This is a genomic window from Plantactinospora sp. BC1 (assembly GCF_003030345.1).
GTDB lineage: Bacteria > Actinomycetota > Actinomycetes > Mycobacteriales > Micromonosporaceae > Plantactinospora.
Window position 1 is genome coordinate 4,650,456 of record NZ_CP028158.1, and the last position, 56,847, is coordinate 4,707,302.

Consider the following 56,847-nt stretch of genomic DNA (forward strand, 5'->3'; position numbering starts at 1 on the left):
CGGTCGGGTTCTGGAACGACCCGGACGGGCGCCGCTACCGGGAGGCGTACTTCGACGTCTATCCGGGGGTGTGGCGGCACGGGGACTGGATCACCGTCACCGAGCGGGGCAGTTGCGTGATCACCGGCCGCTCCGACGCCACCCTCAACCGGGGCGGGGTGCGGCTGGGCACCGCCGAGTTCTACTCGGTGGTCGAGGGGCTGCCCGAGGTGACCGACTCGCTGGTCGTACACCTGGAGGACGACGAGGGCGGGGCGGGGGAGCTGCTGCTCTTCGTCGTACTCGCGCCGGGGCTGGAGCTGGGTCCGGAGCTGACCGCGCGGATCAACCGGGAGCTGCGTACCGGGCTGTCGCCCCGGCACGTGCCGGACGAGATCCACCAGGTCGGGGCGGTACCGAGGACGCTCTCGGCGAAGAAGCTGGAGGTGCCGGTGAAGAAGATCCTCACCGGCGCGGCGGTGGACTCGGCCGCCGCCACCGGCGCGCTGGCCAACCCGGACTCGCTGCGCGCCTTCGAGCGGTTCGCCCGGCAGCGGACCGCCGACCGGCCCAGTGTGACCTCCGTTACGTCAACCGAACCGTGACCTTCTCCGCCGCCGCCCGGTCGGCCAGCCGGGCCGGGTCGAGACTGCCGCAGAGCACCGTGCTGGCCCCGGCGGCCAGCGGGGCGAGCAGCCAGTCCACCGGATCGGGGTAACGGGCGGCGTCGACCAGCACCCGGTCGCCGGCCCCGATGCCCAGCTCGGTGGCGCGCTGGGCCGCCAGGTCGGCCAGTACCGGATCCTGCGGGCCGGCCGCCGGGTACGGCGTGAAGTGGTCGCCGTGCCCGCGTACCTCGACCACGTAGTCGGCCCAGCCGGACGGCAGTTCCCGTACGGGTGCGGCGAGCGGGGCGAGCGCGAGAGCGTACCGGTCACCGGCCGGCCAGGCCGTCGCCTCGCCGACCCGGTCGACCGAGGCGAAGAGCACGTCGACCGGCTGCGGGTCGTCCGACTCGCCGGGCCGGGCACCGGAGACGGCGGAACCGACCGACCAGCAGCCGAGCAGCACGGCGGCGGTCTGCCAGTGCGGCGGCAGCAGCACCCCGACGGGATCGGCCGGAGCCAGCCCGGCCGAGTCGACCAGCAGGTTGGCCGTCTTGGCCACCCAGTTGGCCAGGGTCGCCCCGGAAAGTTCGGTCCGGTCCCCGGTGGCGTCGTCGTACCAGGTCAGCAGCGGTCGGGTCGGGTCGGCGGCGATCGCGGCGGCGAAGAGCCCGGAAATGTTCTCGGTCATCGCCCGCGACGATACCGACCCGGCCGGCCGGTGACGGTGATCTCCGGGCCGGGTCGTGGTGTCCTCGGAACCGGAGCGGGAGCGCGGATCACACCCGCTGTGACGGCCCCGTCGCGTACCCGTCGGAGTCACCGGAAAGACAGTTGCCCGACGGGTCGCAGTCGACGCGTCCGGGGCGGCGCGGCGTAGGCTTGGAGGAAGTGTTCCGCACATCACACCCAGCCGAGGAGTCGCCCAGTGACCGCCGGTCGCCCGCCCCGCGTGCTCATTGACGCCACCAGCGTCCCCGCTGACCGGGGCGGCGTTGGTAGATACGTCGACGGCCTGCTCGGCGCCCTGGGCAAGGTGATCGGGCCGGGTCTGGAGCTGGCCGTGGTCGGGCTGCGCACCGACGCCGAGCGCTACTCCCGGATGCTGCCGGCGGCCGAGGTGATCGCCGCACCGGCGGCGGTGGCGCACCGGCCGGCCCGGCTGGCCTGGGAGCAGACCGGGCTGCCGCTGCTGGCCCAGCAGGTCGGCGCGCACGTGCTGCACTCGCCGTTCTACACCTGTCCGCTTCGGGCCGGCTGTCCGGTCACGGTCACCGTGCACGACGCGACGTTCTTCACCGAGCCGGAGCACTACGACAAGTCACGCCGGACCTTCTTCCGGAGTGCGATCAAGACCTCGCTGCGCCGGGCCGACCGGGTGATCGTGCCGAGCAAGGCGACCCGGGACGAGCTGATCCGGCTGCTGGACGCCGACCCGACCCGGATCGACGTGGCCTACCACGGGGTCGACCAGGCGGCGTTCCACGCCCCGAGCGACGAGGAGAAGGCCCGGGTACGCGCCCGGCTCGGCCTGGGCGGGCACAGCTACGTGGCGTTCCTCGGCGCCAAGGAGCCGCGCAAGAACGTACCGAACCTGATCCGGGGCTGGGTGCTGGCGGTCAAGGACCGGCCGGAGCCGCCCGCCCTGGTGATCGCCGGTGGCCAGGGGCACGACGACGACATCGACCGGGCCGTCGCCGACGTACCGGCACACCTGCGGCTGCTCCGTCCCGGCTACCTGCGCTACGCCGACCTGCCGGGCTTCCTCGGCGGTGCGCTGGTCGCCGCCTACCCGTCGTACGGCGAGGGCTTCGGGCTGCCGATCCTGGAGGCGATGGCCTGCGCCGCCCCGGTGCTCACCACGCCGCGACTGTCGCTGCCGGAGGTCGGCGGCGACGCGGTCGCCTACACCAGCGAGGATCCGCAGCAGATCGCGACCGACCTCGCCGCGCTGCTCGACGACGAGGCGCGGCGGCTCTCGCTGGCGAAGGCGGGCTTCGACCGGGCCAAGGAGTTCACCTGGGAGTCCAGTGCCGAGGTGCACCTGGCGGCCTGGGGTCGGGCCCGGGCGTGACGGGAGTTCGGGGCTGGAATCGGTGGTTATCAGACGGTGTGTGCGTCTGGCGCCTGACGTCTCGGGCATGATGTGGCGATGTTCTACGCCGTGATCCCGGCCGGCGGCAGTGGCACCCGTCTGTGGCCACTCTCGCGCGCCGGCCGCCCCAAATTCCTCCTCCCGCTGACCGGCTCGGACGAGTCGCTGCTCCAGGCGACCGTCCGCCGGGTGCGCCCCCTCGCCGGCCCCGAGAGCACGTACGTGGTCACCGGTGCCGCGCACGCGGTCGCGGTGGCCCGGCAACTGCCCGACGTACCGGAGGAGAACGTCCTGGTCGAGCCCTCCCGCCGGGACTCCTGCGCGGCGATCGGGCTGGCGGCGGCGATCATCGCGCGCCGGGATCCGGACGCGGTGATGGGCGCCTTCTCCGCCGACCACGTGGTCGGCGACCAGACGCGCTTCCTGGAGGTGCTCGGCGCGGCGATCTCGACCGCGCAGGACGGGCTGATGGTCGCGGTCGGCATCACGCCGACGCATCCGGAGACCGGCTACGGCTATCTGGAGTCGGGCGAGCCGATCGGGGCCGGCCCGGCCCGGCAGGTCGTCCGGTTCAAGGAGAAGCCGGAGTACGACCTCGCGGTCAAGTACGTCGAGTCCGGCCGCTTCTACTGGAACGCCTCGATGTTCGTCTGGCGGGTCGACGTCTTCCTCGGCGAGCTGGCCCGGCAGCGGCCGGAGCTGCACGCCGGGCTGACCGAGATCGCCGCGGCCTGGGGCACCCCGGAGCAGGCGGCGGTGCTGGACCGGGTCTGGCCGGAGCTGACCAAGATCTCGGTGGACTTCGCGGTGATGGAGGGGGCGGCGGAGCGTGGCCTGGTCGCCACCGTGCCGGCCGACTTCCGGTGGAACGACGTCGGCGACTTCCACACCCTCGGCGAGGCGCTGACCGGCGACGACGCCAGCAACGTGGTGCTCCGGGAGGGACCCGACGGCACGCCCCCGGCCGGCCGGGTCGTGCTCCGGGACACCGCGCGGACGGTCGTGGTGACCCAGTCCGACCGGCTGGTGGTGACCCTCGGGGTCCAGGACACCGTGGTCGTCGACATGCCGGACGCGCTCTTCGTCTGTGACCGCTCCCGCGCCCAGGAGGTCAAGGAGATCGTCGCCGCGCTGGAGGCGGAGGAGGCGCACCCCTACCTGTAGGTGCGGGCGGCCTCGACGGCCGGGTCGGGTGCCGGGCGCGGGCGGTTCCGCGCGAAGACCGCGAGCGCCGGTGCCACCAGTTGGGCGGTGGCGCCGGCCAGCGGCTCGGGGAGCGCGTCCGGCGGAAACCAGCCGAGTTCCACCGACTCGGCGCTGACCCGTTCGACCGCGCCGGCCGGGGCGACCGCGGCGAAGCGTACGTCGTGGTGCAGCGAGCCGCCCTGGCAGGCGACCGGGTGGATGTCCAGGTCGATCGGGGTCGGGTCGAGCCACAGCCCGGCGATCCCGGACTCCTCGGTCGCCTCCCGCAGCGCCGCACCGGCCAGCGTCCGGTCGCCGGGCTCGCAGTGCCCGCCGAGCTGGACCCAGCGGCGGAACCGGCCGTGCAGGCAGAGCAGCACCCGGCTGCCGGTGGCGTCCAGCACCAGGGCGCTGGCGGTGACGTGGCCGGCCCGGTGGCCCCGGGTCAGCGCCGCCGGGCCGCCCTCGTCGAGCAGGCGCAGGGTCCGGGCCAGGGCGTCCGCCGCCTCGGCGGTGGGCGGCTGCCAGCCGGTGAGCAGGGCTGACGCGTCGGCGTAGAGGGCATCGGGCACAGCGCCACCCTAGTGCCGGGCTCGTAGCATGATCGGTATGACGTGCCCTCCGCGTACGGTCGGACTGGCGGTCGCCGGCAACGAGGCGAGCGACCTGCTGCCGGTACGCGCGCCCGAGGTGCTCGCCGCGTACGGCGCCCGGCGGGGGTTCTGGACCGTACTCGACGAGGGGCCGGTCGAGGCGTGCCTGGCCCTGCTGGTCGAGCGGTACGACGGTGGCTGGCTGACCGTGCACGTGCCGATGGACGCCGGTGCCGAGAACGGCCGGACCGAGGACGGGGAGGCGCTGGCCCGGTACGACGGCTGGGTCTACGTCTTCGGCTCGCACTTCGGCTCGAAGCGTGGGCCGTTGCGCCCCCGCCGTGCCTTCGTGGCCCGGTTCCGCGAGGCCGAGGCGGTCGCCCCGCTGCCCCGGCTGCACGTGGTACGCAACCAGTTCCGGCTGCACCGGGCGGTGAACGACGCCCTGCTGGCCGCCGGGATCGGCGTACTGCCGGCCGGCGAGCAGGTACGGCACCTCTTCATCGCCGCCACCAGGGCCCGGGGCACCGCCCGGGCGAAGAGCTGGGTCGACCGGCTCACCGAGGACGACCTGCCGGTCAACGTGGAGGCGGCGGCCTTCACGCCGACCGGTACCGTCCTGCTCGGCCTGCGGTTTCCGGTGACCGGGCGGGGCGAGCCGGTCTTCGTGGAGCTGGCGGACGTGGCCGGGATGTTCGACCGGCGGAGCTGGCCCCGGGTCGTCGGCGCGTACGCGTTGACCGGGGTGACCCGGCCCGGCGAGCTGACCGGCTTCCGGGCGCTGTCGGCCCGGGACGACGGCGGGTACGACGCGGTGGTCGGCTCGATCGACGCGCTCGACAAGCGCTCGGTGCTGCTCGACGACCATCCGACCGGCGGCGACGTGACCAGCCGGCACGTGCGGTTCCGCTGGCCGGCCGAGCCGGCGGGGCCCGTGGTGGCCGACGAGTCCAGGGTCGCCGGTGAGTTGGTCGCCGACCTCGCCCCGCTGCACAACGTCGAGGGGCTGGCCGAACTGGACGGTGCCCGCTATTACGTGACCGACGAGGACCACCGGGTCGCGCTGCTGATCGCGCAGGGCCGGCAGGACTGAGCCCCGGCGGGTGGCGCGGGAGCAGCCTGGAAAGCGACAACCCGGACGATGTCCTCCGCGGACAGCCGTCCGCGAACCCTCGTGGCAACCGTCCGGGTGCCGCGTTCCTCCCCTGCCCCCGGCATGCCGCAGGGCCACCCGGCGTCAGGACGCCAGTGACCCCGATATCGGCCTAGTGAGCATGCCCGTTGGCTCCGCCGGCCGTCGAGGTCTTTCAGTTCACGCTGAAAGACGCTGATAGATGGCGCCCGGTAGAGTGCGAACTGGTTGCCGGGCAAACCCCATCCGGCGATTCGGGGAGTGCGTGCCATGCTGCGGATCTACTTCTCCAGCGAGGACATCGCCCGGACCCGGGTCGCCCCTGCCGCGGACCAGGTCTGGGAGCTGGTCCTCAGCCTGCACCTGTTGCAGGGGCGCAGCCGGGATCCGATGATGGCGGGCTGGCGGCGGGGCGTCTCCGGCGGGCTCCGCCGGGACACCGTGCCGGGCCAGTTGCGGCTGCTGCTCGCCCTCAACCCGCCGCGCGGCTACTTCCCCGACTTCCTCACCCCCTACCACAGCATGTACGGCCTGGCAGCGGGGCTGGACGCCGTACGCTCCACGCCGGTCAACGCGCTGGAGCGGGACCTGACCGTACTGGCCGGGGAGAGTCCGCTGCCGCTGCCCGGATCCGCCAGCGCGCTCGCCCGGGGCGACGTCGAGGTGCTGGAGCATCTGACCGACTCGATGCGGCTCTACCAGGCGACCGCGATCGAGCCGTACTGGGACCGGATCCAGGCGGCCGTGGAGGCGGACCGGGCGCGGCGGGCCCGGGCCCTGCTCGACGGCGGCACCGAGGGGCTGCTGGCCAGCCTCCGCCCGGCGATGCGCTGGAATTCCGGGGTACTGGAGGTGCCGGACTATCCCGCCGACCGGGAACTGCACCTCGACGGGCGCGGCCTGCTGCTGGTGCCGTCGTTCTTCTGCGCCCGCATCCCGGTGACCCTGCTCGACCCGGAGCTGCCGCCGGTACTGGTCTATCCGGTCGACCGGTTGGGCGGGCTGACGCCGGCACCGGGCGCCGGTGCCGGTCCGGTGCCGGCGACCGGCGGGGAGGAGAGCCGGGCGGCGCTGGCCGCGCTGATCGGGAAGACCCGGGCCCGGGTGCTGGAGGTGGTCGGCGACGGCTGCTCGACCGGCGAGGTGGCCCGCCGGCTGAACATCTCGGCGGCGGCCGCGAGTCAGCACACCAGCGTGCTGCGCAACGCCGGGCTGCTGGTCAGCCACCGCGACCGCAACACCGTGCTGCACAGCCTGACCCCGCTGGGCCGGGCCATCCTGACCGGCTGAGTGGTCCGGGCCGGCGCGGTCAGCGCCCGACGGCGGGGTCCGGCGCGGCGCCGACCAGCAGGGTCGCCCCGACCTGGCCGGCGGGGGCCGGCAGTACGGCGGAGCCGAGCCCCTCGGCGGCCAGCGCGGCCCGCAACCGGTGCAGGTCGGCGCCGAACCGGATCAGCACACCCGGGTCGGTACCGGCCGGTCCGGGTGGCGCGCAGTCGAGCAGCGCGACGGTCCCGGGTACCCGGGGCGGAGCCGTCCCGCCGAGCCGGTCGCGTACCCGTCGCTCGTCGGTGACCAGCGTCCAGACCGTGCCGGGTGCCACCACGCCGGCCACCGTGCGCAGCGCCCGGTCCACCGCCGCGCGGTCCGGCCCGGCGTCGGTGCCGTCCGGCACCGTCGGCGGCACGGACGGCACCGGCCCGCCGGCCGTCGCCTCGGCCAGGGTGGCGGCGGCACGCAGCCCCTCGGCCCGCGCCTCGGCGGTGCCGAGGGCGAAGAGGTCGTGCTCGGCGTCCCGGACCAGCGCCGCCGCGCCGGGCCCGTCGTCCTGACCGGCGGCACCGAGATAGCCCCGGACCACCGCCACGGGCACCTGGTCACACTTCCCCTTGACCAGCTCGCCCGCGCCGGCCAACTCGTCGACCACGGCCATCTGGGTGATGTTGAGCTTGTTGCCGTACGGGTCGACCTCGCCCCGGTGGTCGCGGACCGCCGGCATCCCGGCGACCCCGAGCGCCACGTCGGTCAGGCCGTTGCGCCACGGCCGGCCCATGGTGTCCGAGATGATCACCGCCACGTCGGCGCCGTGCCGCTCGCGGATCGCGGCCCGCAGCGCCCGGGCGGAGGCGTCCGGATCCTTCGGCAGCAGGACCAGCCGGGACCGGTCCACGTTGGAGGCGTCGATCCCGGCGGAGGCCATCACGAAGCCGTGGTGGGTCTGCACGATCCGGGTCGAACCACGCCGGGCCACCGGGCGGGCGGTCTCGCCGGCCAGCACCTCGGCCCGGGCCGCCTCCCGCTCCGGCCCGTCGACCGGTACGTCCACCAGCCGACCCTCCGCCTTGGAGACGATCTTGCTGGTCACCACCAGCACGTCGCCGTCGCGCAGCCAGGGGGCGGCGGTCGCGATCAGCGCCGACAGGTCGTCGCCCTCGGTGACGTCGCCGATGCCGAGCACCGGCAGCACCTCAAGTCTCATCCCAGCTCCACGACTTCCGCGACCTCCGCGACACCGCTCAGGCCAGTTCCAGGGCGGTCCGGACCATCGTCGCGGTCGCCGCCTCGTCGGTCATCCACAGCGGTGCCGCCCGCACGGTCACCCCCTCGACCTCGGTCCCGGCGTCGGTGCCGTCCACCAGCCAGGCGTCCAGGATGCCACCGGCCGACCGGGCACCGTAGAGGCCACCCACCCCGGCCGCCGTGCAGGGCACGCCGAGCACCGCCAGGCAGCGGTCCGCCATCCCGCGTACCGGGGCGCCGCCGATGATCGGTGACACCCCGATCACCGGCGCGGAGCCGGTGACCAGCGCGTCCCGCAGTTCGGGTACGGCGAGCACCGGCGCGATGCTCACCACCGGGTTGCTCGGGGCGAGCAGCACCACGTCGGCTCCGGCCAGCGCGTCGAGCACCCCGGCCGCCGGCTTGGCCGCCTCCGCGCCGACGAAGACGAAGCGGGAGGTGGGCAGTTCGCCACGGTGGCGTACCCACCACTCCTGGAAGTGGATCGCCCGCTGGGCGCCCGGGGTCTCCCCGTCGGGGTCCTCCACCACGACGTGGGTCTCCAGGCGGTCGTCGGTGGCGGGCAGCAGGCGTACCCCGGGCTGCCAGCGGGCGCAGAGCGCCTCGGTGACCGCCGAGAGGGGGTAGCCGGCGTTCAGCATGGTGGTCCGGACCAGGTGGGTCGCCACGTCCCGGTCGCCGAGGCCGAACCAGGTCGGCTCCGCGCCGTAGGCGGCGAGTTCCTCCCTGACGGTCCAGGTCTCGCCGGCCCGGCCCCAGCCCCGTTCCCGGTCCGCCCCGCCGCCGAGGGTGTACATCACGCTGTCCAGGTCGGGGCAGATCCGCAGGCCGTGCAGGACGACGTCGTCGCCGACGTTGACCACGGCGGTCACCTCGGCGCCCACCTCACGGGCGTACGCGCGGACGCCGGTCAGGAAGCGGGCCCCGCCGATGCCGCCGGTCAACACCACGATGCGCATGTCTGCCATCCTCGCCCATCGGTTCGGGACAGGCGGCGGGCGGGCCGGCAGACTAGGCTCAGGCGACGCAGGAGTCCGTCACCGCCTTTCAGGGGGAGAGTTGACCAGCCAGCCCGGGCCCGCGCCGAGCGACGCGCCGCAGGCCAGTTCAGTGACCAAGCCGCTGCGCGAACTGATCGCGCTGGTGCTCCTCGGGGCGAACGCCTTCTTCCTGTTCAGCGGACTGATCGAGCTGTTCTTCGGCGGTTGGGAGAACTCCGACTTCGGTGACCGCTCGCTGAGCTCCTTCTACGCGTTCGTCGGCCTGGAGCAGGTCGCGCTGCCGGTGCTCGCGGTGCTGCTCGCCACCCACGTCCAGCCGGTGGTCGGGCAGGCCCGGGTGATCACCCTGGTGGCGCTCGTCGAGTACGCCGTCTCGGTGCTGTTCGGCGGGATCACCCTGCTCGCCGGGATCTTCGGCCTGCTGGCCGAGACACAGTTCCGGCAGGCGTTCACCCGGACACTGGTCTTCGTCGGGGCGTACGTGATCCTGCTCGTGGTGGCCTTCCTGGTCTTCCGGGTGTGGCGGGCGCTCTTCCACGTGTCGAAGCCGAAGCCGCAGCCCGGCCTCTACGGCCAGCCCCAGCCGTACGGCCAGCCCGGCGGTTACGGCCAGCCGACCGGCTACGGGCAACCGACCGGCTACGGCCAGCCGACCGGGTACGGCCAGCCGGGGGTGCCGTACCAGGGCTACCCGCCGGCTGCCGGGCAGCCCGAGCCGCACGTCTACGGTCAGCCGACGGTCTACGGCCAGCCGACCGACTACGCCCCGCCCGCCGGCTACGGCCAGCCCGGGTACGCCCCGCCCTCCTCCGCCCCGCCCGCGTCGGCCCCGCCCGCGCCGTCGTCCGCTCCGCCGGCACCGTCGTCCGCTCCGCCGGCACCGGCCTCCGCTCCGCCGGCACCCGCCTCCGCGTCCCCGGCCTCGGCGCCCCCGGCGCAGCGCGCCGAGCCGTCCGCGCCGTCGGCCGCCCCGAGCCCGTCCGGCACGAGCCCGTCCGAGCCGGACGAGGAGGAGACCGGGCGGACCCAGGTGATCCCGCAGCGGCCGCCGGTCGCCGACCGTACCCAGCGGATCAACCCGGCCAGCCAGCAGCCGTCGGCCGGTGCCCAGCCACCGCCGTCGGACCGGGACGACGACCCGACGCAGCCCCGCTGACGCCGACCGCGACGGCGATCCGGTGCCCGCGCGCACCGGGTCGCCCCGGGCTGTGACCGGACCCACGCCGGTTCCGCCGTCGGCTGTGGGGCCGGCGACCGCGGAGCCGCCGATGTTGCGCCTAGGCTGCACGAGTGGCTGATGGGACTGATCAACCGACCGTCGCGAGCCTGCGCCGGGCGCTGCGTCGGGCGGCCGACGGCCGGGCGCTGGACCCGGACGAGGCGACCGTGCTGCTCGCCGCGCGCGGCGAGTTCCTCGACGAACTGCTGGCGACCGCCAGTCGGATCCGGGACGCCGGACTGGTCGACGCCGGCCGGCCGGGCGTGGTCACCTTCTCCAAGAAGGTCTTCGTCCCGCTGACCCGGCTCTGCCAGGACCGCTGCCACTACTGCACCTTCGCCACCGTGCCGCACCGGCTGCCCGCCGCCTTCCTGGAGCGGGACGAGGTGCTGGCGATCGCGGCGGCCGGTGCCGCGCAGGGCTGCAAGGAGGCGCTCTTCACCCTCGGCGACCGGCCCGAGCAGCGCTGGCCGCAGGCCCGGCAGTGGCTGACCGAGCGGGGCTTCGACTCGACACTGGACTACCTCCGGGCCTGCGCCATCGCGGTACTGGAGGAGACCGGCCTGCTGCCGCACCTCAACCCGGGCGTGCTCTCCTGGGCCGAGCTGCAACGGCTCAAGCCGGTGGCGCCGAGCATGGGGATGATGCTGGAGACCACCGCCACCCGGCTCTGGTCGGAGCCGGGCGGACCGCACTACGGCTCGCCGGACAAGGAGCCGGCGGTCCGGCTGCGGGTGCTCGCCGACGCCGGGCGGGTCGCCGTGCCATTCACCACCGGCATCCTGATCGGGATCGGCGAGACGCCCGCCGAGCGGGTCGACTCGATCTTCGCCATCCGGCGCGGTGCCCGGGAGTACGGGCACATCCAGGAAGTCATCGTGCAGAACTTCCGGGCCAAGCCGGACACCGCGATGCGCGGGATGCCCGACGCCGAGCTGCACGAGCTGGCCGCCACCGTGGCGGTGGCCCGGATCCTGCTCGGGCCGGGCGCCCGGATCCAGGCGCCGCCGAACCTGATCGAGGGGGAGTACGACCTTCTGCTGCGGGCCGGCATCGACGACTGGGGCGGCGTGTCGCCGGTGACCCCGGACCACGTCAACCCGGAGCGCCCCTGGCCGCACCTGGACGAGCTGGCGGCGCGTACCGCAGCCGCCGGGTTCACCCTGCGGGAGCGGTTGACGGTCTACCCCGAGTACGTCCGGCGGGCCGACCCGTGGCTCGATCCCCGGCTCGCCGCGCACGTCGCCGCGCTCGCCGATCCGGCGACCGGGCTGGCGGTCGAGTCGGCCCGGCCGGTCGGCCGTCCGTGGCAGGAGCCGGACGACGCCTTCGTGCCGGGCGGCCGCACCGACCTGCACGCCACCATCGACACCACCGGCCGGAGCGCCGACCGGCGCGGCGACTTCGACTCCGTCTACGGCGACTGGGCGGAGGTGGGCGCCCGGGTCCCGACGCCCGCCCCGGACACCACCGCCCCCACTCCGGCTACCGCCTCCGCCTCCGGTGGCTCCTCCGCCGCTTCGGGGCCGGGGCTGGCGGCCGATCCCGACCTGCGGGCCGGGCTGCGGCTCGCCGCCGACGACCCGGCCGCGCTGCTGGAGCCCCGGCACGAGGCGGCGGCGCTGGCCCTCTTCGCCGCCGACGGGCCGGCCCTGGACGAGCTGTGCCGGATCGCCGACGAGGTGCGCCGGGACGCCGTCGGCGACGACGTGACCTACGTCGTCAACCGCAACATCAACTTTTCCAACGTCTGCTACGTGGGCTGCCGGTTCTGCGCCTTCGCGCAGCGGGAGCGGGACGCCGACGCGTACCGGCTCTCGGTGGAGCAGGTCGCCGACCGGGCCGAGCAGGCGTGGGCGGCGGGCGCCACCGAGGTCTGCATGCAGGGCGGCATCGATCCCAAGCTGCCGGTCACCGCGTACGCCGACCTGGTGCGGGCGATCAAGGCCCGGGTGCCGGGCATGCACGTGCACGCGTACTCGCCGATGGAGATCGTCACCGGGGCGGCCAAGGCCGGCGTGTCGATCCGGGAGTGGCTGACCGAGCTGCGCGACGCGGGGCTGGACACCATCCCGGGTACCGCCGCCGAGATCCTCGACGACGAGGTGCGCTGGGTGCTCACCAAGGGCAAACTGCCGGCCGCCACCTGGGTCGAGGTGGTCGGCACCGCGCACGAGCTGGGCATCCGGTCCAGCTCCACGATGATGTACGGCCACGTCGACCACCCCCGGCAGTGGCTGGGCCACTTCCGGGTACTGGCCGGGTTGCAGGACCGGACCGGGGGCTTCACCGAGTTCGTCGCGCTGCCCTTCGTGCACACCAACGCGCCGATCTACCTCGCCGGCATCGCCCGGCCCGGTCCCACCTGGCGGGAAAATCGGGTGGTGCACGCCATGGCCCGGTTGCTGCTGCACGGCCGGATCGACAACATCCAGTGCTCCTGGGTCAAGCTCGGCGACTCCGGCACCGCCGAACTGCTCCGGAGCGGCTGCAACGACCTCGGCGGCACCCTGATGGAGGAGACGATCTCCCGGATGGCCGGCTCGGACCACGGCTCGGCGCGTACGGTGGCCCAGCTGGTGCGGATCGCGGCCGCCGCCGGCCGGCGGGCCCGCCCCCGGACGACCGTCTACGGGTACGCCGGCTGACCGTCGTCGGCGCCGCCACCGAATGCCTTCGACAGGGCGCGCCGGGCGCGCCACGCCGGATATCCGACGCAACTCGCCGGGCGGGCGTTACCCGCACCGGGTCTGAATCGATAGGGCAGGTGTTGCGAGACCCGACGACTCCACGAGTCGTCCGGGCACGCGGTAGGGGTGACTCCACCTAGCAGGTTCGGCTTGACGACGCACGTATAACACACGTGTAATTTCAGTGGGGTCGTTCGTACGGAGCGCATCAAATCGCTACCGGGCGGACAAACACGCCTTCCGCGTGGGGGGTTGCGCCGGCTGCCGCGCCGGTGCGCGATAAGGAGGCAACTGGATGGACGGCCGACTCGAGGTGGCCGACCTGCTCGGAAATGCTCCGGAGTGGCAAGAGCGGGCGCTCTGCTCGCAGACCGATCCGGAAGCGTTTTTTCCCGAGAAGGGCGGCTCGACCCGCGAGGCGAAGCGGATCTGCTCCCGGTGTGAGGTCAAGGCCGAGTGTCTGGAATACGCACTCGGGCACGACGAACGGTTCGGGATCTGGGGCGGGTTGTCCGAACGCGAACGGCGCAAGTTGAAGCGTCGCGTCGCCTGAGCGGCCGCGCCCGGGTGGTGGGGGCCGCCCGGGTCAGGCCAGCTCGTCGGGATCGACGCCGAGCAGGTTCGCGACCTGCTCGATGATCACATCGTGCACCAGGTCGGCGAGGTCCTCGCGGTCGATCGCGCGGAACTCCAGGGGGCGACGGTAGAGCACGATCCGGGGTGGCACCTCCTGGCGCCCCGGGCGCCCGGGCAGCAGCCGGGCCAGCGGGACCTCGCCGTCCTCGAGTACGTCCGAGTCGTAGACGTTGAGGTCCGGCGGTACGTCCTCGACCGCGAACTCGACCCCGGCCAGTTCCTTGGCGAACCGCCGCTCCAGGGTCTCCACGGTGTCCAGGACCAGATCGTCGAAGATCTCCGATTTGGTCCGGGCCAGCGGGACGGTGGCCGGAACGAGTCGGCCACGCAGCCCGCGCCCGTGCCGGTCCCGGCGCGACCGGCGCCCGGAACCCGGCCGGCGGTTCTCCGGACTGGACATCTGCACCCCGCTTCACTCCTCGTGGACAGCCGCCCACGACGACAGGGTAGACCTGGTCCCTTCAAGATCGGCTCGGGGATTCGGCCGTGTCGGAGCGGGACGCCCGGAATGTGATCACCGCTACCGGCGTGTCGCATGCCCAAGCGTGGTGGCGGAGCCGGTAATGGAGATACCGTGCCGCCGTGAGGTCACCACGGCGTTGCTCCCGCAACGGCTGCCCCCGACAGGCCGTAGCCACGCTGACCTATGTCTACAACGAGTCCACAGCCGTGGTGGGCCCGCTGGCGGCCTTCGCCGAGCCGCACACCTACGACCTCTGCGAGCCGCACGCCCGGAGCCTGACCGCCCCCCGGGGCTGGGACGTGGTCCGGCACGAGGGGGAGTTCGAGCCGCCCCCGCCGACCACCGACGACCTGGTGGCGCTCGCCGAGGCGGTCCGGGAGGCGGCCCGGCCGGCCCCGCCCCGCCCGGACGAGATCGAGAGCGACCAGCACCACGGTCAGCAGACCGGCCGGCGCGGCCACCTCCGGGTCATCCCGCCCAGCCACTGACCGGCCGCCCTACCGGGCCCCGGGCGCCACCGCCGCCAGGTCGGCGACGCTGCCGGCCATGATCGTGCGGACGTGCGCGGTGAGGTGTTCCAGCGGCCAGTCCCACCAGGCCAGCTCCAGCAGCCGGCTGACGTCCTCGTCGCCGTACCGGCGGCGGATCAGCCGTGCCGGGTTGCCGCCGACGATGCCGTAGTCGGGTACGTCGTCGACGACCACGGAACCGGCGGCGACGACCGCGCCACTGCCGATCCGTACCCCCGGCATCACCGTCGCCCGGTAGCCCAACCAGACGTCGTGGCCGACCACGGTGTCACCCCGGCCCGGCAGCCCGGTGATCAGGTCGAAATGCTCCGCCCAGGAACCGCCCATGATCGGGAACGGGAAGGTCGACGGGCCGTCCATCCGGTGGTTGGCGCCGTTCATCAGGAACCGGACGCCCTCGCCCAACGCGCAGAACCTCCCGATGACCAGCCGCTCCGGGCCGTAGTGGTACAGCACGTTGCGGGTCTCGAAAGCGGTCGGATCATCCGGGTCGTCGTAGTACGAGAACTCCCCGACCTCGATCAACGGGGAGGTGACCAGCGGCTTCAGCAGCACCACCCGGGGCTGCCCGGGCATCGGGTGCAGCACGTCCGGGTCGGCCGGAATTCCGGGCATCACGATCGCCTCCTCGGTGACGTACCCATGATCGCAAGCCGGTGCCGCCGCCAGTACCATTTCGGGTCCGTCGATAGGCTGAGCCGCCATGGAGCACCGTCATCTGGGCCGCAGCGGCCTGCTGGTCAGCGAGATCACCTACGGCAACTGGCTCACCCACGGCGAGCTGGTGGCGAGGGAGGCGGCGCTGAGCTGCGTACGGGCCGCGCTGGACGCCGGGGTCACCACCTTCGACACCGCCGACGTCTACGCCCGGGGCGCCGCCGAGGAACTGCTCGGCGAGGCACTGCGCGGGGTACGCCGCGAATCGGTGGAGATCGCGACCAAGGTCTGCCTGCCCACCGGAGACGGCCCCAACGACCGGGGTCTGTCCCGCAAGCACGTCTTCGAGTCCTGCCACGCCTCGCTGCGCCGGCTCGGCACCGACTACGTCGACCTCTACCAGGCGCACCGCTTCGACGACCGGACGCCGCTGGCGGAGACGCTGCTCGCCTTCGACGACCTGGTCCGGCAGGGCAAGGTGCGCTATCTCGGCGTCTCCGAGTGGACGGCGGCGCAGATCCGAGCCGCCCTGGAGATCGCCGACCGACTCGGGCTGCGCAACCGGATCGTCGCCAACCAGCCGCAGTACAACATGCTCTGGCGGGTGATCGAGCCCGAGGTGGTGCCGCTCTGCGAGGCGGCGGGGATCGGCCAGATCGCCTTCCAGCCGCTCGCCCAGGGGGTGCTGACCGGCAAGTACCGGCCCGGCCAGGAGCCGCCGGAGGGCTCCCGGGCGGCCAGCGGTGGCCGGGCGCCCACCTTCATCCGCCGGGTACTCGGTGACCGGCTGCTCCGCCAGGTCCAGCAGCTGCGCCCGATCGCCGACGAGGCCGGCCTGTCGATGGCGCAGCTCGCGATCGCCTGGACCCTGCGGCGTCCCGCCGTCAGCACCGCCCTGATCGGAGCATCCCGGCCGGAGCAGGTCACCGAGAACGCGGCGGCGGCCGGGGTACGCCTCGACGACACCCTGATGCGCCGGATCGACGAGACACTGGGCGACCTGGTCGAGACCGACGCCGGCAAGACCGCCCAGATGATGGCGGTCAAGCCCGACTGGGCCGCCCCGGCACCCGCCGTCGGATGACCGGGGCGCGGACGGTCAGCAGACGAGTTCGCGGACCGTCCGGGTCACCGTGCTGAAGCCGGCGGCGGCCAGGAAGGCGAGGTAGTCGCCCTGGTCGGCGTCGGCGTAGTCGAGCAGCCGGGTCACCTCGCCCAGCCGGAGCCACGCGGCGGCCTGGCCGAGCAACCAGCCGCCCACCCCCTGCCGCCGGTGCGACTCGGCGACCCACAGCTCCCCGACGTCCGCCCAGCCGCCGAGCCGGGACATCCGGGCGCCGGTGTCCAGGTTGGTGTCCACCTCGACGAAGCCGAGCACGGCCTCGTCGCGTACCGCCGAGATGCGGGTGCCGTTGCCGCCGACGGTTCGGCGCGGGGCCAGCCCCGGCAGTGGCGGGGGACCGGGGCGCAGCAGGTCGGCGACGTCGGCCACCAGCACGATCTCGGTACGCCCCTCGGCGCGGAACCCGGCCCGCCGGTAGATCGCGGCGACGTGCGGCCACTGCTCGGGTACGCCGTAGACGCCGGGTGCCGGCAGGGCGCCGTCGGCGTACCGGGGGCTGGCGTTCCAGCGGGCGAGCTGGGCGAGGCAGGCGGCGGCGAGCAGGTCACCGGCCTCCGAGGCGTCCGGCCGGTACGGCGCCTCCGGCCAGCAGACCAGCCAGCGGATCTCACCGGCCCCCCGGTACCGCCGTGCGACGTCCTCGTCGCGCCGGTAGCGCAGCAGCAGCGCCGCCGCCACGATCCGGCCCCGCTGCTCGGCGACCAGCGCCACCCGCTCGGCCACCCAGGGGTCGACGACGAACTCGCCGGGCTCGCGTTCGAGTTGGCTGAGCAGCCCCTGCACCGAGACGGAGACGTTGGGGAGCACGGCACCGATGTGCGCGTTGACCAGGGTGGTCACCTGTTCCCGGTCGGAGCGGGCGAACCGGCGCACCGAAATGGACGACATCTGCGGACCTCCACGCGTGGACACGACGCGAACTGGGAGACTCCGCCACCGGTGCGGTACGCCGACCAGGATATCAAGCCTGGGCCGGCGCAGCCGTCGGTCTCGGGCACACCGGGATCCTAGGTGGACTCGCCGACACCGGTCCGGTCGAAGACCCGCCGGAACGCGGTTCGGGTCGGCTCGCCGCGCCCCCGGTCGAGTACGGCGAAGACCACCCGCTCGAACCACGGGCTCTCCCGCAGCGCCTCGGCGAAGGCCGTCGCCACGGTCGCCGGGTCGTTGCCGAAGACGCCGCAACCCCACGCGCCGAGGACGAGCTGCCGGTGCCCGTGACCGGCGGCCACCGCGAGTATCCGGGCGGCGCGCCGGCGCAGCAGGGCCGGGACGTCGGCGACCCGGTCGGGCTGGTTGCGCCGCATCGCGGAGAGGTTGGGCGCCGCCGAGGTCAGGAACGAGACCGGGTACGGCGCCGCCAGCGGGACGCCCGCGTCGTCCCGGAACACGGGTACCTGCGGCGAGTAGACGACCCGGTCGCTGTAGCCGAGGTCCGGGTCGGCCCGGTGCGCGAGGTAGAAGTCCCAGGCGGCCCGGAGACACGGGTAGAGCGCCGAGGCGCGGGCGATGCTCTCCTCCTGGGCCTGGGCGCCGTTGAGGAAGCCGCCGCCGGGATTGCGGGCCGAGGCGAAGACCAGGCAGGCCCGGTCGCCGTCGAGCCGGCGGCACGCCGCCAGGCTGGACTCCCCGGTCACCTCGATCGCGGGCGGCTCGGGCAGCGGCTCCGGCGTGCGCAGCGGTGCGTCGGGCAGCAGCAGCCGGGTGCCGGCGACCGCCCGGGCCACCTCGGCGGCGATGGCCACCTGCCCGCCCTGGCCGGTCCGGTAGGACCCCCGGTCCAGCGCCGCCACCGTCTCCTGGGCGATCGCCCTCAGCCGCCTGCTCACCCTGCCATCCTGCTCGATCGTCGACACCGTCACGACCGGGTTTCGCCGGGCCGGAACCGGGGGTACGGCGGGCGGACCCGCCCGCCGTACCCCCGCCGGTCGGTCAGGGCTGGGCGCGCGGCCCCTCCGGGTCGAGACTGTCGATGAACTCGTGCGGGTGGTCCGCCTCGACGCTGGTCCGGGCGGCCTTCGCCTCCGCCGTCATCTGCGCCGCGACCCGGTCGGTCGGCACGCCCGCCTGCCGGGCGCCGTCGACCACCTCGCCGTACGCCTGGTCGGCGTAGGCGTGCGCGGCGGCGTACTCGTGGCCGGCCAGCGCCGCCTTGGCCCGGCCGAGCAGCCGGTCCGCCGCCGCCAACTCGTCCTGGGCCCGGTGCGCACGGGGCGAGTCGAGGACGTCCGCGGCGAGCCGGTTGGCCGCCTCGTTGTACGCCGCCGTCAGGAACCGGTCGCTGTTGTCGTGGTCGAACTGGCTGAAGTCCCAGTTGAGGTCGATGTAGCTCATCATCGAGTTGGTCTGGTCGCCCGCGCCGACGAAATAGAACTCGTCGGCCGGACCGTAGTCCACTCCGGACGCGCTGTCGTACCCGTCGTGCGGGTGGCTCATCCCGAGATGGTGGCCCACCTCGTGGATGAGTGTGGTGGTCAGCCCGTACCCGGACTCCACGATCTCCGGCGAGATGAACCCGAAGACGTACGTCTGGGTGCCGTCGACGTAGTTGTCGTCGGCGAAGCCGAGGGCCGGGGTGATGGTGCCCTCCGGTACCGCGTAGCTGAACATCGGCAGCTCGTAGTCGACCCGGCCCTGGTCGTCCTGGGTACGGGCCAGCTCCTTGCGGTTCTGGAGATAGAAGTTGGCGAAGCCGGGGAAGCCGGTCTCCGGATAGCAGGAGACGTCCTCCTCGACCGCCAGCCGGTAGCAGCGCTCGGCCTCACCGGTGAACGGGAGGTCCTGGCTGTCGTGGTCGAGCCTGTTGCGCCAGCGCAGCTCGCGCAGCTCGGCGAGGAGCAGGTCCGGCTTGACGTAGGTCTTCGAGGCGTCCACGCCCGGCCAGCCCTCGTAGACGTTGCTGTCCAGGTTGATCGAGCGCGGCGGCTGCGCCGTGGGCAGCTCCGCCGGGTAGAGCGGCGAGCTGGTGAAGAGCAGGTTCAGTGCGACGTACCGGGTGATCAGGCCGAGGTCACCGGCGAGCCGGTCGGGTGCCCGGTAGCCACCGGCGGTGTATTCCCAGGTCGGCGGCATCCGGTAGTCCTCGACGCCGTTGCCGTCGAGGTCCCGCTCGTCGACGTTCCAGTTGGAGGTCCAGGACTCCGGGCCGGCCGACAGGTCGTGGAACCAGACCCGACGGGTGGAGCCGAGCCCGTCCTCCTCGTCCCGCGCCGTGGTACCGCCCCAGGCGATGATCTTGCGACTCTCGCGTTCGACGCCGAAGTTGTATCCGGTGTCCGGGTCCGGCTCGTTGGTCTTGGTGTAGACGTGGAACCGGAAGTCGGACCGCCCGTACCAGTTGATCAGGAAGACGGTGTTCCGTCGGGTGTCCACTCCGGACGGGGGATGTTTGGCCAGCCACCGCTCGACGCTCGGCGCGTCGATGTGGTGGTTGCCGGTGATGTCGAGGACGTTGCGCTGCTGCGCGTTGTACTCCGACTGGAGCGCGGTCAACGGGGCCGGCCGGGCCAGCCGCTTCAGCTCGCCGAAGAACCGGTCCTCGTACCGCCGGTCGGCGTAGCTGATCCGGTAGTCGTATGTGTAGTGCAGGCCCAGCTTCTCCCGGACGTCGTACATCAGCCGGGACCGGACCACCGGTTCGTAGCCGCGCGGCAGTTCCGCCTGGTACGCCGAGCGGGGCACCTGGTCCGGCTCGTAGCCGACGAAGACCACGTTGACCGGTACCCGTTCGGTCAGCCGTGGCTGGCCGCCCGGGTCGAGGTGCGGGTAACGGGCCGTCGCGGCCTGGCTCGCCGGTGCCAGCGACAGCGACAGCACGGTGAGCACCGCCGTGGCGGCCGCCACGGCGATGGTGCGTCTGGTTCTCATTCGGTGACCTTCCGCCGTCCGAGGGGTCGACGCTCGTCGTGGAACTTGCGTCGTCCGAGCGTACGTCCCCTGTGGATGTCAGGCCATCCGTCGGCATCAGTTTCTGCCGACCCGGCGCGGGGCTACTCGGCGGGGTCCCGGCCGGCGCCGTCCTCCCGGGTCAGCTCGGCGAGGTCCTCGGCGCCGAGGCGCAGGTCGACGGTCGCCTCGCCGGACGGCATGCCGGTGGCATCCCGGAGCGGGTCGACCCTGGTCGCGATCACCAGCCCCGCCGGGTACGGCGGCAGCGCCTCTCGGATCAGTTCGGACTGCGCGGTGCGAGCATCGCCGCGACCGGCGTCTTCGCGAAGTCGGTGCTGCTGTCGTAGTCGGTGCTCCGGCTGACGTCGGCCCAGGCGGTGGCCTCCCGGGAGCGGAACCGGGCCGACTCCTCGGCCAGCCGCAGCGCGTCGGAGCCGAGCAGCAGCCGCAGCGGCGGTACGGCGAGCCCGACGAGGTCGGCGATCACCCGGGCGGCCCGTTCCGGGTCGCCGGCCTGCTGACCGTCCATGTCGCGGCGCAGCGCGTGCAGCCGCCCGACGGTCTGCTGGTAGTCCTCGCCCACCTCGGCCATCCGCATCGACGCACCGCCCCAGTCGGTACGGAAGGCGCCGGGCTCGACGATGGTGACCCGGATGCCGAAGGGCCTGACCTCGTTGTAGAGCACCTCGGAGAAGCCCTCCACGGCGAACTTGGCGGCCTGGTAGGCGCCGAGCCCCGGCGTCCCGCCGACCCGTCCGCCGACGGAGGAGAACTGGAGGAAGTGCCCGGAGCGGCGCGCCCGCAGCACCGGCAGGGCCGCCCGGGTGACGTTGACGACGCCGAAGAGGTTCGTCTCGACCTGTGCCCGGAAGTCCTCCTCGGCCATCTCCTCGATCGGCGCGCTGTTGGCGTACCCGGCGTTGTTGGCAACCACGTCCAGGCCGCCGAAGGTCTCCACGGCGGTCCGTACCGCCGCCCGGGCGGCCTCCGGGTCGGTGACGTCGAGGGCGTACGGCCGCACCTGGTCGCCGTACCGGCTGACGAAGTCGTCGAGCTGCTCGGGCTGCCGGGCGGTGGCGAGGAGGTTGTCACCCCGGTCCAGCACCTCCTGGCTGAGCGCCCGGCCCAGGCCCCGGGAACTCCCGGTGATCAGCCACGTCTTGGCCATGCTCTCGATTCCCTTCGGCGCGGGTCGTCGGGTGGGACCGGGTCGGCTCCTCCGTGCTCGACTCTGCTACGCCCGCCGCCGCAGGGGCCGGAAAGCCGCCCGCCGCCACCCGTCCGGCTGAACCCGCCCACCCGGCCGGGGCTTCCCGGGCGACCGGCGCCCCGCGTCGCCGGTCGCCCGGAGTGCGTCCGCCGCCGGTGGTCCGGAGCCGCACGCCTCGGCCGTCGCCGGTTCACCAGGCCCACGCCTCCGGGCCCGGCCCGCCGGAGCCGACCGGTGGAAACAGCTCGTCGAGTCGGGTCAGGGTGCCGGGGTCGAGCGTGGTCCGCACCGCGCGCACCGCCAGGTCGAGCTGGTCGGCCGACCTGGGGCCGACGATCGGCGCGGTGACGCCGGGACGGGACAGCAGCCAGGCCAGCGCGACGGTGGTCGGCTCCTCGCCCAGCTCGGCGCAGAGCTTCTCGTACCCGGTCAGGGCCGCCCGGTGCGGCTCCACCCGCTCGGCGGCGTGCAGCACGCTCCGGCCGGGAACCCCGTCCCGGATCTTGCGGATCGCTCCGGAGAGCGCGCCGAAGTGCAGCGGGGAGTAGGGCAGGATCCCGATGCCGAGGTCGATCGCCGCCGGCACCACCTCCAGCTCCACGAACCGGGTGAGCAGGTTGTACCTGCACTGCTCGGAGACGAGGCCGAGGAAGTGGCGCCGGTCGGCGGCGGCCTGGGCCCGGGCCAGGTGCCAGCCGGCGAAGTTGGACGAGCCGACGTACCGGATCTTGCCCTGCATCACCAGGGTCTCCATCGCCTGCCAGATCTCCTCCCACGGCGTCTCCCGCTGCACGTGGTGCATCTGGTAGAGATCGATCCAGTCGGTGCCGAGCCGGCGCAGCGAGGCGTCGCAGGCGGCGACGATGTGCCGGGCGGAGAGACCGCCGTCGTTGGGCCAGTCGCTCATCGGGGCGTAGACCTTGGTGGCGAGGACGATCCGGTCCCGCCGGCCGGTTTGGCCGAACCACCGCCCGATGAACCGCTCGGTCAGGCCGTCGCCGTCCTCCCGGCCGTACATGTCGGCGGTGTCGACGAAGTTGATCCCCTCGTCGTACGCCCGGTCCAGGACGAGGTGGCTCTGCTCCTCGTCGAGCTGCCAGCCGAAGTTCATCGTGCCGAGGCAGACCCGGCTGACGGTCAGGCCGGTCCGGCCGAGGTGGGTGTATTCCATGCCGGGGACGGTACGTCCGGGTTCCGGCTGGTCGGGAGCCGTTCGAGCGTGCTCGAATGGCAGCATGCTGCGGATCGAGTTCGCCCCGGCCGACCTGGCCCGGCTCAGGTTCGCGCACTCGCCGATGGTCGAGGTGCTGACCAGCCTCTTCGTGCTGGACCGGCCGGCCAGGTTCTGGATGTACGCCGGCTGGCGGCAGAGCGTCCTGCCGGCGCTCGCCGACGCTTCGCTGGGTACCCTCCGGGCGCTGGCCGCCGCACCGACCTGCCAGGTGCCGGACTTCCTCACCCCGGTGCCGGCCACCGCCCGGCCGACGCTGGACGAGGAACTGCGGGTGATCGCCGGCACGGCGCTGGACGTGGTCGCCGCCGAGGTGCACCGGACCTGGGCCGGGCACCCGGCGCCGCCGGAGATCGTCCGGTTCGGCACCGACCCGGCCGGCGGCCTGGCCGAGCTGGTCCGGGAGATCCGGCGGTACTTCGGGCTGGCGATCGCGCCGGTCTGGCCCCGGCTGCGGGCGGCCGCCGAGGGTGAGATCGCGCACCGGGCGCTGACCGCCGCCGAGCGCGGCCCCCGGGCGCTGCTGCGCGGCCTGCACCCGGAACTGGACTGGGACGGTACGGCGCTGCTGCTCGGTTCGGCCAAGGAGCGGCGGTGGGGCCTGGACGGGCACTCGCTGACCCTGCTGCCGGCCGGGTTCGCCGGCCCGATGCTCTACCCGGTCACCGACACGCCCACCGGCCGGGCGCTCTGGTATCCGCCCCGGGGGTACGGGCGGCTCTGGGCGGCGCCGGTACCGGCCGGACCGGGGGTGTCGGCCGAGCCGCCTCCGCCAGCCGAGCCCCCTCCGCCGGCCCTGGCCGCGCTGCTCGGCCCGACCCGGGCGGCGGTGCTGACCCTGCTGGCGGTGCCGCACAGCACCGGCGAGGTGGCCGACGCCCTGCGGCTGGCCCCGGCGACCGCCTCGCACCACCTGACCACGCTGCGGGACGCCGGTCTGGTGGTCGGCGAGCGGGTCGGCCGGCGGCTGCGCTACCTGCGTACCGGGCTGGGGGAGCAGCTCGGCGGTGCGGCCGGTACACGCCCGGCGGGACGGGCCTAGCGGAGCGGAGTGCCCTGTCCGTCGCCCGCCCGGGAGTACGGGGGCGGCGGGTTCGAGGAGTTCGTCGCCGGCCCCGGTCAGCCGAGGGTCGCCGTGGCGAGGGCGCCCGGCTCGGGTCCGGCCTCGGCGACCACCCCGCCGTCCGGAGCCCAGATCCTCGACCGTCCGGCGGCGTCGGTGTAACCGCCGCCGGTACGGCCGGCGAAGCTGGCGATCGCCACCCAGACCCGGTGGGCGGCGGCGACCCGGCGGGCCCGCTCCTGCTGCACGTGCCACTGCGCCGCCGAGTCCAGCGCGCCCGCGACGTACGCGTCGATGCCGAGCGCGGCGGTGTCGGCCGCGTGCCGGGGTACCCCGGTGTCCTTGCAGACCGCGAGCCCGAGCCGCCAGCCGGCCACCTCGACCACCGCCGGTGCCTCACCGGGAGCGAAATGCTCCGGCTCGGCCCCGCCCAGCCACATCTTCCGGTACGCCACCCGGGCGCCGTCGCCGTCGACGGCGAGGACGCCGATCTGCGGCCGTCCTCCCGGCCGGCCCGGCACCGGGGCACCGACCAGGGCCACCGCGCCGGTCTCCGCGCAGGCCGCCACGATCGGGGCGAGCCGGGGGTCGTCGGCGTCGACCGGCGCGGCGTCGAACTCGTACCCGGTGAGCGACATCTCGGGAAAGACCACCACCCGGGTCCGGGCGGCCCGGACCGCCTCGGCGTGGGCATCGGCGTTCGCCGGCACGTCGTACGCCAGGCAGCCCGGCTGGGCGACGGCGATGGTCAGCGGCTCTCGCACGCGCCCGATCGTAATCCGGAGCGCGGCACGCCGTCCGGGCCGGAGGTGGTGGGTCCGGGCCGGAGGTGGTGGGACCGTCCGGCCCGGACGACGCCGCCGGTCAGACCAGAGTGGACCTCGGCGTCCCGGTCGCGGCCCGGGTGGCCGGCTCGGGGCGTTCGAGGGCGACCCGGGGCAGCCAGCGGCCGAGCCAGGACGGCAGCCACCAGGCGCGGGCGCCGAAGAGCTGCATCACCGCGGGCAGGATCAGGCAGCGGATGACGAAGCCGTCCACGAAGATCGCGACCGCCAGGCCGAGCCCGAACTGTTGCAGCATCCGGCCCGGGTCGAAGAGGAAGGCGCTGAAGACCACGATCATGATGGCGGCGGCGGCCGTCACCACCCGCCCGGTGGTGGCCAGACCCTCCCGGATCGCGCCGGAGGCGTCGCGGTGCCGCTCCCAGTGTTCGTGCATCCGGGACACCAGGAAGACCTCGTAGTCCATCGAGAGCCCGAAGACGATCGCGAAGATCAGTACGGGTACGAACGCCTCGACGGGACCGGGCTGGACGCCCAGGTTGCCGTACTGGAACACGTAGGTGATCACGCCGAGCGCGCTGGCCACGCTGAGCAGGTTGAGCAGCGCCGCCTTGACCGGGATGAGCAGGGAACGGAAGACGAGTACCAGCAGCAGCGCCGACAGCCCCACCACCACGACCACGAAGAGCGGGAGCCGGTCGGAGACCGCGTCGGCGAAGTCGACCGCCGCCGCCGTACCGCCGCCGATCGACACCTGCACGCCGGTGTTCCGCTCCACCGGCGGCAGCACCTCGGTGCGGAGCCGCTCCACCAGGTCCATCGTGGCCGCGTCCTGCGGGGCGGAGGTGGGGAAGAGCAGCAGCGTGTGCAGTTGCCCGTCGGGTGCCGGGAACGGCGGGGTGACCGTCGCGACCCCGGCCGCCCCGGCCAGGGCGCTGCCCACCTCGGTCGCCGCCGGCTGGCCGCCCTCGACCACCACCACCAGTGGACCGTTCTGCCCCGGGCCGAACCCGGTCGAGATCAGGTCGTACGCCTGCCGGCTGGTCGAGGTCGGCGCGTCGCTGCCGGCGTCGGCGAAGCCCAGCCGCATGTCCAGGGCGGGTACCGCGAGCAGCACCAGCAGCGCTGTGGGGAGCAGCAGGGCCAGCCAGGGGCGGCGCTGCACGAACCCGGACCAGCGCCGCCACCCCGTGCCCTCGGCCCGCTTGGCCCGCTCGGCGCGGCGCCGGACGGCGCGCTCGACGCGGCCGCCGACGATCCCCAGCAGCGCCGGGAGCAGGGTCAGCGAGGCGAGCATGGTGACCAGCACCGTCAGCGCCACCGCCACGGCCACGCCCTGGAGCGAGCCGAGGCCGAGGACGACGAGGCCGAGCAGGGCGATCACCACGGTGCAGGCGGCGAAGAAGACGGTACGGCCGGCGCTGTCCAGGGCGATCCGGGTGGCGGTGGCCCGGTCGGCGCCGCCCAGCAGCTCGGACCGGAAGCGGGAGAAGACCAGCAGCGCGTAGTCGATGCCGACGCCGAGCCCGACCAGCGCCATCAGCGGGGCGGTGTAGTCGGCGATCGTCGCGACGTGCGAGGCGAGTACGACCAGGCTGAGGGTGCTGCCCACCGCGAAGATCGCGATCCCGATCGGCAGCGCGGCGGCGAGCAGGGAACCGAAGAGGATCACCAGGATGACCAGGGCCGCCAGCAGGCCGGCGCCCTCCGCCGCGCCACCCTCGGACTCCTGGGCGGCCCGGACCGGGTCACCGGCCAACTCCACCCGCAGCCCGTCCCCGGCTGCCGCCTGGGCGGTCTCGATGACGGCCCGTACGTCCTGCGCCGGTACCTCCTCGCTGGGTCTGTCCAGGGTGACCGTGGCGTACCCGATGGTGCCGTCGGCGGAGACCGCCTGCGGGGCGTCGTACGGGCTGGTCAGCTCGGCCACCGAGGCCATCGCGCGTACCTGGCCGAGCATCGGCTCGACGCGTTGCCGGACCTCGGCGGTGCCGATGCCGCCGGGGTGGTGCAGGACGATCTGGAGGCTGCCCGCCGTCTGCCGTGAACCGTGTTCCCGGAGCGTGTCGGTGGCGGCCTGTGACTCGGTGCCGGGCAGCGAGTGGTCGTTGTGGTAGTCCGCGCCGACCGCCTGGGCCGCCACGGCGAGGCCGACCAGCACGACGACCCAGCTCAGCAGGGCGGCCCAGCGCCGCCGGTACGCCCAGCCGGCCACCCGGGCGAAGAAGCCGGCCCTGGCCGCCCCGGCCCGGCCCGACCGGTCCGGCGGTGCCTTGCCGTCGGGCCGCTCGGCCGGAGTTGATTCGGTGTGCATTGTCCGCTCTCCTCGCGTTCTCGGGTCCGCCCGCTGCTCGCTCCGCGCACCGCTCGTCGATGGGTTAGCAATCTACATGTAGCATAACTACATAAGCGGCGACGGCTCGCCGGGGCGCGGAGCGGCGCAGGGGTGGCGTGCGAGAGACGACGGGAGCGGTGCGGGTGTCCAAGCTGGACAGCGAGGGTTCTGCCCTAGGGGCGGGGTCTCAGCGGCAGCGCGGGATCAGCGGCAGGGGGTCAGTGGCGGGGCGGGATCGATGGCAGTGCGGGATCAGCGGGAGGTCGCCGCGCGGGCCGTCGCGAGGCAGCGTGCCCCGTTGCGGGCCACCAGGAGCATCGGCAGGATCAGCACGACCACGGCGATCGGCAACCGGACCAGACCCATCGGTCCGGTGATCGGGCTGACGAGCGCGAGCATCAGGCCGATCGTGCTGAAGGTGCCCGCCACGGCGAAGGCGAAGATGCCGGTGAGCCGGATGTGCCGGGGGTTGGTGCCGAGTCGACGTACCCCGGTGCCGGAGGCCCAGACGGCGAGCAGCGCGACCACCACGGCCAGCATCCCCAGCCAGCTCACCAGCACGTCGAGCACGCCGGCCAGCCCGGGCATCGGGTCGGGTTCGGCCGCCTGCCAGGCGACCAGGTGCCAGATCGGCGGCTGCGCGACGAGAATGCCGAAGGCCAGCAGCGCCGTTCGCCGGCCCTGGGCGAGCGCGAGTTCGGCCTGGTATCCGGGGGCGATCCGGGAGACCTCACCGAAGTCGTGCACCGCGCGGCGGGCCGCCGCCTCGGGTGGCAGACCGAGCTCCGCGTACGCCTCGGTCGCGTCCACCAGACTGTCCCGGGCCTCCCGGAGCAGGCCGCTCTTGACCCGCCGTGGCCCTCGCAGGGCACGGTCGAGTTCGGCGAGGTATCCGTCTATCGGGGCGGCCACGGCTCACTTTCGCTGGGTACCGGTGCCCCAGTATGCCCGGCTCGACCGGCCGGGTGGAACGCAGCCGACCCCGAGATTCCCCTGAACAGCAGCCCCTGACCGGACGTCCTCCTGGTCGGGGTCGAGTGCGGTGAGGTGTCGCCGACACCGGGACCGTGCGAGACGATGGCTGGGTGAGACGTGTCGCGGCTCGGTCGAAGGTGACCCTGGAGGACGTGCGCGATCGACCGCCGGACCGGATACTCGCGGGCCGCCCGCGAGTTCGGCCTGGCGGACATCGGCGACGTCGGCCAGTTCCGCCGCGAGGACGCCTACCGGGCCGCGCAGCGGATCCTGCTGACGTCGGATCCTGGTGCTGGGAGCGCTCCCGCGTCTAGCGTCCGGTCCCTATCCGCTCCGCCGAGCGGGGCGAGGCGGACGGACAGGAGGGCGGGACCGATGGGCGAACCCGAACTGGCGACGCCGTCGCAGGGCGAGGTCGCCGACGACGCGCCGGTGCGGCTCGTGCTGGCCTCTCCGCTCTACCGGGGGGCGACGATCGCCCTGTTCCTGTCCGGTGTCGGGTTCTCGGCCGCGGCTCCGCAGATCGCCCGGTTCCTGGTCACCGACCTGGAGAGCTCGCTGCCGACGGCCGGCCTGTTCTATCTGACCAACCTGACCGCACCGGTCGCCGGCTACCTGGTCGGCGCCCGCTCGGACCGTACCGGCCGGCGGCTGGGCCTGTTCCGGCTCTGCGCCGTCGCGGGCTTCCTCGGCTGGGTCGGCATCGCGCTGTCCACACAGTTGTGGATCCCGTTCGCGATCAGCGCGCTCGTGCTCGGCTTTGCCGGCGCCGCGACCTCGCAACTGTTCGCCGCCATCCACGACGAGGCCACCCTGCGTCCGAACCGGGGCAACGACGGCGTGGTCGCCATCGTGCGGATGGCCCTCACCGCCGGCTGGGTGGTCGGACCGGTCGCCGGATCGTTCCTGGCCGCCGAGGTGAACCTGCGCACCATGCTGGTCGTGACCGGGCTCTGCACCCTCGCCCAGGTCGTCCCGCTCGGCGCGCTGCGCACCCCCGCCACCCACCCGGCCCCGTCAGCCGACAAGCCTGCCTCCGGCCACCGCCGGCCACCGGTGAGGGCGCTGTTGCCACTGCTCACCTTCACCGGCCTGTACGTCCTGGTCTACGCCGGAGAACCGATCAAGTACGCCTACCTGCCCATCTACATGAACGATCACCTGCGACTCGATCCCGCGCTGAGCGGAGCGATCATCGGCATCCAGCCGCTCGTCGAACTCGTCCTCATGCCGGTCGCCGTGATCGCCGCCCGCAGGATCGGGACGATCCGCCTCATGACCGCCGCCGCCGGGCTCGGTGTCGCCGCGAACATCTGCTTCGCCACCACCGGCGACGCCGCCGGGCTCCTCCTCGGCCAGGCCCTCATGGGCGGCGTCTGGGCCACCTTCATGACCCTCGGCATCATCGTCGCCCAACGCCTGCTACCCACCGCGGTCGCGACGGCGTCGGCGATCTTCCTCAGCTCCAGCGCCCTCAGTTCCGCCCTCGGCGGTCTCGCCGGCGGCCTCGGCGTCGCCGCCGCCGGCCTACCCCTCGTCTTCCTCATCCCCGCGACGCTCGCACTCGCCGCCGCAGTCGGCCTGGTCGTCATGGACCGCGCCATCGGCTCGACGCTCTGAATTCGGCACGGGCTCCCAGGGAAAGCCATCCCCCGGCCGGCCCCGCGAGGCGGAACGGGGAACCTCGGTACGTATTCGGCACGGACGCTCGCCAACGGCCGATGACGGCCGGACACAGCCGGACACACGAAGAACGCCCCTGACCGGGTCTCGCCTGGTCAAGGGCGTTTCTCTGCTGGTCAAAGGTTTCTTAGCAAGTGTGCCCCCGGCAGGATTCGAACCTGCGCCCCCGCCTCCGGAGGGCGGTGCTCTATCCCCTGAGCTACGGGGGCTCAGCGACCCAGGAAGAGTAGCAGGGATCGCCGCCCGGGCACGAATCGGTATCCGCCGTGTCGGTCCCGCCCCACGGACCAGGGAGAAACCCGCTACCGGCCGCAGCTCGGAAGGGGGTGCAGCACGATTCGGGGCGGTAGTCGGCGGGGCCACTCGGCCCGGGTCCAGGAGCCGTCGACCACGACGTGTACGGCCTCTCCCTCCGCTCCGCTGAGCCGGAGCAGGAAGTCCCGGGGGAGGGCCGGGTCGACGTTCGGGGTGGTGATGAGGAACCGCACCCGGCCGCGTACGGAGACCGCGGAGAGGACGTCGGCGGCGGGTACCACGCCGTGCAGCCGGGTACGGCCGATCCAGCACAGCTCGGCCCCGTGCTCCTGGGCGGAGCGCACGATCGCCGGGTACTCCCGTTCCACCCACAGGGCCACCGCGTCGACGCAGAGTCCGCAGGCCCGGTCGGTGGGCTGGCGGGGGCCGAGTCCCCAGGCCCGCAGGTAGCCGCCGACCTCGCTGCTCTCCACCGGCAGCCCGTACCGGCGGTGTACCAGGCTGGCGACGCTCTGCCGGGTCCAGAGTTCGTCGTCCAGTCCGAGCTGGTCGGGATAGCACCCGCGCAGCGTCTCGATCAGTTCGAGTTCCTGGTCGCGGCTGAGCGTCCCCGCCTCGCCGGACCGCTGTCCTCGCCGGACGGCCGCGACCGCGCCGTCCCCGCCGATGGTGTGTCGACGGCACCAGCTGGTGACCGAGCGACGTCCGTCCCGGAGAGCAACCGTCATGTCTAGGACAACGACGGCAGATCCTGACTGGTCACGTTATGTATGGAGAAAGCTCGCCAAACCGGGCAAGTAGCCAAAGTCCACCCTTAACAGGCGTGACCCTCCGGCACCGGTAACGCAACCGGCGGCCGCGCCCCGAGGGGAACGGCCGCCGGATCAGGCGGATCGGGTGGGCCCGGGTCAGGGAGTGCCGATCCGGCCCTGGAGGCTGCGGACCAGCTCGATCTCCTTCTTCTGCCCGGCGACCATGGACTCGGCCATCTCGGTCACCTGCTCGTCGTCGGAGAGGTCGAGGATGCCCTCGGCCATGTGGATGCCGCCGAGGTGGTGGTCGAGCATCAGCTTCAGGAAGAGGGCGTCGAAGTCACGGCCGGTGGCGGCCCGCAACTCGGCCCGCTGGGCGTCGGTGGCCATGCCGGGCATCAGCCCGTTCTTCACCGCACCGGCGGCGTCCGGCATCCAGGCCATCCGGGGCTCGCGGCCGGTCGGGCCCAGGCCCCAGTCCTTCAGCCAGGTCTGCATGACACCGATCTGACCCTGCTGGGTGAGCGCGATGTCGGCCGCCAGGACCCGTACGTCCGGGTCTGCGGCCTTCTCGTGCGCGAGGATCGCCATCTCGACGGCCTGGGCGTGGTGCGACGACATGTCCCGGGCGAACCCGGCCTCGGGCGAGCCGTCGCCGGGGCGGAGCAGGCCCGGGGCGAGCAGTCCGCCCGCGAACCCGAGCAGCAGCCCCAGCAGGATGGCGAGGGCCAGTGCGGCGGTGCCGGCGCTCCGCCGACCCGAGCCACGGCCGGCGACCTCGTCATCCGGGGCGGCGGCGGTCGCCACCGCCCCCTGTTCGGTGGTCACGCCGATCAACCGCCCGCCGGGGGCACCGGCTGCTGCTGCTGCTGGTCACCGGGGACGTTGTCCCGTGGCGTCGTACCGGTGGCGGTGATGCCGCCGGAGCAGGTCGCCTGCGGCTCCATCGTCGCGTTCTGCCGCAGCGCCTCGATGAAGTCGTCGATCCGGCCGTCGGTGGGGCTGTCGAGCTTGAGCTGGTAGCCCCAGGCCTGCAACGAGATCGGCTTGTCGAGGTTCTGCACCGGGCTCATCATCATGAACTCGTTGCCCCGGACCTTGCCGGCCAGCTGCTCGACCTGGTCGGCGGGGAGGTCGGACCGGTAGGTCACCCAGACCGCGCCGTGCTCCAGGCTGTGCACCGCGTGCTCGTTGGCGATCGGCGCGTCGTAGACGTCGCCCATGCAGTTCTGCCAGGCGATGTTGTGCGAGCTGCCGACCGGCGGGTTGATCTTGTAGGTGAGCGGGCCGGCCACGTGGGACTCCTTGCCGGGCAGCGGGTTCACCGCCGAGGGGTCGCTCTCCCGGAAGTTCACGATCCCGTCGATCGCGGCCGCCTTGTCCTCCCACTTCTTGCCGTTCTGGATCACCGCGTACGCGCCGTACCCGATGATGGCGGCGGCGACGACGCCGACCGCGACGAAGAGACCGATGGAACCCCACGAGCGGCCCTGGCTGACCCTGACCGGAGTGACCGGACGCCGCTGCTGGGGCTTCTTCCCGCCCCCGCCGCCGGAGCGGCCGGCCGGCACCCGGGCGCCGGAGCCGGACTTGGCCCCGGAGCCGGACCTGCCGGTGGAGCCGGACTTGGCGGCCGTCCCCGCGGGCTTGGCCCCGGCCCCCTTCTCACCCTCGGCGGGCTTACCGCCGGCCGGCGCCTTCTTGCCGGTGCTGACCACGGACGGACGGCGTTGTTCGCCGCCCGAGGTGCTGATGCTCATGGTCCCTCGTCAGGTCGGTCGGTCAGGGGATGGCGGGCCACACACGCGCAGGGTCGCCACCGAGTGACCGAGTCTACCCCCGCTAGCATGGTTCGGTGACTCCCGCCAACCTCGCCGAGGCCGTTCTCGCCGCCGCCCACGCCGTCTTCGACCGGCGTGAGCTGGATCACTCGGTACTGCCCGAGTCCGTGCCGCTGGAGCGACCCCGGAACCCCGAGCACGGCGACTACGCCTCCAACATCGCGCTCCAGTTGGCCAAGCGGGTCGGGCTGCCGCCCCGGGAGCTGGCCACCGCCCTCGCCGAGGAACTGGCCCGGACCCCGGGCGTGAAGTCGGTCGACATCGCCGGGCCCGGCTTCCTCAACCTCCGGCTCGACCCGGCCGCCGCCGGAGCGCTCGCCCGCGAGGTGGTCCAGGCCGGTCAGGCGTACGGCCGCAGCGACCGGCTCAGCGGGCAGCGGGTCAACCTCGAGTTCGTCTCGGCCAACCCGACCGGCCCGATCCACCTCGGGCACACCCGCTGGGCGGCGGTCGGCGACTCGCTGCGGCGGATCCTCACCGCCGCCGGTGCCGAGGTGACCAGCGAGCACTACGTCAACGACGCGGGCGCCCAGATCGACCGGTTCGGCCAGTCGCTGCGGGCGGCGGCGCTGGGTGAGCCGGCGCCCGAGGAGGGCTACGCCGGCGAGTACGTCAGCGAGATCGCCGAGCGGATCGTCGCCGAGCGCCCCGACCTGCCCGGCCTGCCGGCCGAGGAGGCGGTGCCGGTCTTCCGGGACCGGGGCTACCAGCTCATGCTGGACGAGATGCGGGCCAGCCTGGAGCGGTTCGGCGTGCACTTCGACGTCTGGTTCTCCGAGCGCACCCTGCACAGCAGCGGCGCGGTCGAGCACGCCCTGGGCCGGCTGCGTGAGCAGGGCCACGTCTACGACGCCGACGGCGCCATCTGGCTGCGCACCACCGACTTCGGTGACGACAAGGACCGGGTGCTGATCCGCAGCAACGGCGAGCTGACCTACTTCGCCGCCGACTCGGCGTACTACATCGACAAGCGGGAGCGCGGCTTCGACAAGTGCGTCTACCTGCTCGGCGCCGACCACCACGGCTACGTCAACCGGCTCCGGGCGATCGCCGCCTGCGCCGGGGACGACCCCGACTTCAACATCGAGATCCTGATCGGCCAGCTCGTCAACCTGGTCCGCAACGGCGTACCGGTCCGGCTCTCGAAGCGGGCCGGCAACATCATCACGCTGGACGAGGTCGTCGACGCGGTCGGCGTGGACGCGGCCCGCTACTCGCTGGCCCGCTCCTCCACCGACTCGCCGCTGACCCTCGACATCGAAGTGATCACCAAGCACTCGAACGACAACCCGGTCTACTACGTGCAGTACGCGCACGCCCGGATCGCCTCGCTGCTGCGCCAGGCCGTCCAGCTCGGGGTGACCCGGGGCGCCGAGTTCGACCCGGGGCTGCTCAGCCACGAGAAGGAGAACGATCTCATCAAGACGCTCGGCGAGTTCCCCGGTGTGGTGGCCACCGCCGCCGAACTGCGCGAGCCGCACCGGATCGCCCGCTACCTTGAAGAACTGGCCGGCACGTACCACCGGTTCTACGACGCCTGCCAGGTGCTGCCGCGCGCCGGGAAGCCGGTGCCGGAGCAGCTCACCCAGGCCCGGCTCTGGCTGGTCGAGGCGTCCCGGATCGTCCTGGCCAACGGCCTGGCGCTGCTCGGCGTCTCGGCGCCGGAGCAGATGTGAGCCGTCTGGCGGATCCCGCGCTCGCGGGCCGGTCGGTAACACGCGCGTAGCGAAGGGAAACGACAGATGCGCGCTCACGAAGCGGGGGCACTGCACGGCGACCTCGGGGTCCGGGGGCCGGCCTGGCTGCGTACCCCGGAGGACGTCAACGCGCTCGTGCCGCAACTGTGGCCGCGCAACGTGGCGCGGGACGCCGACGGTGCCCTCGTGGTCGCCGGCCTCGGCGTCCGCGAACTGGCGGCGGAGTTCGGCAGCCCGGCCTACGTGCTCGACGAGGACGACCTGCGCTCCCGCTGCCGGGACTTCCGGGCCGCCTTCCCGGACCAGGACATCTACTACGCCGGCAAGGCCTTCATCTGCCGGGCCGTGGTGCGGGTGATCGCCGAGGAGGGGCTCTTTCTGGACGTCTGCTCCGGCGGCGAGCTGGCGGTGGCGCTCTCCGCCGGCATGCCGCCCGAGCGGATCGGCTTCCACGGCAACAACAAGTCCCCGGCCGAGCTGGCCCGGGCCGTCGACGCCGGGGTGGGCCGGATCGTCGTCGACTCGTTCCACGAGATCGACCGGCTGACCGCGCTGGCCCGGGAGCGGGGCGTCCGGCCCCAGGTGCTGCTCCGGGTCACCGTCGGAGTCGAGGCGCACACCCACGAGTTCATCGCCACCGCGCACGAGGACCAGAAGTTCGGCTTCTCGCTGGCCGGCGGGGCGGCGGCGGCCGCCGCCTTCCAGATCCTCGACACCGACGTGCTCGACCTGCGCGGGCTGCACTCGCACATCGGCTCGCAGATCTTCGACACCAGCGGCTTCGAGGTGGCCGCCCGGCGGATCCTCGGCCTCCAGGCGCAGATCCGGGACGCCCGCGGGGTGGAGCTGCCGGAGCTGGACCTCGGCGGCGGCTTCGGCATCGCGTACACCACCCAGGACGACCCGGCGACGCCGCACGACCTGGCGAAGCGGCTCAACAAGATCGTCGACGGGGAGTGCGAGGGGCTGCGGCTGGCGGTGCCCCGGCTCTCGATCGAGCCCGGTCGGGCGATCATCGGCCCGGCCGTCTTCACCCTCTACGAGATCGGCACGGTCAAGGACGTGGACGGGATCCGGACGTACGTCAGCGTCGACGGCGGAATGAGCGACAACATCCGTACCGCGCTCTACGGCGCGTCGTACTCGGCGACGGTCGCCTCCCGGCGCTCGACCGCCGAGCCGATTCTGGCCCGGGTGGTGGGAAAGCATTGCGAGGCCGGGGATGTGGTGGTGAAGGATGAATTCCTGCCCGCCGACGTGCAGCCCGGAGATCTTCTCGCGGTGCCCGGAACGGGCGCCTACTGCCGGAGCATGGCCAGCAACTACAACCATGTTCCCCGGCCGCCGGTGGTGGCGGTCCGGGACGGCCGCGCACGGCTGATCGTCCGGCGGGAGACCGAAGACGATCTGCTGAATTTGGATGTGGGATGACGACACCGGTCCGTCTGGCTCTGCTCGGTTGCGGCACCGTCGGCGCGGAGGTGGTACGCCTCCTGCACGAGCAGGCCGCCGACCTGACCGCGCGGGTCGGCGCGCCGCTGGAACTCGCCGGAATCGCCGTACGCCGGCTCGGCCGTGACCGGGGTGAGCTGCCGGTCGACCCGGCGCTCTTCACCACCGACCCGCTCGGCCTGGTCAAGCGGGACGACATCGACCTGGTGATCGAGGTCGTCGGCGGGATCGAGCCAGCCCGGAGCTGGCTGGTCGAGGCGCTGCGGGCCGGCAAGAGCGTGGTGACCGCCAACAAGGCGCTGCTGGCCGAGGATGGCGGCGCGCTGCACGACGCGGCCGCCGAGGGCGGGGCCGACCTCTACTACGAGGCGGCGGTGGCCGGCGCCATCCCGCTGCTCCGGTCGCTGCGCGAGTCGCTGCACGGCGACTCGATCACCCGGGTCACCGGCATCGTCAACGGCACCACCAACTTCATCCTCTCCGCGATGGACGCCACCGGCGCCGGCTTCGCCGAGGCGCTGGACGAGGCGACCGAGCTGGGCTACGCGGAGGCCGACCCGACCGCCGACGTGGAGGGCTTCGACGCCGCCGCCAAGGCCGCGATCCTGGCCTCGCTGGCCTTCCACACCCGGGTCACCGCCGCCGACGTGCACCGGGAGGGCATCACCGAGGTCACCGCCGCCGACGTGGCCAGCGCCAAGGCGATGGGCTGCACCATCAAGCTGCTCTGCATCGCCTCCCGGGGGCCGGACTCGGCCGGCGCCGAGTCGGTCAGCGTCCGGGTGCACCCGGCGATGATCCCGGTCGGCCATCCGCTGGCCAGCGTCGGCGACGCCTTCAACGCGGTCTTCGTCGAGGCCGACGCCGCCGGTGAGCTGATGTTCTACGGGCGCGGCGCCGGGGGAGCGCCGACCGCCAGCGCCGTACTCGGCGACGTCGTCGCGGCGGCCCGCAACCACCTGGCCGGGGTACGCGCACCGAGCGAGTCGGCGTACGCCGCGCTGCCGATCCGGCCGATGGGTGAGGCGATCACCCGCTACCACATCAGCCTCGACGTGGCCGACCGACCGGGGGTGCTCGCCGCGGTCGCCGGGGTCTTCGCCCGGCACGACGTGTCGATCGCCACCGTGCGGCAGGCGCCCGCTCCGGCGGCTCCGCCGGACGGGGCGGCCGGACCGGTGCGCCGGGGCGGCGACGCGATCCTGGTCATCGTCACGCACGCCGCACCGGACGCCGCGCTCGCCGCCACCGTCGACGAGCTGCGCCGGCTCGACATCGTCCGCTCGATCGCCAGCGTGCTCCGGGTCGAGGGCGGCGACCGGTGACCGGGCAGGTCGGCGACCGGTAACCGGGGCGTACCGCCTGATCGGTCACGTCCCGCCAGATGGTTAGCGGGTGGTGCGGGTGCAGCCCGTCGGCAACGCTGGGTCACCGTGGAGGAGATGCCCGCCGCCGGCCGGCGGGCCAGACCGCGACGCGAGGAGAGCGAGATGTGGCGGGGCTTGATCGAGGCGTACCGGGACCGGCTGCCGGTCAGCGAGGCCACGCCGGTGATCACCCTCAACGAGGGGAACACCCCGCTGCTGCCCGCCCCGGTGCTCTCGGCACGGCTCGGCTGTGACGTCTATCTCAAGGTGGAGGGCGCCAACCCGACCGGTTCGTTCAAGGACCGGGGCATGACGCTGGCGGTCTCCCGGGCGGTCGAGGCCGGCAACAAGGCGATCATCTGCGCCTCCACCGGCAACACCAGCGCCTCGGCGGCGGCGTACGCGGCCCGGGCCGGGCTCACCTGCGCGGTGCTGGTGCCGCAGGGCAAGATCGCGCTGGGCAAGATGGCTCAGGCGCTGGTGCACGGCGCCAAGCTGCTCCAGATCAACGGCAACTTCGACGACTGCCTGGCACTCGCCGCCAAGCTCGCCACGGACTATCCGGTGGCCCTGGTCAACTCGGTCAACATCTACCGGCTGCACGGGCAGAAGACCGCGGCCTTCGAGATCGTCTCGGCGCTCGGCGACGCTCCCGACATCCACTGCCTGCCGGTCGGCAACGCCGGCAACATCACCGCCTACTGGATGGGCTACTCGGAGGAGGCCGAGCAGGGCAACGCCACCCGCCGCCCGAAGATGTACGGCTTCCAGGCCTCCGGCGCCGCCCCGATCGTCACCGGCGAGGCGGTCCGCGAGCCCTCGACCATCGCCACCGCGATCCGGATCGGCAACCCGGCGAGCTGGACCAAGGCGGTGGACGCCCGGGACGCCTCCGGCGGGCTGATCTCGGCGGTGACCGACCGGGAGATCCTCTCGGCGTACCGGCTGCTCGCCCGCGAGGTGGGGGTCTTCGTCGAGCTGGCCAGCGCGGCCAGCGTCGCCGGGCTGCTGCAACAGGCGGCCGAGGGGCGGGTGCCGAGCGGCTCCACCGTGGTCTGCACGGTCACCGGGCACGGCCTCAAGGACCCCGAGTGGGCGATCTCGACCGCCCCGTCGCCGATCACCATCCGCAACGACGTGCCGACCGCCGCCCGCGCCCTCGATTTGGCCTGAGCCGGGGCGCGGCCCTGCCCGCCGGTGCGGGACGGGTGCCGTTCCAGGGCCGGCCGGACGACCCGTCGGGCGTGGAGCTGCTGAGAGATGGCTGAGCCGGAGTTGTCGTCCGGCCCGGTCGCCCCGCAGGCTGCGGCCAGCGCCCCGACGCCGGGGTGGAGTTCCGGATCAGGCAGACTTTCCCTGCCGCGCCGAGTCGGAACTCGCGTGATCACAGTTCTCGCGCCAACCCGATAACAGGAGTAGAGCCGCTGATGTCGTTCCTCGCCAGACTCAGTCTCGCCAACCGAGGACTTGTCGCGCTCATCGCGATCGTGATCACAGGGTTCGGCGTGTACGCCGTACCGTCGCTGAAGCAGCAGCTCCTGCCCTCGCTGGAGTTCCCGGCGGCCTTCATCGTCGCGCCGTACCCGGGCGCCGGGCCGGAGGTCGTGGAGGAGCAGGTCGCCGAGCCGATCGAGAACAGCATCCAGGGGATCGCCGGGCTGACCAAGGTCACCTCCACCTCCCAGGAGGGCAGCGCCACCCTCCAGGTCGAGTACGAGTTCGGCACCGACCTCGACGACGCGGTCAACAAGATGCAGACCGCGCTGAACCGGCTCTCGCTGCCGGAGAACGTCGAGCCGCAGGTGATCGCCGGCAGCACCGACGACCTGCCGGCGGTGGTACTCGCGGCGGCCGGCAACGGTGACGAGCGGGCCCTGGCGGAGAAGCTCGCCGAGACCGTCGTGCCGGAGCTGGAGTCGATCGACGGCGTCCGTACCGTCGAGGTGACCGGCGCCCGCGACGAGCAGATCGTGATCACCCCCGACCCGGCGAAGCTGGCCGCGTCCGGCGTCGCGCCGACCGCGATCGGCGAGGCGCTGCGGGCCAACGGCGTGACCATCCCGGCCGGGGCGCTGACCGAGGCGGACCAGACCCGGACGGTCCAGGTCGGCGGCCAGATCGGCTCGGTCGAGGAACTCGCCGGGGTCTTCCTGACCGGGCGGGCCGGCGGCCAGCCGGTCCGGCTCGGCGACGTGGCGACCGTGCGGCAGCAGCTCGCCGCGCCGACCTCGTTCACCCGGACCGACGGCACGGACAGCCTCGGCATCATGGTCACCGCCAGCCCGGACGGCAACGCGGTGCGGATCTCGCACGACATCCGGGACCGGCTCGCCGACCTCTCCACCGCCTCCGGCGCCACCCTCAGCGTCGTCTTCGACCAGGCGCCGTTCGTCGAGAAGTCGATCGAGAGCCTGACCACCGAGGGCCTGCTCGGCCTGGTCATGGCCGTACTCGTGATCCTGGTCTTCCTGCTCTCGATCCGCTCGACCCTGGTCACCGCGGTCTCCATCCCGCTGTCGGTGCTGGTGGCCCTGATCGCGCTCTGGGTCGGCGACTACTCGCTCAACCTGCTCACCCTCGGCGCGCTGACCATCGCGGTCGGCCGGGTGGTCGACGACTCCATCGTCGTGCTGGAGAACATCAAACGACATCTCGGGTACGGCGAGGAGAAGCGCACCGCCATCCTCGGCGGGGTACGCGAGGTGGCCGGCGCGGTGGTCGCGTCCACCCTGACCACGGTCGCCGTCTTCACCCCGATCGTGCTGGTCGGCGGCTTCGTCGGGCAGCTCTTCGCGCCGTTCGCGATCACCGTCACGGTGGCGCTGCTCGCCTCGCTGCTGGTCTCGCTGACCATCATCCCGGTGCTGGCGTACTGGTTCCTCCGGCCGGCGAACGGTGGCGCGACCGAGGAGGCGGTGCGACGGGCGGCCGAGGAGAAGGAGCTGCGCAGCCCACTGCAACGCGGGTACCTGCCGGTGATCCGGTTCGCGACCCGGCGGCGCTGGCTCACCGTCGGCCTCGGCCTGGTGGTGCTGCTCGGCACCTTCGGCCTGGCCACCCGGCTGGAGACGAACTTCCTGGACGACTCCGGGCAGGACACCCTGAGCATCAGCCAGGAGTTGCCGGTCGGCAGCAGCCTGACCGCCACCGACGCCGCCGCCAAGCAGGTCGAGCGGGTGCTGGCCGACGCCGACGGGGTGAAGTCGTACCAGGTGACCGTGGGCGGGGGCGGCGGCAACCCGTTCGGCGGGGGCGGCGGCGCCAACGAGGCGAGCTTCTCCGTGGCGCTGGACGAGGAGGCCGACGCCGGGCAGGTCCAGGAGTCGCTCCGGACCGAGTTCGACAAGCTGACCGGGGCCGGCGAACTCAGCTTCGGCGGGGCCGGCGGGCCGGGCGGCGGTTCGGTGAACGAGATCCAGGTGATCGTCCGCGCCGCCGACCAGGAGGTGCTGGCCCGGGCGAGCGAGCAGGTCGGCAAGGCGATGTCGGAGGTGGCGGACGTCACCGACGTACGCAGCAGCCTGGCCGACAGCGCCCCCCGGATCGACGTCAAGGTGGACCGGGCCGCCGCCGCCCGGCTCGGACTCTCCGAGGCGGCCGTCGGGCAGCTCGTCGCGCAGCAGTTCCGGGGCAGCCCGCTCGGCCAGGTGTCACTGGACGGCCGGCAGCAGGACGTGGTGCTGCGTACCGGGCAGCCGCCCGCCGGGATCGAGGCGCTGCGGGCGCTGCCGGTGGGGCCGCCCGGCCCGGCCGGGGTGGTGAAGCTGGACGACATCGCCGAGGTGACCGAGGTGCAGGGCCCGCTCGCGGTGACCCGGATCGACGGCGAGCGCAGCGTGACGGTCAGCGGTACGTCGACCGGCTCCAACCTGGGTGCCACCACCACCGCGCTGCGGGAGAAGCTGGACGGGATCGAGGTGCCGGGGGCGACCTTCGAGATCGGTGGCGTCAGCGCCGAGCAGCAGGAGGCCTTCGCCGACCTGGGGCTGGCGGTACTCGCCGCGATCGCGATCGTCTTCGTGATCATGGTCGCCACCTTCGGCAGCCTGCTCCAGCCGCTGATCCTGCTGGTCTCCATCCCGTTCGCGGCGACCGGAGCGATCGGCCTGCTGCTGGCCACCGACACTCCGCTGGGCGTACCGGCGCTGATCGGTGTGCTGATGCTGGTCGGCATCGTGGTGACCAACGCGATCGTGCTGATGGACCTGATCAACCAGTACCGGGCCCGGGGGATGGGCGTGGTCGAGGCGGTGGTCGAGGGCGGCCGGCGTCGGCTGCGGCCCATCCTGATGACCGCGATCGCGACCATCTTCGCCCTGCTGCCGATGGCGCTCGGCCTGACCGGTGAGGGCGGGTTCATCTCGCAGCCGCTGGCCATCGTGGTGATCGGCGGCCTGATCAGCTCGACGCTGCTCACCCTGGTGCTGGTGCCGACCCTCTACACGATGGTGGAGAACACCAAGGAGCGGATCCGGCGCCGCCGGTCCGGGGCGGGGACGGCGGGTGCCGACGAGGCGGCCGGCCCGGACGTACCGGCCGGCGAGCCGGTGCCGGCGGGTGCCGCTGTCGGCGCACCGGGCGGCGGGTCGCCGGGGCCGGTGCCGGCCCGTCCGTCGGGCGCGCTGGTGGACGGTACCGACCAGTTCGAGGTACTCCGGCTGCCGAAGAGCCGCCGGTCGCCGCTGCCGCCGACGGAGGACTGACCGCCGGCCCGCGACACGACGAGGGACCGATCCCGGGTGGCCCGGATACCGCCACCCGGGACCGGTCCCGCTCCGTGCGCGAGGTCCGAGGTACGGCCGGGTAGGGTCCCGGTACGTGTCGTCTGCCGTTTCAGTCCTTACCCGGAACCGGGACTTCCGCCGACTCTTCAGCGCCGAACTCGTGGTCTTCGGGGCCGACTGGTTCGTGATGGTGCCGCTGCTGGTGCTCCTGCCGGAGCTGACCGGCAGCGGGGTGTGGGGAGCCCTGGTGCTCGCCGCCGACAACAGCATCCTCGCCCTGCTGCTGCCGTACGCCGGCACCGTCGCGGACCGGCTGGACCGCAAGCGGATCCTGATCGCCTCGAACCTGACCGCGCTGGCCGCGATCGTGCTGCTGCTCGGGGTACGCGACTCCGGCACCGCCTGGCTGGCGCTGGTCGCGGTCGGCGCGGTGGCGGTGGCCAAGGCGTTCTACTCGCCGGCCGCCTCGGCCGCGCTGCCGAACGTGGTCGACCCGGAGGACCTCGCCGGCGCCAACGCGATCGCCGGTTCGGCGTGGGGCACGATGAGCATCGTCGGGGCGTCCCTCGGTGGTGTGCTGACCGCCGCCGTCGGGCCGTACGCCTGTTTCTGGGTGGCCGTGGTCGGCCTGGCGGTGGCCGCCGGGCTGACCCTGCTGATCCGCCGCCCGATGCAGCAGCCGCGCGACCACGCCCTGCCGGCGCCGCACCCGTGGGCGGCGCTCGGCGAGGCGGCGCGCTACATCGGGCACCGTCCCCGGGTGCTGGCCCTGGTCACCGTGAAGAGCGCGGTCGGCCTCGGCAACGGGGTGCTGACCGTCTTTCCGCTGCTGGCCACCCTCTACGGGGTGGGCCCGATCGGCACCGGCCTGCTCTTCGCGGTACGCGGTGCCGGCGCGCTCGTCGGCCCACTGCTGATGCGCCGGGTACTGAAGCACCGGTCCTGGCTCTTCACCGGCCTCGCCCTGTCGATGTCGCTGTACGGGCTCGGCTACCTCGGGGTGTCGGTGACCCGGTGGTTCCCGCTGGTGCTGGTCCTGGTCTTCGTCGCGCACCTGGCCGGTGGCAGCAACTGGGTGATGTCCAACTACGCGTTGCAGGCCGAGGTGCCGGACCGGCTGCGGGGCCGCGTCTTCGCCACCGACATGATGCTGGCGACGGTGGCGATCGCGCTCAGCCAGCTCGTGGTGGCCGGCGTGGTGGACCACGTCGACCAGCGGGTGGTGCTGGCCGGCTGCGGCCTCACCACCCTGGTGTACGCGCTCGGCTGGTGGGTCGCCACCCGCCGCCTCGACCCCACCGACGACCAGGGCCCGGAACCCGCCCCCTCCCGGGCGTGACCGCCGCCTACCGGCGTGCTCGGGCCACTTCGGGCGGCACTACGTCCCGGAGGTGGCCGGGGTGCGAGCCGGCGGGTTCAGGCGCGGGGTGGCGGGGTATGGGTGGGGCATCGAGACGATGGACGTAGCGGTGTCGAGCCGCCTCGCGCGCTGGCGGGGCGGCCGGCTGCTGCACCCGCGCGGGCTCTCCTTCACCGGCGAGGTCGAGCTGTGGGGGCCGCTCGCCGACGGCCTGGCCGGCGGCTCCGGCCGGTACCCGGGGACCGTGCGGCTCTCCCGGGGCACCCCGACCCCGCAGGGCTGGCCCGACCTGCTCGGGCTCGGCGTCCGGCTGCACACCCCCGACGGCCCCTTCGACCTGCTGCTCTCCGGCAGCAGCCGACCGCCGCTGCTCCGGCACCTGCCGCTGCCGCACCGCGACTTCGCCGGGCCGTACGGGAGCCTGCTGGCGTACCGGTTCGGCGGTCGCCGGGCCTACCTGCTGGCCCGGGCCGACCGTCCGCTGGGATCGTCCCTCGACGAGGTGGCCGAGGTCGCCGCCCGTGGCGAGGCCCGGCTCGAGCTGCTGGCGGCCGGCTGGGGCGGCCCGTGGCGCGCCTTCGGCCGGATCGTCCTCGGTACCCGACTGCCCGAGGAGGTCGACGCGGCGCTCGCCTTCGACCCGGACGGTCGGCGCGGCTCGGAGCTGCGGCCGAGGGGTCTGCTCCAGTGGACGCGGGTGCTCAGCTACTCGTTCTCGCAGCGCGGCCGGGGTGCCGCGGAGGACCAGACCCGGCTGCCCTGACGAGGTCCGAGGTTCCGCCGGGCGCGGTCGCGCCGGGTCGACTCCGACTCTGCTGTTCCGATGTTCCGCCGGCCAGGGCCGGGGGTCGACGCGTGGGCATGCGTTCGATATCCTCGTGATATCACCTCGCTATCAAGGAGATGTCATGGAACGAGCTGCCTTCCGGATCTCCGGGTTCATCCCCACCGCGGTCATGCTGGTCCTGGCCGCCGTCGGGATCGCCAGCATCGCGTCGGTGCTCGGCGAACCGGGTGTCGACCTGCGGATCACGGTGGTCACCGTCGGCTACGCCGTACTGGCCGCGCTGGTGGCCACCGGATACACCGTGGTCAACCCGAACGAGGCCCAGGTGGTGCAGTTCTTCGGCCGCTACGTGGGCACCATCCGGCAGGCGGGCCTGCACTGGACCTGGCCGCTCACCGCACGGCAGAAGGTCACCCTGCGGGTACGCAACTTCGAGACCGCCCGACTGAAGGTCTCCGACGCCGACGGCAACCCGGTGGAGATCGCCGCCGTCGTCGTGTGGCAGGTGGTCGACTCCGCCCGGGCCGCCTTCGCGGTCGACGACCACGTCGAGTACGTCGCCGTGCAGTCCGAGGCGGCCGTCCGGCACCTCGCCACCAGCTACCCGTACGAGGCGCACGACTCGGGTCGGGCGAGCCTGCGGGACAGCGCCGTGGTCAGCGACGAGTTGACCTCCGAGCTGCGCGAACGGGTCGAGCTGGCCGGCGTGGAGGTGCTGGAGTCCCGGATCACCCACCTGGCGTACGCCCCGGAGATCGCCCAGGCGATGCTGGCCCGCCAGCAGGCGAGTGCGATCGTGGGTGCCCGGTTCAAGATCGTCGAAGGGGCCGTCGGCATGGTCTCCAACGCGCTGGAACGGCTGCGCGAGGAGCACGTGGTCGAGCTGGACGAGGAACGGAAGGCGCAGATGGTGGCGAACCTGCTCGTCGTGCTCTGCGGTGACCGGGCCGCCCAGCCGGTGGTGAACACCGGTTCCCTCTACAGCTAGGTTCCCGCTCCCATGGCGGAACGCAAGAAACTCCTGCTCCGGCTCGACCCGCAGGTCTACGAGGCGGTCGCTCGGTGGGCCGCGGACGACATCCGCAGCGTCAACGCCCAGATCGAGTACGCCCTCCGGCTGGCCCTGCGTTCGGCCGGCCGGGCGGGCAGACCGACCCGGGGCGCCGATCCGGCGGATGCCGACCCGGCTGGCTCACCGGCGGAGCCGGACGACTCCGAGTCGGCGTGACCGACCCGGCCGGGCACCGGGAAGGGTCGGTGACGTCCCAGGGCCCGGACGCCGGCCCCGGCACCGCGGCCTGGCCGCCTAGCATGAGCCGATGCGGCCGACCTTCGTTTCCGAACCGGTCCGGGTCCGGGTGCCGGCGACCAGCGCCAACCTCGGTCCGGGCTTCGACGCGCTCGGTCTGGCGCTGGCGCTCTACGACGACGTCAGCGCCCGGACGACGGCGGGCGGCTGTCGGGTCGAGGTGACCGGGCAGGGGGCCGGAGAGCTGCCGACCGGCGACGACCATCTGGTCGTCCGGGCCATGCGGGCCGGTTTCGACGCACTCGGGGGTCAACCGCCGGGGCTGGCCGTGGAGTGCGTCAACCGGATCCCGCAGGCGCGCGGCCTGGGCTCATCGTCCGCGGCGATCGTCGCCGGGATCCAACTGGCCAGGGCGCTGGTCGAGGACGGCATGCGGCGGCTCGACGACGCGGCGGCACTGCGGCTGGCGGCGGAGCTGGAGGGACATCCGGACAATGTCGCGCCGTGCCTGCTCGGCGGGTTCACCATCGCCTGGACCGAGTCGGGCGGTCCGGCCCGCGCGGTCCGGTTGCCGGTGGCGCCGCAGGTCCGGGCCACGGTCTTCGTACCCGAGGAGCGCGGGCTGACCGCGACCGCCCGCGCGGCGCTGCCGGCGACGGTGCCGCACGTCGACGCGGCCCGCAACGCCGGCCGGGCCGCGCTGCTGGTGCACGCCCTGACCACCGATCCGGCGCTGCTCTTCGAGGCGACCGAGGACCGGCTGCACCAGCACTACCGGGCGGCCGGAATGCCGGGCACCGCCGCCCGGTTGGCGCAGTTGCGTGCGGCTGGTGTGCCGGCTGTGGTCAGTGGGGCGGGGCCGTCGATTCTCGTGCTGAGCAGCGGCGAGGAGAAATTCGAGGCGGGAATGGGTTGGACCGCGCAAAGGTTGCCCATAGACGTAGCCGGCGCCCGGGTCGATGGGGGTAGACTGGGACACGCCGAGCGGGGCCCTGTTGCCGCAGGTCGGAAGAGTTGATTACGCTCTAGACTTAGCACAGCCGCGAAGCAATGCGACTCCTGCGGGTCGGTGCACCCCCGAAGCTCTCGGCGGTCAGCCCGTCTCACCCCTGCCTAGGTCTACGCCGCACCGCAGTTTCCACAGGTCGCCGCAGGCGGCGAGACCTGCCCACCGATGTTGGTGGGTCGGGAAACCAACCGGCTGCTGTGTTACAGACTCCCGTGACGCGTCAAGCGAGACGGGTGTACCGAGGCCGCCCGGCCAGCCAGCACTTCGGGCCACGGGCAGCCCCGGCCTTATCGAGGGAAGGAATCCATTGAGCGACACCACCGACGTGACGTCGGATGTTTCCAACGTCGCTGGCGAAGCCACCACCGGCGCCACCCGTCGTCGGCGGACCGGCACCGGGCTGTCGGCGATGCTGCTGCCAGAGTTGCAGAGCCTGGCCGCGTCGCTCGGCATCTCCGGTACGGCCCGGATGCGCAAGGGCGAGCTGATCGCCGCCATCTCGGAACGGCAGGCTGGTGCCACCAACAGCACGGGCGGCGGCGCGCCGCGCCCGCGTGCCGAGGTGTCGGCCGCTGCCGCGCCGGCTCGCGAAGAGGTCCGGGCCGAGGTGCGGGACAGCGCCGACCGGCCGGACGGTGAGCGTCGGGCCGCCGAGCAGGTGCCCGCCGCCGCTGGCGGCGAGGGTCGGACCCGGACGTCCCGCCGGTCCAGCCGGACCGCTGCCGCCACCGCCGAGGTGGAGACCGCGGCGCCGACGGAGCGCAACGAGCGGAACGAGCGTCCGGAGCGGGCCGAGCGCGGTGACCGCGCGGAGCGGGCCGAGCGCGGTGACCGCGCGGAGCGGACCGACGGTGCCGAGCGGACCGACGGTGGCGAGCGCGGCGACCGCGCGGACCGGGGCGAGTCGCGCAACGGCCGGGACCGCAACGAGCGGGGTGACCGGGGCGAGCGTGGCGAGTCGCGCAACGACCGTGGACAGCGCTCGGCGGACCGGGACCGTTCGACGGACCGGGACAGGGATCGGGACCGGGACAGCGACGGCGACGACGACGGCGAGGGCGGCGGCCGGCGCAGCCGGCGGAGCCGCTTCCGTGACCGGCGTCGGGGCCGGGGCGAGCGGGCGGAGAACGGCGAGAGCGGCGGCGGCCGGGAGCCTCAGGTCAACGAGGACGACGTCCTCGTACCGGTGGCCGGCATCATCGACGTGCTCGACAACTACGCCTTCGTCCGGACCACCGGCTACCTCTCCGGCCCGAACGACGTCTACGTGTCGATGTCCCAGGTCAAGAAGTACGGCCTGCGCCGCGGTGACGCGGTCACCGGTGCGGTACGCGCGGCCCGGGACGGCGAGCAGCGGCGGGACAAGTACAACCCGCTGGTCCGGCTCGACACCATCAACGGGATGGACCCGGACGAGGCGAAGCGGCGTCCCGAGTTCTACAAGTTGACCCCGCTCTACCCGCAGGAGCGGCTCCGGTTGGAGACCGAGCCGCACATCCTGACCACCCGGGTCATCGACCTGGTGACGCCGATCGGCAAGGGTCAGCGGGCGCTCATCATGTCGCCGCCGAAGGCCGGTAAGACCATGGTGTTGCAGGCGATCGCCAACGCGATCACCCACAACAACCCCGAGTGCCACCTGATGGTCGTGCTCGTCGACGAGCGGCCCGAAGAGGTCACCGACATGCAGCGCTCGGTCAAGGGCGAGGTTGTCGCGGCCACCTTCGACCGTCCGCCGCAGGACCACACCACGGTCGCCGAGCTGGCGATCGAGCGGGCCAAGCGCCTGGTCGAGCTGGGCCACGACGTGGTCGTACTGCTCGACTCGGTGACCCGGCTCGGCCGGTCGTACAACCTGGCGGCGCCGGCCAGTGGTCGGATCATGTCCGGCGGTATCGACTCCACCGCGCTCTACCCGCCGAAGCGGTTCCTGGGCGCGGCGCGGAACATCGAGAACGGCGGCTCGCTGACCATCCTCGCCACCGCGCTGGTGGAGACCGGGTCCGTGATGGACACGGTCATCTTCGAGGAGTTCAAGGGCACCGGCAACGCGGAGCTGAAGCTGGACCGGAAGATCGCCGACAAGCGGGTCTTCCCGGCCATCGACATCCACACCTCCGGCACCCGTAAGGAGGAGATCCTGCTGGCCCCGGAGGAGTTGGCCATCACGCACAAGCTGCGCAAGGTGCTGCACTCGCTCGACTCGCAGGCCGCGCTGGACCTCCTGCTGGACCGGCTCAAGCAGTCCCGGACCAACATCGAGTTCCTGATGCAGATCGCGAAGTCGACGCCGGGGGAGTAACACCCGGCGAGATCCTCAAGGGCACGTTGGTGGGGCCCGGCCGAGTTCGGCCGGGCCCCACTGTGCGTTTCCGGGCCGGTTCAGCGGAGCAGCAGGTCGATCACGCCCGTGTCGCTCTCCGCGCCGTGCCCGTCGGCGAGTCGGCGGGCCATCAGGTCCAGGTACGGCGTCAGCAGTTCCGTGCCGACCCCCTGCTCCCGGGCCGTGTTCAGCAGCGTCTCGTTCGCGGCCACCATCATCGCGAGGTTCGACCCGGTACCGGTGACGTAGTCGCCGCTGGCCAGTTGTGCCGCGGTCAGGCGCACGAACGGGGCCATCCCGGTGAGCCAGCCCTCCAGCAGCGGGGCGAAGTCCCTCGGCGGGATCTCCTCCCGGCGGATCAGCGCGAAGGCGTGCGCGACCCCGGCGAACATCCCGGTCATCGCGCTGAGCAGTGCCACGTCGTGCAGCGCGGCGAAGCCGGGATCCGCGCCGACGTACCGGGTGCCGGCCGGTACGGCCAGTACGTCCCGGTGGGTCTCGAAGAGGTCGGTGGAGCCGCTGTAGAAGACGTAGCCACCGGACCCCTCGACGCCGATCATCGGGGGTACCGCCATGATCCCGCCGTCGACGAACCGGGCGCCGCGCCGCTGCGCCCAGTCGGCGAGGGCGCGGGCCTGGCCGGGTGTGCTGGTGCTGAGGTTGACCAGGTCGCGGCCGGTCAGGTCGGTGTCGGCCAGGGTCTGCCGGACCGAGGCGTCGTCGAGCAGGCAGGCCACCACGAGTCGGTTCGCGGCCACCGCCTCGGCGGCGGTGCGGGCGACGGTGGCGCCCTCGGCGCCGAGCGGTTCGGCTCGGGCGGCGGTGCGGTTCCAGACGGTCAGCGGGTGTCCGGCGGCGAGCCAGGCGCGGGCGAGTGCGGTACCCATGGCACCGAGCCCGAGCAGGGTCAGTGGGGTCTGCACGGCGGCGGTGTTCTCTTCCATGCTCGTAGACTTGCCGCCGCCCGCGGACCGCTCAAGTACGCACAGCGAAGTGGGTGGTTACCCCGGGGTTAGTGAGCTGTTGGGAGGGGGTGGCGATGCCGACGGTACGGCGACCGGGAGCGCCCGGGGCGTACGTCTGCGGGATCGACGCGGCGATGGCCGTGGTCGGCGGCAAGTGGAAGGTGCTGATCCTCTGGGCCCTCGGCGAGCAGGTGTGCCGCTTCGGTGAGCTGCGCCGGCTGGTGCCGGGGGTGACCGAGAAGGTGCTCGCCTCGCACCTGCGGGAGCTGGAGGCGGACGGCATCGTGCACCGCGAGGTGTACGAGGAGGTGCCGCCCCGGGTGGAATATTCGCTGACCCCGCTCGGCGTCTCGCTGAACGCGGCGCTGGAACCGCTCGGCGCCTGGGGCCGGGAGCACGTCCTCGGCGCCGGATATCCCGCCGACCGCGGTTGATGGAATTTTCCTTCGGTTCAACCGGCAACTATTGAAACTTCTATACGTCGTCGGGTTGACTACCGGGCATGGTGACCCGCCGCCGATCCGCCCGCCTCGCCGGGCTGCTGCTCCTGGTGCCGTCCCTCACCCTCGCCGGGCCGGTCCCGGCGTACGCCGAACCGGTGTCCGCGCCGTCCCGGCCGGTACCGGCCGTCGGCACCGCACCGGAGGAGGCCCCGGCCGCCTCGTCGTATCCGGCGCCGTCGTCCGCGCCGGTCCCGGCCGCCGCCACCGACGGGATCGTCACCGACACCCGGACCCGGCCGGTCGCCCCCGGCCTCGACCTGACCTCATTCGACCGGTACGACGCCAACGGCTGGCTCCGGGCCGACGCGCTCACCGCCGACCTGGCCGGCGGGGTCGGCGTCGACTACGTCAACTCCGGCGAGGTCACCAGGGCCGAACCGCTGCGCCGGGCGGTCGACCGGGCCGGTGCGGTGGCCGCGGTCAACGGCGACTTCTTCGACATCAACAACTCCGGCGCGGCCCAGGGCATCGGCATCCGGGCCGGTGAGCTGGTCCAGTCGCCGGTCGCCGGGCACCACGAGGCGGTCGGGGTGACCGCCGAGGGCGTGGGTCGGGTGGTCCAGGTGCACTTCGACGGCACCGCCACGCTGCCGGCCGGAGCGGTGACGCTGACCCAGTTCAACAACATGGTCGCGGCCGGCGGCATCGGCGTCTTCACCCCGCTCTGGGGCTCGTACCCCCGGACCCGGGCCGTCGAGGGCGCCACCCGGGTCAGCGAGGTCACCCTGGTCGGCGGCCGGGTCGCGACCGTCACCCCCGCCGCCGGCAGCGGCCCGATCCCGGCCGGCACGACGGTACTGCTCGGCCGGGAGGCCGGCGCCGACGCGCTCGCCGCGCTCCGTCCCGGCGACCCGGTCGACCTCCGGTACGCGCCGAAGCCCTCCGACGGCAGCACGCTGCGCACCGCGATCGGCGGCAACCGGGTACTGGTCCGGGACGGGGTGCCGCAGGAGATCGGCGACGTGAACCCCGAACCCCGGACCGCGGTCGGGTTCTCCGCCGACGGCCGGAAGATGTTCCTGCTCACAGTGGACGGACGGCAGGCGGACAGCCGGGGCGTGACCCTGACCGAACTGGGCCGGATGATGGCCGAACTCGGCGCGCACGACGCGCTCAACCTCGACGGCGGAGGCTCGTCGACGCTGCTCGCCCGGGAGCCCGGCCAGCCGGCTGTCCGGGTCGAGAACAGCCCGTCGGACGGCTCCGAGCGGCCGGTGCCGAACGGGCTGGCGCTGTACGCGCCGCAGGGGAGCGGGCGGCTCCGGGCGTACTGGGTGAAGACCCTGCTCGACCCGGTGGCGGCGCCGGGCGTCGGGCCGGTGCGCGGCGGACGCCCGGACCGGGTCTTTCCCGGGCTGACCCGGCGGCTCGCGGCGGCCGGCTACGACGAGACCTACGGCCCGGCGGCCGGCGCGCCGGGCTGGCGGGCCGAACCGTCGTCCCGGGGCACGGTCGACTCCGCCGGAGTCTTCCGGGCCCGCCGGTCCGGTGAGGTGACCGTGACCGCGTCCCGGGGCCGGGCGAAGGGTGCACTGCCGCTGACCGTGCTCGGCCCGCTGGCCCGGATCGACGGCACGGTGGACCGGGTCGGGCTGGCCGGCGCGGGCGGCACCGGGTCGTTCGGCGTGGTCGGCTACGACGCCGAGGGGAACACCGCGCCGATCGACGCGGCCGACCTGCGCCTGGACTACGACCGGGAGCTGCTGGAGGTCACCCCGGCCGCCGACGGCACCCTCGCGGTGAAGGCCAGAGTGGACAGTGGTGCCGGGCTGGTGACGGTACGGGTCGGCGCGGCCAGCACCGTGCTGCCGGTGACGGTCGGGCTCACCGACGTACCGGTGGCGATGTTCGACGACGCGGCGAGCTGGCGGTTCAGCGCCGCCCGGGCCACCGGCTCGGCGACCCCGGTGCCGGGCCGCACCGGCACCGGCCTGAAGCTGGCGTACGACTTCGGCCAGTCCACCGGCACCCGCGCCGCGTACGCCGACCCGCCCGCGTACATCCCGGTGGCCGGGCAGCCGCAGTCGTTCGGGATGTGGATCCACGCCAACGGGAACGGCGAGTGGCCCAGCCTGCACCTGCACGACGCGCTCGACCAGCAGCACGTACTGCGCGGCCCCTACCTGGACTGGACCGGCTGGCGGTACGTCGAACTCGCCGTACCGGCCGGAGTGGTCTATCCGGTGCGGATCCGCCGGTTCTACGTCGCCGAGACCGACGCGGCGGCGGCGTACACCGGGGAGGTGGTGATCGACGACATCGTCGCCCGGGTACCCGCCGAGGTGGAGGTGCCGGCCGAGCCGCTCCGTACCGACCGGGTGGTGCTGACCGACGGCACCGTCGACCGGGCGCCCTGGCGCTTCGCCGTCCTCTCCGACGCGCAGTTCGTGGCGGCGAACCCGGACAGCGACCTGGTCGCCCAGGCCCGCCGTACGCTCCGCGAGGTGAAGGCCGCCCGGCCGGACTTCCTGGTGATCAACGGGGACTTCGTGGACACCGCCTATCCGGAGGACTTCGCGCTGGCCAAACGGATCCTGGACGAGGAGTTGGGCGGTACGCTGCCGTACCACTACGTGCCGGGGAACCACGAGATCATGGGTGCCCCGATCACGAACTTCCGGTCGGTCTTCGGCGAGACGTACCGGGTCTTCGACCACAGCCCGCGCCGGGGCGGCACCCGGACCCGGTTCGTCACCCTGGACACCTCCACCGGCAGCCTGCGCGGCGGCGGCTTCGGGCAGGTACTCGCGCTGCGTACCGCCCTGGACGGTGCGGCCCGGGACCCGGCCGTCGGCTCGGTGGTGCTGGTGGAGCACCACGCGCCCCGGGACCCGACACCGGCCAGGGCGAGCCAGCTCGGCGACCGCAAGGAGGCGGCACTGCTGGAGCGGTGGCTCGCCGAGTTCCAGCGCGAGACCGGCAAGGGCGCACTCTTCGTCGGCGCGCACGTCGGCAGCTTCTCCGCCGAACGGGTCGACGGGGTGCCGTACCTGATCAACGGCAACGCCGGCAAGAACCCGTCGACCGCGCCGCACCTGGGCGGGTTCAGCGGCTGGACGATGTTCGGGGTCGACCCGGTCAGCCCGGCCGAGGCGGCGGCGGCCCGGCGCGACCCGCTGGCCGAGGGGCCGGAGTGGGTGAGCGCGCAGACCCGGGCGCACGTGGACCGGCTGACCCTGGCCGCCCCGGCGACCCTGCCGGCCGGTTCGGCGGTCCCGGTCACCGCCACGGTGACCCAGCCCGGCGGTCGGCAGGTACCGGTCGCCGCTCCGCTCTCGGCCGACTGGTCCGGATCGGCGAACCTGCACATCGGACCGGTGCGCGGCCTGCGGCCGTGGCACGCCGCCTGGTTCGACCCGGCCACCGGCCGGCTGACCGGGCTGCGTTCCGGCGACGCTGTCCAACTCGCCGTCACCGTCAACGGGGCGACCGCCCGGGCCACCATCCCGCTCACCCGCCGCTAGTTCGGCGCGGCACCGCCGCCAGCCCGACGCACCCGCCCTGCGGATGCCGCGCCACCCGCCCTGCGGATGCCGCGCCACCCGCCCTGCGGATGCCGCGCCATCCGCCGGGTCCGACCGGGATCGGGCCACGTGCGGCGCGCGGGCTCGACCTGGACGTCAGAGGCGCTACCGACGCCGGGTAGCGCCTCTGACGTCCAGGTCGACGACCCGATGCACCGGGACTGCGGGCTAGAAGTCGCCCTCGGCGACCTGGAAGACGGTCAGGCCGAGGCCGCGCCACATCTTGACCACCTGCATCCGGTCGTCGAAGACCCCGACCACCCGGTAGCGGTCGCGGATCTCCCGGTCGAAGATCTCCCGCTTGACCACCGAGTCGCGGCGCTGGTCGCCGACGGCCCGCATGTGCAGCGCCAGGTACGGCACGTCGACGTGCTCGGCCAGCCACCGCTGCGTCTGCTCCCGGCAGGAGGCGTCCCGTCCGGTGCAGAAGACCACCCCGTAGCCGGCCGCGTGCATGGCCCGGACCGCCGAGATGACGGCGGTGTTGGGCAGGTCCTCGCCGACCCGGGTCATGTCGTACGGGCTGCGCCCCGCCATCAGCGCCACCGTGCCGTCGATGTCCACCAGTACGATCTCCGGCACCTCGTCCGACGGCGGGGTGTAGACGGCCGCCGGCCCGCCCGGCTCGACGGTCGGTACCGGCAGCGGCAGGGCCCGTCCGGCCAGGTAGCGCTCGTGCAGTCGCCGGATTGCCTCCTCGCCGACCCGGTCCTGCTCGGGTCGCTCGGCGTCGCGGCGGACGCACTCGTCCACCGGTACGTCGGTGAAGTCGTGCACCTCGAAGGCGGCGCCGAACCGGGCGGCTAGCTGCGCCCAGTCCCGCACGGTCCGGGACCGCAGGTTGGTGTCGTCGACGCAGACGTCCGCGCCCGCCCGGAGCAGCGCCTCGACCTGGGCCCGCTGCACGACGGTAACCTGGCCCTCGGCCCACTGGGTGAAGAGCCGCTCGCCGTGCAGCATCCGGCGCAGGTCGTCGCGGTTGACCCGGACGACGCCGGGTTGCAGCTTCCGGGCGAAGGTGGTCTTCCCGGAGGCCGGCAGCCCGCGGGTGACGATCAGTCGGGTCATGCTCTCTCCTCGCTCCGCCCGGCACCCATCATGATCCTTCGCGGCCGCACGTCGGGGGTTCACCCGGCCTGCTGTGGCGTCCACTCGACCGGCGGGCGGGCCTGCTGCCAGAGGTGAGGACGGTAGTCGCGGCCGTCGAGGCGCAGGAAGAGGAAACTGCGCTCCGGGTGCCGGGCGGCCCGCTCGGCGAAGTCGCGTCGGCTCCATCCGGCGGGCAGTTCGGCCACGATCTCACCGTACGCCTGCTCGATCTTCGCGGCCCGGGCCTCGACGGTCGCGGTCAGGTCGGCCACGACGGAGTCGACCCAGCGGTGGAACTCGTCCGGCAGCGGCGCGACCCGGGCCGCGAGGTCCTGCCCGGTGACGAGGTACTCCCAGACCAGCCGGGCGTTGAGCCCGAAGGTGAGCCGGTGCAACCGGACGTACTCCGGATATTTGATCTTGACCCGCTGGTCGCTGTCCGGCCAGTGCACCACCAGCCCCTCCCGACCGTCCCGGGCGGGCGCGGCCAGCGCCTCGGCCAGGGTGCGGTGCGGCAGCCGCTCGACCACCGGACCGGGCCAGTCCGGCACCGCCTCCGGACCGGAACTCCGCCCGCTGGCGATCTCCACCGTGCCGAGCAGCACCAGGTCGTCCAGACCGCCGTAGTCCAACACGATCCGGTTCGCCGGGTAGACGATCTCGACCAGCACGGTCCGCCCCGGCGGCGGGGTGAAGTCGGGGTAGCGGGAGCGGAGCACGGCGGTGGCGTGCCGGGCCTGGTCGGAGGCGAACGAGCCCCGGGTGGCGACCGCGAAGCCGACGCCGTCCGGGTACAGCACGCCGAGGCTCCCGTCGGCCTTGTCCGTGATCACCGCCGGTGCGTCCGGCCGGAGCGCCGGTGCGCCGGGCTGGTCGTGGTTGAAGAACTTCGGGTACGGCCGCGCCACGACCACCTCGGTCGACTCGTCCACGATCAGCCCTCGACAGGCGACCGTCACCGGTGTCCAGATTCCGCCGTAGGTGCACGCCTCGGTGTAGTTGTAGATCGCGAGCGGTCGCTCCGGATGCCGTTGGACCCGGACGTGGCCGTCGGCGAGCGCGGCGGCCAGCGCCGCCGGGTCGACGACGTCGGCGAGCCGGGTGACCGGGGCGAGCAGGGCGGAATCGGACGCGGGGGTGACCACGGGTGTGCCTTCCGGCGGGGTGGGAATGCGAGAGGGAGCAGTGACGTTAACCGTCACGGATCACGTGTGCAGCCCGATTTCGGGCCGGCCCAGCCGGCATGGCACACTGGTCAGTCGGCCACCGGTTCCGGTTCCCGCCCGAGTCCGCCATCGCTCCGCGACACCCGTGTCGTGGCGTGGCTGACGGATGCCGAGGGCGACCCGGCGACCACCCACGAAAGGACCGAGGCGACATGAAGCCCAACATCCACCCCGAGTACGTGTCCACCGAGGTCACCTGCTCGTGCGGCAACACCTTCACGACCCGCAGCACGGCGAAGGGCGGCTCGATCCACGTCGAGACCTGCAGCGCCTGCCACCCGTTCTACACCGGCAAGCAGCGCGTGCTCGACACCGCCGGCCGGGTCGCCAAGTTCCAGCAGAAGTACGCCAAGGTTCAGGCCAAAAAGGGCAAGTAGCCGCGTCGACGGCGCCCGCCTCCGGTTCGTCGCCGGGGGCGGGCGCCGTCGTGCCGTTTCCCGGTCCCTTCCACCATCCGCGTTCGGAGCAGAGGGAGTACGAGCATGAGCGGCGACCGGCTGGCCCGGCTCCTCGACGAGTACGCGGAGCTGGAACGGCGCCTCGCCGACCCGGCGATCCACGCCGACCAGGCCACCGCCCGCCGGGTGGGCCGACGGTTCGCCGAGCTGACCCCGCTGCACAAGGCCGCCGGTGAGCTGGAGCAGGCCCGGGCCGACCTCGCCGCCGCCCGCGAACTCGCCGCCGAGGAGCCGTCGTTCGCGGCCGAGGCGGAGTCGCTGGCCGAGACGCTGCCCGCGCTGGAGGGCCGGCTCGCCGAGCTGCTGATCCCGCGCGACCCGCACGACGCCAAGGACGTGATCCTGGAGATCAAGGCGGGCGAGGGCGGCGAGGAGTCCGCGCTCTTCGCCGGTGACCTGCTCCGGATGTACCTGCGCTACGCCGAACGGCACGGCTGGGCGACCGAGGTGCTCGACGCGCAGGACTCCGACCTGGGCGGGGTAAAGGACGTCTCGCTCGCGGTCAAGGCCAAGGGGGTACCGGAGGGCGGCAACGGGGTCTGGTCCCGGCTCAAGTGGGAGGGCGGCGTACACCGGGTGCAGCGGGTGCCGGTCACCGAGTCGCAGGGGCGGATCCACACCAGCGCGGCCGGCGTACTGGTGCTGCCGGAGGCCGAGGACGTCGACGTCAC

48 protein-coding genes and 1 tRNA gene (2 of these 49 running past the window's edge) are annotated in these 56,847 nt (G+C 73.3%); 27 read left to right on the forward strand and 22 right to left on the reverse strand.

The window, feature by feature from the left end:
• A protein-coding gene (locus C6361_RS20355) for an acetoacetate--CoA ligase (RefSeq protein WP_107268673.1) crosses the window boundary here: on the forward strand, positions 1–584 show its 3' end. It extends 1,453 nt beyond the left edge of the window; the window shows 584 of its 2,037 coding nt (coding positions 1,454–2,037); the start codon falls outside the window, past its left edge; the stop codon is at positions 582–584.
• Here the strand turns inward: C6361_RS20355 and C6361_RS20360 are convergent.
• Complete coding sequence (locus C6361_RS20360) at positions 565–1,275, reverse strand: TIGR03089 family protein (RefSeq protein WP_107268674.1); 711 nt, start codon at positions 1,273–1,275, stop codon at positions 565–567. The genes C6361_RS20355 and C6361_RS20360 overlap by 20 nt on opposite strands.
• 237 nt (positions 1,276–1,512) lie before the next feature.
• On the opposite strand from C6361_RS20360, the gene C6361_RS20365 reads away from it, so the two are divergent.
• Both C6361_RS20365 and C6361_RS20370 read left to right on the forward strand, forming a co-directional pair.
• Positions 1,513–2,658, forward strand: a complete 1,146-nt coding sequence (locus C6361_RS20365; RefSeq protein WP_107260535.1) for a glycosyltransferase family 1 protein — start codon at positions 1,513–1,515, stop codon at positions 2,656–2,658.
• A 78-nt stretch (positions 2,659–2,736) separates the two neighbouring features.
• Positions 2,737–3,843, forward strand: a complete 1,107-nt coding sequence (locus C6361_RS20370; protein ID WP_107260533.1) for a mannose-1-phosphate guanylyltransferase — start codon at positions 2,737–2,739, stop codon at positions 3,841–3,843.
• Here C6361_RS20370 and C6361_RS20375 read toward each other — a convergent pair.
• On the reverse strand, positions 3,834–4,436 hold the full coding sequence (locus tag C6361_RS20375) for an NUDIX hydrolase (RefSeq protein WP_234358912.1): 603 nt from the start codon (positions 4,434–4,436) through the stop codon (positions 3,834–3,836). The genes C6361_RS20370 and C6361_RS20375 overlap by 10 nt on opposite strands.
• A 37-nt stretch (positions 4,437–4,473) precedes the next feature.
• Between C6361_RS20375 and C6361_RS20380 the strand changes: the two genes are divergently transcribed.
• Together C6361_RS20380 and C6361_RS20385 are read left to right on the forward strand one after the other, a co-directional pair.
• Entirely contained in the window at positions 4,474–5,550 is a 1,077-nt protein-coding gene (locus C6361_RS20380; RefSeq protein WP_107268675.1) for a hypothetical protein, read from the forward strand.
• A 309-nt stretch (positions 5,551–5,859) separates the two neighbouring features.
• Positions 5,860–6,879, forward strand: coding sequence for a helix-turn-helix transcriptional regulator (locus C6361_RS20385; RefSeq protein WP_107260529.1), 1,020 nt, complete (start codon positions 5,860–5,862; stop codon positions 6,877–6,879).
• A 19-nt stretch (positions 6,880–6,898) separates the two neighbouring features.
• On the opposite strand, the gene C6361_RS20390 is transcribed toward C6361_RS20385, so the two are convergent.
• Positions 6,899–8,068 (reverse strand): coenzyme F420-0:L-glutamate ligase, encoded by a 1,170-nt coding sequence (locus C6361_RS20390; protein ID WP_107268676.1) that lies wholly within the window; start codon positions 8,066–8,068, stop codon positions 6,899–6,901.
• A gap of 37 nt (positions 8,069–8,105) precedes the next feature.
• Positions 8,106–9,068, reverse strand: coding sequence for a 2-phospho-L-lactate transferase (gene cofD, locus C6361_RS20395; RefSeq protein ID WP_107268677.1), 963 nt, complete (start codon positions 9,066–9,068; stop codon positions 8,106–8,108).
• Between the two features lie 100 nt (positions 9,069–9,168).
• Between cofD and C6361_RS20400 the strand changes: the two genes are divergently transcribed.
• The 3 genes from C6361_RS20400 to C6361_RS20410 all read left to right on the forward strand — a co-directional run bounded on the left by C6361_RS20400 (position 9,169) and on the right by C6361_RS20410 (position 13,572).
• Positions 9,169–10,266, forward strand: a complete 1,098-nt coding sequence (locus C6361_RS20400) for a resistance to Congo red protein (RefSeq protein ID WP_107268678.1) — start codon at positions 9,169–9,171, stop codon at positions 10,264–10,266.
• 134 nt (positions 10,267–10,400) lie between these two features.
• Positions 10,401–12,977 (forward strand): bifunctional FO biosynthesis protein CofGH, encoded by a 2,577-nt coding sequence (locus tag C6361_RS20405; RefSeq protein ID WP_107268679.1) that lies wholly within the window; start codon positions 10,401–10,403, stop codon positions 12,975–12,977.
• 337 nt (positions 12,978–13,314) lie between these two features.
• Positions 13,315–13,572, forward strand: coding sequence for a WhiB family transcriptional regulator (locus tag C6361_RS20410; protein WP_101367926.1), 258 nt, complete (start codon positions 13,315–13,317; stop codon positions 13,570–13,572).
• Positions 13,573–13,605: 33 nt separating this feature from the next.
• Here the strand turns inward: C6361_RS20410 and C6361_RS20415 are convergent, their stop codons facing one another.
• The gene (locus C6361_RS20415) at positions 13,606–14,055 is read right to left on the reverse strand and encodes a metallopeptidase family protein (RefSeq protein WP_107264217.1); all 450 of its coding nucleotides are present in this window, start codon (positions 14,053–14,055) and stop codon (positions 13,606–13,608) included.
• Between the two features lie 182 nt (positions 14,056–14,237).
• Between C6361_RS20415 and C6361_RS20420 the strand changes: the two genes are divergently transcribed.
• Entirely contained in the window at positions 14,238–14,606 is a 369-nt protein-coding gene (locus tag C6361_RS20420; protein ID WP_107260521.1) for a DUF3499 domain-containing protein, read from the forward strand.
• A gap of 9 nt (positions 14,607–14,615) precedes the next feature.
• Here C6361_RS20420 and C6361_RS20425 read toward each other — a convergent pair whose 3' ends face one another.
• Positions 14,616–15,263 carry a CatB-related O-acetyltransferase gene (locus C6361_RS20425; protein ID WP_107264216.1) on the reverse strand — a complete coding sequence of 216 codons (648 nt, stop codon included), beginning with the start codon at positions 15,261–15,263 and terminating at the stop codon, positions 14,616–14,618.
• An 88-nt stretch (positions 15,264–15,351) separates the two neighbouring features.
• On the opposite strand from C6361_RS20425, the gene C6361_RS20430 reads away from it, so the two are divergent.
• Positions 15,352–16,389 (forward strand): aldo/keto reductase family protein, encoded by a 1,038-nt coding sequence (locus C6361_RS20430; RefSeq protein ID WP_107268680.1) that lies wholly within the window; start codon positions 15,352–15,354, stop codon positions 16,387–16,389.
• A 15-nt stretch (positions 16,390–16,404) separates the two neighbouring features.
• On the opposite strand, the gene C6361_RS20435 is transcribed toward C6361_RS20430, so the two are convergent.
• The 6 genes from C6361_RS20435 to C6361_RS20455 form a co-directional block, all read right to left on the reverse strand.
• Positions 16,405–17,316 carry a GNAT family N-acetyltransferase gene (locus C6361_RS20435; RefSeq protein WP_107268681.1) on the reverse strand — a complete coding sequence of 304 codons (912 nt, stop codon included), beginning with the start codon at positions 17,314–17,316 and terminating at the stop codon, positions 16,405–16,407.
• A gap of 119 nt (positions 17,317–17,435) precedes the next feature.
• Complete coding sequence (locus C6361_RS20440) at positions 17,436–18,257, reverse strand: TIGR02452 family protein (RefSeq protein WP_107268682.1); 822 nt, start codon at positions 18,255–18,257, stop codon at positions 17,436–17,438.
• A gap of 103 nt (positions 18,258–18,360) precedes the next feature.
• Positions 18,361–20,295 (reverse strand): hypothetical protein, encoded by a 1,935-nt coding sequence (locus tag C6361_RS20445; protein ID WP_159079393.1) that lies wholly within the window; start codon positions 20,293–20,295, stop codon positions 18,361–18,363.
• A gap of 122 nt (positions 20,296–20,417) precedes the next feature.
• Positions 20,418–20,558: a hypothetical protein gene (locus C6361_RS37090; protein WP_159079394.1), complete on the reverse strand. Its 141-nt coding sequence runs from the start codon at positions 20,556–20,558 to the stop codon at positions 20,418–20,420.
• Between the two features lie 35 nt (positions 20,559–20,593).
• Positions 20,594–21,484 carry an oxidoreductase gene (locus C6361_RS20450; protein ID WP_107260514.1) on the reverse strand — a complete coding sequence of 297 codons (891 nt, stop codon included), beginning with the start codon at positions 21,482–21,484 and terminating at the stop codon, positions 20,594–20,596.
• 232 nt (positions 21,485–21,716) lie between these two features.
• Positions 21,717–22,697, reverse strand: a complete 981-nt coding sequence (locus C6361_RS20455; protein WP_107268684.1) for an aldo/keto reductase — start codon at positions 22,695–22,697, stop codon at positions 21,717–21,719.
• 64 nt (positions 22,698–22,761) lie between these two features.
• Between C6361_RS20455 and C6361_RS20460 the strand changes: the two genes are divergently transcribed.
• Positions 22,762–23,799 carry a helix-turn-helix domain-containing protein gene (locus C6361_RS20460; protein ID WP_159079395.1) on the forward strand — a complete coding sequence of 346 codons (1,038 nt, stop codon included), beginning with the start codon at positions 22,762–22,764 and terminating at the stop codon, positions 23,797–23,799.
• Between the two features lie 77 nt (positions 23,800–23,876).
• Here C6361_RS20460 and C6361_RS20465 read toward each other — a convergent pair whose 3' ends face one another.
• The 3 genes from C6361_RS20465 to C6361_RS20475 all read right to left on the reverse strand — a co-directional run bounded on the left by C6361_RS20465 (position 23,877) and on the right by C6361_RS20475 (position 27,849).
• Positions 23,877–24,584 carry a carbon-nitrogen hydrolase family protein gene (locus C6361_RS20465; protein ID WP_107268686.1) on the reverse strand — a complete coding sequence of 236 codons (708 nt, stop codon included), beginning with the start codon at positions 24,582–24,584 and terminating at the stop codon, positions 23,877–23,879.
• A gap of 100 nt (positions 24,585–24,684) precedes the next feature.
• A complete protein-coding gene (locus C6361_RS20470; RefSeq protein WP_107268687.1) occupies positions 24,685–26,916 on the reverse strand; it encodes an MMPL family transporter in 2,232 nt (743 codons plus the stop codon).
• A gap of 273 nt (positions 26,917–27,189) precedes the next feature.
• On the reverse strand, positions 27,190–27,849 hold the full coding sequence (locus C6361_RS20475) for a permease prefix domain 1-containing protein (RefSeq protein WP_199853028.1): 660 nt from the start codon (positions 27,847–27,849) through the stop codon (positions 27,190–27,192).
• 438 nt (positions 27,850–28,287) lie between these two features.
• Here C6361_RS20475 and C6361_RS20480 point away from each other — a divergent pair, with 438 nt between their 5' ends.
• Positions 28,288–29,532 carry an MFS transporter gene (locus C6361_RS20480; RefSeq protein WP_107268688.1) on the forward strand — a complete coding sequence of 415 codons (1,245 nt, stop codon included), beginning with the start codon at positions 28,288–28,290 and terminating at the stop codon, positions 29,530–29,532.
• A 200-nt stretch (positions 29,533–29,732) separates the two neighbouring features.
• Here the strand turns inward: C6361_RS20480 and C6361_RS20485 are convergent.
• The 4 genes from C6361_RS20485 to C6361_RS20500 all read right to left on the reverse strand — a co-directional run bounded on the left by C6361_RS20485 (position 29,733) and on the right by C6361_RS20500 (position 32,362).
• Positions 29,733–29,804: transfer RNA gene (locus C6361_RS20485), tRNA-Arg, on the reverse strand.
• 93 nt (positions 29,805–29,897) lie between these two features.
• On the reverse strand, positions 29,898–30,578 hold the full coding sequence (locus tag C6361_RS20490) for a winged helix-turn-helix domain-containing protein (protein ID WP_107268689.1): 681 nt from the start codon (positions 30,576–30,578) through the stop codon (positions 29,898–29,900).
• Between the two features lie 180 nt (positions 30,579–30,758).
• Complete coding sequence (locus tag C6361_RS20495; RefSeq protein ID WP_369931444.1) at positions 30,759–31,409, reverse strand: DUF305 domain-containing protein; 651 nt, start codon at positions 31,407–31,409, stop codon at positions 30,759–30,761.
• A gap of 26 nt (positions 31,410–31,435) precedes the next feature.
• Complete coding sequence (locus tag C6361_RS20500; RefSeq protein WP_107268691.1) at positions 31,436–32,362, reverse strand: DUF3105 domain-containing protein; 927 nt, start codon at positions 32,360–32,362, stop codon at positions 31,436–31,438.
• 95 nt (positions 32,363–32,457) lie between these two features.
• Here C6361_RS20500 and argS point away from each other — a divergent pair, with 95 nt between their 5' ends.
• The 11 genes from argS (at position 32,458) to rho (ending at position 48,390) form a co-directional block, all read left to right on the forward strand.
• A complete protein-coding gene (gene argS, locus C6361_RS20505; protein WP_107268692.1) occupies positions 32,458–34,119 on the forward strand; it encodes an arginine--tRNA ligase in 1,662 nt (553 codons plus the stop codon).
• 66 nt (positions 34,120–34,185) lie between these two features.
• Positions 34,186–35,571, forward strand: a complete 1,386-nt coding sequence (lysA, locus tag C6361_RS20510) for a diaminopimelate decarboxylase (RefSeq protein ID WP_107268693.1) — start codon at positions 34,186–34,188, stop codon at positions 35,569–35,571.
• A complete protein-coding gene (locus tag C6361_RS20515) occupies positions 35,568–36,917 on the forward strand; it encodes a homoserine dehydrogenase (protein WP_107268694.1) in 1,350 nt (449 codons plus the stop codon). The genes lysA and C6361_RS20515 overlap by 4 nt, the downstream gene beginning before the upstream one ends.
• A 165-nt stretch (positions 36,918–37,082) precedes the next feature.
• On the forward strand, positions 37,083–38,132 hold the full coding sequence (thrC, locus tag C6361_RS20520) for a threonine synthase (RefSeq protein ID WP_107264213.1): 1,050 nt from the start codon (positions 37,083–37,085) through the stop codon (positions 38,130–38,132).
• 254 nt (positions 38,133–38,386) lie between these two features.
• Positions 38,387–41,662, forward strand: a complete 3,276-nt coding sequence (locus C6361_RS20525; protein WP_107268695.1) for an efflux RND transporter permease subunit — start codon at positions 38,387–38,389, stop codon at positions 41,660–41,662.
• Positions 41,663–41,777: 115 nt separating this feature from the next.
• A complete protein-coding gene (locus tag C6361_RS20530) occupies positions 41,778–43,022 on the forward strand; it encodes an MFS transporter (protein ID WP_107268696.1) in 1,245 nt (414 codons plus the stop codon).
• Positions 43,023–43,152: 130 nt separating this feature from the next.
• Positions 43,153–43,806, forward strand: coding sequence for a phosphodiesterase (locus tag C6361_RS20535; RefSeq protein WP_107260487.1), 654 nt, complete (start codon positions 43,153–43,155; stop codon positions 43,804–43,806).
• A 145-nt stretch (positions 43,807–43,951) separates the two neighbouring features.
• On the forward strand, positions 43,952–44,818 hold the full coding sequence (locus C6361_RS20540) for an SPFH domain-containing protein (RefSeq protein ID WP_107260485.1): 867 nt from the start codon (positions 43,952–43,954) through the stop codon (positions 44,816–44,818).
• Positions 44,819–44,830: 12 nt separating this feature from the next.
• A complete protein-coding gene (locus tag C6361_RS20545; protein ID WP_107268697.1) occupies positions 44,831–45,058 on the forward strand; it encodes a hypothetical protein in 228 nt (75 codons plus the stop codon).
• Between the two features lie 91 nt (positions 45,059–45,149).
• A complete protein-coding gene (gene thrB, locus C6361_RS20550) occupies positions 45,150–46,097 on the forward strand; it encodes a homoserine kinase (protein WP_107268698.1) in 948 nt (315 codons plus the stop codon).
• A 298-nt stretch (positions 46,098–46,395) separates the two neighbouring features.
• Positions 46,396–48,390, forward strand: a complete 1,995-nt coding sequence (rho, locus tag C6361_RS20560) for a transcription termination factor Rho (RefSeq protein WP_107268699.1) — start codon at positions 46,396–46,398, stop codon at positions 48,388–48,390.
• Positions 48,391–48,470: 80 nt separating this feature from the next.
• On the opposite strand, the gene C6361_RS20565 is transcribed toward rho, so the two are convergent.
• Positions 48,471–49,355 (reverse strand): NAD(P)-dependent oxidoreductase, encoded by an 885-nt coding sequence (locus C6361_RS20565; RefSeq protein ID WP_107268700.1) that lies wholly within the window; start codon positions 49,353–49,355, stop codon positions 48,471–48,473.
• 95 nt (positions 49,356–49,450) lie between these two features.
• Here C6361_RS20565 and C6361_RS20570 point away from each other — a divergent pair, with 95 nt between their 5' ends.
• Positions 49,451–49,810: a helix-turn-helix domain-containing protein gene (locus C6361_RS20570; protein ID WP_107271061.1), complete on the forward strand. Its 360-nt coding sequence runs from the start codon at positions 49,451–49,453 to the stop codon at positions 49,808–49,810.
• 68 nt (positions 49,811–49,878) lie between these two features.
• A complete protein-coding gene (locus tag C6361_RS20575; protein WP_107268701.1) occupies positions 49,879–53,343 on the forward strand; it encodes a phosphodiester glycosidase family protein in 3,465 nt (1,154 codons plus the stop codon).
• 228 nt (positions 53,344–53,571) lie between these two features.
• On the opposite strand, the gene C6361_RS20580 is transcribed toward C6361_RS20575, so the two are convergent.
• Both C6361_RS20580 and C6361_RS20585 read right to left on the reverse strand, forming a co-directional pair.
• The gene (locus C6361_RS20580) at positions 53,572–54,471 is read right to left on the reverse strand and encodes an AAA family ATPase (protein WP_107268702.1); all 900 of its coding nucleotides are present in this window, start codon (positions 54,469–54,471) and stop codon (positions 53,572–53,574) included.
• A gap of 59 nt (positions 54,472–54,530) precedes the next feature.
• A complete protein-coding gene (locus tag C6361_RS20585; RefSeq protein ID WP_234358914.1) occupies positions 54,531–55,637 on the reverse strand; it encodes an RNA ligase in 1,107 nt (368 codons plus the stop codon).
• A 233-nt stretch (positions 55,638–55,870) separates the two neighbouring features.
• Here C6361_RS20585 and rpmE point away from each other — a divergent pair, with 233 nt between their 5' ends.
• Positions 55,871–56,095, forward strand: a complete 225-nt coding sequence (gene rpmE / locus C6361_RS20590; protein ID WP_107260468.1) for a 50S ribosomal protein L31 — start codon at positions 55,871–55,873, stop codon at positions 56,093–56,095.
• 105 nt (positions 56,096–56,200) lie between these two features.
• On the forward strand, positions 56,201–56,847 hold the 5' portion of the coding sequence (gene prfA, locus C6361_RS20595; RefSeq protein ID WP_107260467.1) for a peptide chain release factor 1. The gene runs 442 nt beyond the window's last position; the window shows 647 of its 1,089 coding nt (coding positions 1–647); the start codon lies at positions 56,201–56,203; the stop codon falls past the right edge of the window.

What these genes read in the sequence shown, in the direction of transcription:
- rpmE (WP_107260468.1), top strand. Translation starts at nt 55,871, where the DNA reads ATGAAGCCCAACATCCACCCCGAGTACGTGTCCACCGAGGTCACCTGC.
- C6361_RS20410 (WP_101367926.1), top strand. Translation starts at nt 13,315, where the DNA reads ATGGACGGCCGACTCGAGGTGGCCGACCTGCTCGGAAATGCTCCGGAG.
- cofD (WP_107268677.1), bottom strand. Translation starts at nt 9,068, where the DNA reads ATGCGCATCGTGGTGTTGACCGGCGGCATCGGCGGGGCCCGCTTCCTG.
- thrC (WP_107264213.1), top strand. Translation starts at nt 37,083, where the DNA reads ATGTGGCGGGGCTTGATCGAGGCGTACCGGGACCGGCTGCCGGTCAGC.
- lysA (WP_107268693.1), top strand. Translation starts at nt 34,186, where the DNA reads ATGCGCGCTCACGAAGCGGGGGCACTGCACGGCGACCTCGGGGTCCGG.
- C6361_RS20370 (WP_107260533.1), top strand. Translation starts at nt 2,737, where the DNA reads ATGTTCTACGCCGTGATCCCGGCCGGCGGCAGTGGCACCCGTCTGTGG.
- C6361_RS20450 (WP_107260514.1), bottom strand. Translation starts at nt 21,484, where the DNA reads ATGGCCAAGACGTGGCTGATCACCGGGAGTTCCCGGGGCCTGGGCCGG.
- C6361_RS20360 (WP_107268674.1), bottom strand. Translation starts at nt 1,275, where the DNA reads ATGACCGAGAACATTTCCGGGCTCTTCGCCGCCGCGATCGCCGCCGAC.
- C6361_RS20525 (WP_107268695.1), top strand. Translation starts at nt 38,387, where the DNA reads ATGTCGTTCCTCGCCAGACTCAGTCTCGCCAACCGAGGACTTGTCGCG.
- C6361_RS20575 (WP_107268701.1), top strand. Translation starts at nt 49,879, where the DNA reads ATGGTGACCCGCCGCCGATCCGCCCGCCTCGCCGGGCTGCTGCTCCTG.
- C6361_RS20490 (WP_107268689.1), bottom strand. Translation starts at nt 30,578, where the DNA reads ATGACGGTTGCTCTCCGGGACGGACGTCGCTCGGTCACCAGCTGGTGC.
- thrB (WP_107268698.1), top strand. Translation starts at nt 45,150, where the DNA reads ATGCGGCCGACCTTCGTTTCCGAACCGGTCCGGGTCCGGGTGCCGGCG.
- C6361_RS20430 (WP_107268680.1), top strand. Translation starts at nt 15,352, where the DNA reads ATGGAGCACCGTCATCTGGGCCGCAGCGGCCTGCTGGTCAGCGAGATC.
- C6361_RS20545 (WP_107268697.1), top strand. Translation starts at nt 44,831, where the DNA reads ATGGCGGAACGCAAGAAACTCCTGCTCCGGCTCGACCCGCAGGTCTAC.
- C6361_RS20445 (WP_159079393.1), bottom strand. Translation starts at nt 20,295, where the DNA reads ATGAGAACCAGACGCACCATCGCCGTGGCGGCCGCCACGGCGGTGCTC.
- C6361_RS20415 (WP_107264217.1), bottom strand. Translation starts at nt 14,055, where the DNA reads ATGTCCAGTCCGGAGAACCGCCGGCCGGGTTCCGGGCGCCGGTCGCGC.
- C6361_RS20570 (WP_107271061.1), top strand. Translation starts at nt 49,451, where the DNA reads ATGCCGACGGTACGGCGACCGGGAGCGCCCGGGGCGTACGTCTGCGGG.
- C6361_RS20480 (WP_107268688.1), top strand. Translation starts at nt 28,288, where the DNA reads ATGGGCGAACCCGAACTGGCGACGCCGTCGCAGGGCGAGGTCGCCGAC.
- C6361_RS20500 (WP_107268691.1), bottom strand. Translation starts at nt 32,362, where the DNA reads ATGAGCATCAGCACCTCGGGCGGCGAACAACGCCGTCCGTCCGTGGTC.
- C6361_RS20540 (WP_107260485.1), top strand. Translation starts at nt 43,952, where the DNA reads ATGGAACGAGCTGCCTTCCGGATCTCCGGGTTCATCCCCACCGCGGTC.
- C6361_RS20380 (WP_107268675.1), top strand. Translation starts at nt 4,474, where the DNA reads ATGACGTGCCCTCCGCGTACGGTCGGACTGGCGGTCGCCGGCAACGAG.
- C6361_RS20580 (WP_107268702.1), bottom strand. Translation starts at nt 54,471, where the DNA reads ATGACCCGACTGATCGTCACCCGCGGGCTGCCGGCCTCCGGGAAGACC.
- C6361_RS20425 (WP_107264216.1), bottom strand. Translation starts at nt 15,263, where the DNA reads ATGCCCGGAATTCCGGCCGACCCGGACGTGCTGCACCCGATGCCCGGG.
- C6361_RS20390 (WP_107268676.1), bottom strand. Translation starts at nt 8,068, where the DNA reads ATGAGACTTGAGGTGCTGCCGGTGCTCGGCATCGGCGACGTCACCGAG.
- C6361_RS20470 (WP_107268687.1), bottom strand. Translation starts at nt 26,916, where the DNA reads ATGCACACCGAATCAACTCCGGCCGAGCGGCCCGACGGCAAGGCACCG.
- C6361_RS20515 (WP_107268694.1), top strand. Translation starts at nt 35,568, where the DNA reads ATGACGACACCGGTCCGTCTGGCTCTGCTCGGTTGCGGCACCGTCGGC.
- C6361_RS20455 (WP_107268684.1), bottom strand. Translation starts at nt 22,697, where the DNA reads ATGGAATACACCCACCTCGGCCGGACCGGCCTGACCGTCAGCCGGGTC.
- C6361_RS20385 (WP_107260529.1), top strand. Translation starts at nt 5,860, where the DNA reads ATGCTGCGGATCTACTTCTCCAGCGAGGACATCGCCCGGACCCGGGTC.
- C6361_RS20435 (WP_107268681.1), bottom strand. Translation starts at nt 17,316, where the DNA reads ATGTCGTCCATTTCGGTGCGCCGGTTCGCCCGCTCCGACCGGGAACAG.
- C6361_RS20565 (WP_107268700.1), bottom strand. Translation starts at nt 49,355, where the DNA reads ATGGAAGAGAACACCGCCGCCGTGCAGACCCCACTGACCCTGCTCGGG.
- C6361_RS20460 (WP_159079395.1), top strand. Translation starts at nt 22,762, where the DNA reads ATGCTGCGGATCGAGTTCGCCCCGGCCGACCTGGCCCGGCTCAGGTTC.